This is a genomic window from Streptosporangium sp. NPDC023825, from assembly GCF_040639575.1.
Classification (GTDB): Bacteria; Actinomycetota; Actinomycetes; order Streptosporangiales; family Streptosporangiaceae; genus Streptosporangium.
The window spans coordinates 1-56,072 of sequence record NZ_JBFAAE010000057.1; the positions used below are offsets into that span (position 1 = coordinate 1).

The window sequence follows — 56,072 nt, forward strand, 5'->3', positions numbered from 1 at the left end:
CACATTCGGGGGGCTCGGGGGTCACTCCCCCGGATAAACGACGAAGGGGCCCGCGGGAAGCAGGCTATGCCTGCGAACAGCGGACCCCAGTCACCGAAGTGGAGCTATGGGGATTCGAACCCCAGACCTCCTCCATGCCATGGAGGCGCGCTACCAGCTGCGCCATAGCCCCTCGGGTGTAACCATGTCCCCGGGCCCGGCCCGGCGACCACGCCAGTGTATAGGAAATCACCCCGCACCCTGTAACCGTGGGCGCCCTCACCCCCGCCCCCGCTCACGGTCCGGTCGCCGGCGGGGACCGGCGGCACGGACCTCCCACGGGGCCGGCTCACGGGGAGCCGGCCCACCCGATCATGGTTCGCGCGTACGGGCGACGCGGGTGCGGGCGCCTACCGGAGCGACGCGGCCTTCTCGATCAGTTCGGCGAGCTCGGTCACCGCCGGGTCCTCGGTGGACGCGGCCAGGCGGTCGGCGTGGGCGGCGAGGTCGTCGGGCTCGGCTCCGGCGATCCCCTCCCCGGTGCGGAGATACTCCGCGAAGCCCGCGGCCACCACGTCGACCTGGAACCTCGGCGTGGGCCCTTCCCACGGCGAGGCCGCCAGGTCGCCCGCCTCCAGGGAACGGGCGGCTTCCGCGGGGTCGCGGGTGTCGGGATCCTGCCAGCGCACGGTGGCGGTGGCCAGCTGTCCCGACGCCCCGCCGCGCAGCCGGACCTCGTACAGTGCCGTCACCGAGTGGCCGGGGCCGATCTCGCCGCCGTCCTTGCTGTCGTCGCGGAAGTCCTCGGTCGCGATCTGCCGGTTCTCGTAGCCGATCAGGCGGTAGGACTCCACGGCCGAGGGGTTGAACACGACCTGCGCCTTGGCGTCGCGGGCGCGCAGGTCGATGTTGGTGGCGAGCTGCTCGACGAAGACCTTGCGCGCGTCGTCCACGGAGCTGACGTAGACCGCGGCGCCGTCGCCGTTGTCGGCGAGCTGCTCCATCAGCTCGTCACCGTAGTCGCGGCCGACGCCGACGCACAGCAGGGTGATCTTCTTGCCCGCGGCGTCCGCGACCCGGTCGAGGATGCCCTGCCAGGTGGTGTCGCCGGTGTTGGCCAGGCCGTCGGAGAGCAGGATGACGCGGTTGACGGCCACCGGCCTGAAGCCCGCCGAGGCCTCGGCGTAGCCGCTGGTCAGCCCCGCCTCCAGGTTCGTCGACTGCTGGATGGCGAGGCGTTCGACGGCGGCGTGGAGCTTCTCCTTCTCGGTCGCCGGGGTCATGGGGAGGACGACGTCCGCCTGGTCGCTGAAGGCCACGAGGGAGACGTGGTCGCCGGGCCCGAGCTGGTCGACGAGCTTGTGCAGAGCCTCCCTGACCAGGTCGAGCCTGCCGGGTTCGCCCATCGAGCCTGACACGTCCACCACGAAGGTGAGGTTCGCCGGGCGCCGGGCCTCCGCGCTCGTCCGGCGGGTCTGCAGGCCGACGCGGAGCAGCGCGGTGCCGTTCCCCGGCGTGCGGGCGCCGTCCATGTGCACGGTGAAGCCGTCGTCCTTGGGCTCCGCGTAGTCCTGCTTGAAGGAGTTGACGAACTCCTCCGGCCTGACCTGACCCGCCTCCGGCAGCCTGCCCTCGTCGAGGGTCCGTTTGCTGTAGCCGTACGAGGCGGTGTCCACGTCGAGGGCGAAGGTGGAGATCTGCTCGGCGGAGGTGTCGCGCCGCCGGGCGGCCTCGGCCCGCGGGTCTTCGCTCCCGGAGGTGGCCCGGGCTTCGGAGTCGGTCTCGGCGGTGTCCTCTCCGGCGCCGGGCGGACGGCCGTCCGGGGGCATGGACGGGATCCCCTTCCCGGATTCGGGCATCGGCTGGCCTGCGGATTCGACGGCGCCCGAACCGCCGCAGGCGGCGGCGAACATCAGGGCGAGCACGGCGAGGACGATGGCGAGCGGACGTGACTTCATGTCGCCTCCTAGGGATGCGTGTCATCCCGTACGACGACTCCCCCCGCCGGTCCGCCGGGAGCTTGACCCAAGCGAGCGCAAACCGTGTTCGGCGCGTGATCAGGGTTCCCAGGCCGGGTCCCGTCCGCTGAGCCCGAGCGCCCGCTCGAACGGCGAGGCGTCCTCCGCCACGGGCATCTCCTCCCCGAAGACCCCCATTCGCCGTCCCGGCGGCGGCTGCTCGCGGCGGGCCGGCGCCTCGAGCATCGCGGCCGTCCAGGCCAGATGGCCGAGCAGTTCCCGTACGCCGAAACCGTCGCGGGGGGCGGGCAGGTCCAGCTGGTCGTCGCGGACGCCGCGGGCGACGGTCGCCGCGCCGGTGACGGCGCGTGACAGCATCCCGTTCATGACGATCATGCTGTCGGGCCGGACTCACAGCTGTCTTGAAAAAACGCGGCATAAGATCCTGCACCATGCGCGTGTATCTCGGCCTCGCGGCCAAACACCCGGAGGCCGGTATACCGGAGACGATGCTGCACACCGTCAGGGGCGCCATCGACAGCGCGTTCCCCGTACCGCCCGAGGTCATCAGATCCCGGGAGTGGCACCGTCCCGGGATCGCCATGTTCGCCTGGACCAACGAGCCGGACGACTCGCGGCAGCCTCCCCTGCTGGAGACCGGGCACGACCGGGTGACCGGGGTGAACGGCTACCTGGCCGCGCCTGACGACGTGAACCGGCTGGCGGGCATGCCGACCCTGGACACCGAGGCGGTCGGCGGGTGCTTCTCGGCGTTCCGGGCGACCGAGGACGAGCTGTCGGCCGCCACCGCGATCCACCGGGTCTGCCCGGTCTACTACGCGGAGACCCCCGACGTGCACGTGATCGGCAGCCGGGCGCTGCTGGTCCACCTCGCGGCCGGCGGTGACCGGGTCGAGTGGGACGTGCTCGCGCTGCAGTCGATGATCAGGCAGGGGTACTTCCTGTCGGACGAGACGCCCTACCGCGGGGTGAGCGCACTGCCGCCGTCCTCGTCGGTGACCGTCAGGGGCGGCCGCCGTACGATCTCCACGACCCCGCTCCCCTCCGCCGTGCCCGCGCCCACGTCGCGCAGGGGGAAGAAGGAGCTGGTCGGCGAGCTGGCGAGCGCGCTGCTGGCCACGGTGGAGCCGCTGCGCGCGGTCGGGGAGCCGGTGAACCTGGCCCTCACCGGCGGCAGGGACAGCCGCCTGATCGCCGCGACACTGCACGCGGCCGGCATCCCGCTGCGCGCGACCACCAACGGCCTGGACACCCACCCCGACGTGATCATCGCTGGGCGGGTCGCCCGCGCCCTCCGCGTCGAGCACACCGTCATCCCCCCGGCCCGCGCCGAGAAGAAGGACGCGATCGTCGTCGAGCACCCTCTCGCGCGGGCCTACGAGACGCTGCGCGCCTGCGAGGGCATGACGTCGGCGTACGAGTCGATCGTCGGTTATCTCCCCTACAGCGCCAAGCCCACCATGTCCGGGCAGAGCGGGGAGATCCTGCGGGCCGGGGGACTGCTGCTGCTCCAGACCGACCTGAGCGAGAAGGCGCTGCGCCGCCGGGTGGACGTGACCTTCCTGCGGGACCCGGCGCTGTTCACCGAGGAGGCCAACGAGCACGCCCGCGAGCTGGCCGGGCCCTGGCGGGAGCGGGCTCCGCTGGAGGCGCTCGACCACATGTACATCTCCTACAAGGTCGGCCGCTGGCACGCGGGGGCGCGGGCGGGCTCGCTGCGCAGGGGCGACCAGGTATGGCCGTTCCTCGACAACCGGGTGGTCCGCGCCGCGCTGGGCCTCGACCAGACCTGGCGGCTGTCGGAGGAGGTCATCTACGAGCTGCTCGGTGTCCTGGCCCCTTCGCTCAGGGACATCCCGGTCGAGGGCAAGCCGTGGCGGTTCAGCGTCGGAAAGCGCTACTACCCCTGGCAGCGCAGGCCGCAGGTGCTGACCGCGCCGAAGACCGGTGGCGGTGGCTGGAACTGGCGGACCAGCCCCGGCGTGGAGCTGACCGGCCTGATGCGCGACCACGTTCTCGGCCGCCTGGACCTGCTGGCGCCTGTCGTCAGGCCCGACGAGGTGCGCAAGCTGTTCGCCGAGCCCGTCCTGAAGAAGCCCAACCAGGCCTGGCACCTCTACACCGTGGCCACCATGCTGGGTGGCGAGTACCCGGGCAAGGAACCCCAGGGCCTGCCGAGGGTCCACATCCCCATCCCGTCGTGACGGGGGCGCCCGCCGACGACACCCGGGGCATCCTGAACTTCGGGGCGGCCAGGTTCCGCTACGGGCGCCACGCGTGCCACCCGGCGCTGGCCCCCTTCGTCGAGCACCACTGGATCGTCCGCTGGCAGCTGGCCGAGCCGTACGAGCAGCGGATCGTGTCCCACCCGTCGGTGAACCTGGTCTTCCACGAGCACGGTTCCCGGGTGGCCGGGGTCATCACCGGCGACTACCTGGAGATCCTGACCGGCACCGGGGTCGTGGTCGGCAGCCGCTTCCGGCCGGCCGGTTTCCGTCCCTTCCTCGGCGCCCCGCTCTCCACGATCACCGACCTCTTCACGCCGGCCTCCCAGGTCTTCGGCCCGGACGCCGACACGGTGACCCCGGCCGTACTGGCCGCCTCCGACGAGGAGGCCCTGCGGGCGCTGGAGGGATTCCTGCTCGCGCGGCTCCCCGCCCGCGATCCCGTCGCCGAACGGGCGGCGGACCTCGTCGCGAGCGTGCTCGCCGACCCCGCCATCGTCCGCGTCGGCGATCTGGCCGCCCTGCACGGGCTGAGCGTCAGGCATCTGCAGCGGCTGTTCAGCGACTATGTCGGCGTCTCCCCCAAGTGGGTGATCCGCCGCTACCGCATCCACGAGGCCGCCGAACGTGCCGGGGCCGCCACCGACTGGTCGCGGCTGGCCGCCGACCTCGGCTACAGCGACCAGTCCCATTTCACCCGCGACTTCACCGCCGTGATCGGCATGTCCCCCACCGCGTACGCCCGCCGCCTGGCGGAGTGACGTCAGCAGGCGCAGGCGATGCCGGAGACCGGCGCGGTCAGGGCGTCGACGGGGCGGCGGGACACACCCGCGGCGGTCTCGACGGGGAAGCCCTCCCTGACCCAGTACTCGAAGCCGCCGAGCATCTCCTTGACCGGGTAACCGAGTCCGGCGAACTCCAGCGCGGCCCGGGTGGCGCCGTTGCACCCGGGACCCCAGCAGTAGGTCACCACGGTCACTCCCGCGGGGACGACCGAGCGGGCGCGGGCGGCGATCAGCGCGGTGGGCAGGTGAACGGCTCCCTGGATGTGGCCCTGATCCCAGCTCTCCTGGCTCCGGGAGTCGACGACGACGATGTCGCCGACCCCGGCGGCCAGGTCGGCGGCGACGTCGGACACGTCGGTCTCGAACGCCAGCCTGGCGGCGAAGTGCGCCAGCGCGTCGGCGTTCCCCGCCGCGGGTGCCGCGGTGACGGCGGAGGAGAAACGAGCGGTGACAGACATGTGTGACCTTTCGGGTAAGGGGCGAGGGCCGCGGTGGGGCGACGGCGCCGCCACGATGCCGGGCCGAGCGATGGTGCCGGTCGCGACGCCCGGCATGGGCGACAGGCCGGTCACCATGCCCGGCACGGGCAATGGTGCCGGTCGCGATGCCGGTCCCGACAGTGGCACGAATGCCGCTTACCGTTAATATTTCGCCATGTTCGTCCCGTCGCCGATGCCCCGCGCCACGCGCCGCACCGTCTCCGTGCTCGCCTTCGACGGCATGTCCCCCTTCGAGCTGGGCTGCGTGGTCGAGATCTTCGGCATCGCCCGCCCCGAGTTGGAGGTCCCCTGGTACGAGCTGTCGGTCTGCGCCGAGATTCGCACCGACCTGCGGGTCACCGGCGGGTTCACGATGCGGGCGGAGCACGGCCTCGACGTGCTGGCGGCCGCGGACACGGTGATCGTGCCCGGGGTGGCGGACGTCCGCGGCGAGGTGTCCCACGAGGTGGTCACGGCACTGCGGAGCGCTCGCGACCGGGGGTCACGGATCGTGTCCATCTGCTCGGGAGCGTTCGCGCTGGCCGCCGCGGGGCTGCTGGACGGCAGGGAGGCGACGACCCACTGGAGGTACGCCGACCTGCTCCAGCGGAGGTTCCCGCGGGTCAAAGTCGATCCGGACGTGCTCTACGTGGACGGTACGGACGTGCTGACCAGCGCGGGCAGTGCGGCGGGGCTGGACCTGCTGATCCACCTGGTACGCAAGGACTACGGGCCGGGCGTGGCCAACGAGGTCGCGCGAAGACTCGTCATCCCCCCGCACCGGGACGGAGGGCAGGCGCAGTTCGTCCAGGCCGCGGTCACCCCGGTGGAGGACGGTGTCGCCATGGCGGGCGCGATGGCCTGGGCGCTGGAACATCTCGCCGAACCCATCACGATCGCCGCCCTCGCCGAGGCCGCGCACATGTCCCGGCGTACGTTCATCAGGCACTTCAAACGGCAGACCGGAACGAGCCCGCTGCGATGGGTGATCTCCCAGCGGGTCACGGCCAGCCTGGCGATGCTGGAGTCCACCTCCGTTCCGGTGGAGGAGATCGCGTCCGCGGTGGGCTTCGACAGCGCGGCGACCTTCCGCCATCACTTCACCCGGGCGATGCGCACCTCTCCCTCCGCCTACCGGCGGGCCTTCCGTACCTCGGCGACACCGTCCGGCCAGGTGAACCCGCATGAAGCCGGGCACCGAACCCGGGCGCTGGATCCGGCCGCGGAACTTTAGCGCGAAACAATTCCTTAGCGTAATTTACCCTTTATCTCGCCGTGGTTCGCTTATCCGAATAATCAGGATAAGGGCGCCATTAATATTTTATACAGAGACCCAAATCTGCGGAACGCAAAGAAACGCGCACCCTCCATCAAGCTTCCATTCTGGATTCGAACCATACTTCTCCCGCCTATCCCCCGGACGCTCCAAGAATGGCCGCACAGCGTTTTCTCTCAATAGGAGGGGAGAGACAACGCACGTGTCTACTTTCATGAAACGGACCCTTGCGGGCGGCGCGCTCGCCGGGGCCGTCCTTCTTCTGCACTCCCCTGTCCCAGTTTCAGCCGATTCGCAACTTCAAATGTCGGCGCTGTCTCGTCACAACGGAATCCAACCCACTGGAAGCGTGCAGGGTGACCCCTGCCCCGTGATGCTCTCCAGCATTTGCACGAACTTCATCGCCCTGCCCACCGTGATCCGTAGCAGGGACGTCGTAGCCACCGGAACGATCATTCATGGCGGTCTGCAGCCGACCGCGAGCGATGCGATTTACATCCCGCTGTGCAGGTGGCTGGGTCTGCCCAGCTTCCTTTGCCGGATCCCTGACGGAATTCAGGGCCCACCTGGTCCCAGAGGCCCGGCAGGCCCCAGAGGCCCGGTGGGACCCGAAGGACCCGCAGGCGCGGACGGAGCCGACGGCGCTGACGGCGCACCCGGACCGGAGGGACCGGCAGGACCTGAGGGACCCGCAGGACCTGAGGGGCCGGCTGGACCTGAGGGACCCGCAGGCGCCGACGGCGCACCCGGACCGGAAGGACCCGCAGGACCGGCAGGCGCCGACGGCGCACCCGGACCCGAGGGACCCGCAGGACCTGAAGGACCCGCAGGCGCCGACGGCGCACCCGGACCCGAGGGACCCGCAGGACCTGAAGGACCCGCAGGCGCCGACGGCGCACCCGGACCGGAAGGACCAGCTGGACCCGCAGGCGCTGACGGCGCACCCGGACCCGAGGGACCCGCAGGACCTGAAGGACCCGCAGGCGCCGACGGCGCACCCGGACCCGAGGGACCCGCAGGACCGGCAGGCGCCGACGGCGCACCCGGACCGGAAGGACCCGCAGGACCGGCAGGCGCCGACGGCGCACCCGGACCGGAAGGACCGGCTGGACCGGCAGGCGCCGACGGCGCACCCGGACCCGAGGGACCCGCAGGACCGGCAGGCGCCGACGGCGCACCCGGACCCGAGGGACCCGCAGGACCGGCAGGCGCTGACGGCGCACCCGGACCGGAAGGACCGGCTGGACCCGCAGGCGCCGACGGCGCACCCGGACCCGAGGGACCCGCAGGACCTGAAGGACCGGAGGGACCCGAAGGACCCGCCGGGCCAGAAGGGTTGGAAGGACCTGAAGGACCCGCTGGACCCGCAGGCGCCGACGGCGCACCCGGACCCGAGGGACCCGCAGGACCTGAAGGACCCGCAGGACCCGCAGGCGCCGACGGCGCACCCGGACCCGCAGGACCCGCAGGACCCGAGGGACCGGCTGGACCGGCAGGCGCTGACGGCGCACCCGGACCGGAAGGACCGGCTGGACCGGCAGGCGCCGACGGCGCACCCGGACCCGAGGGACCCGCAGGACCTGAAGGACCCGCAGGACCCGAGGGACCGGCTGGACCGGCAGGCGCTGACGGCGCACCCGGACCGGAAGGACCCGCAGGACCGGCAGGCGCCGACGGCGCACCCGGACCCGAGGGACCCGCAGGACCCGAGGGACCGGCAGGACCTCAGGGCCCGGTCGGACCGCAGGGTCCCATCGGACCGCAAGGTCCCAGTGGAGGGACGACAACCGGTACCCAGGTTGTCGGTTACCCGGTCGTCTCCGCCCACATCGTCAGGGCTCCGATTGTCAGCGCCCCGCTCGTCTGGGCTGCTCACACGGGTCTCTGCACGCCTGTGAGGATCTGCTGAGGTTTTCCAGGGGCCTCGTGGAAACAGGTCGATTGACGTGCCCCGGCCCGGCGGTTTACTCCGAAGGTCCATAGGACCGGGAAAGTGAAACTCGGGAACGGCCGTGCGGGGCAGGTGGCCGTCAACTGAAACACGGAGAGGTGCGGGGCATTGCGCCTCGCACCTCTTCGCCTGTCCGAGGCTATCCATCCGAAATCTTTTAATGCGGATTTCACGACCACGCGGGCCGCCTCCCGCGTTCACCGGCCCGCGAAACGGTGGAACCGAGCAGCCGGACGCGCGCCTCTCCGTTCACGCCTCTGCTCCTGCCTCCGTCCACGCCGGTCACGCAACATGACCCCTGGACAACAGACAGTTTTCCTACATGATTAGTTGGGTACCGGTTCCGGCTACGAGTTCAGGAGTTCACCGTGGCGCTTATCCAGCCTGACCCCACCTTCTACCCGTCGGCCCGCGAGGCCATGGCGGCCCCGAAGGAGGAGCTCGCCTACGTCGCTTTGCTCGCCACGACCGGTGACGACCGGCCCGACGGGCTCGCCACGATCGACCTGTCGAACGGGTCGATCGCCGACGTGCACGACATGTCCGTCCCCGGCGACGAGCTCCACCACTTCGGCTGGAACGTGTGCAGCGCGGCCCTGTGCCCGTACGCGCCGCATCCGCACGTGGAGCGGCGCTACCTGGTCCTTCCCGGTCTGAGGTCCAGCAGGATCTACATTTTCGACGTCAAGGACGATCCCTGGTCCCCCAAGCTCGTCAAGACGATCGAACCAGAGACGATCTTCGAGAAGACCGGGTACAGCCGCCCGCACACCGTCCACTGCGGCACCGACGCCATCTACGTCAGCGCGCTCGGCAACGTGGACGGCGACGCGCCCGGCGGTGTGTTCACGCTCGACCACGACACCTTCGAACCCAAGGGCCGCTGGGAGGCCGACCGGGGTTCGCAGCGGCTGCACTACGACTTCTGGTGGCACCTCGGGCACGACACGATGATCACCAGCGAGTGGGGAACGCCCAACCAGATCGAACCGGGGCCCTCGCTGGAGCTTCTGGTCGGCCGGCAGTACGGCCACAAGCTGCACGTCTGGGACCTGGCCAAGCGCAGGCACCTCCAGGAGATCGACCTGGGCGACCAGCACCAGATGGCCCTGGAGCTCCGGCCCGCCCACGACCCGACCAAGACCTACGGCTTCGTCAACAGCGTGATCAACGTCGAGGACCTGTCGGCCAACATCTTCACCTGGTACCTGGAGAACGGCGTATGGAAGGCCCGCAAGACGATCACGATCCCGGCCGAGCCCGCCGACCCCGACCTGCTGCCCGAGCCGCTCAAGCAGTTCGGCGCGGTACCGCCGCTGGTCAGCGACATCTCGCTGACCCTCGACGACCGGATCCTGCTCGTCTCCGCCTGGGGCACCGGCGAGCTCAAGGCGTACGACGTCTCCGACCCTTTCGCGCCGCGCGAGACCGGCTCGGTCCGGATCGGCGGGATCGCCGGGCGCGGCGGTCACCCGGCCGCTCCGGGACGGGCGCTGAACGGGGGGCCGCAGATGGTCGAGGCCAGCAGGGACGGACGGCGGGTCTATTTCACCAACTCGCTCTACCGCTCCTGGGACGACGTCTTCTACCCCGACGGCATCTCGGGCTGGATGGCGAAGGTGGACGTCGCCGACGACGGTTCGATCGCCCTCGATCCGGGTTTCTTCGTCGACTTCGCCTCCGACGGGCGGCGCGCGCACCAGGTCCGCCTGCAGGGCGGCGACTCCTCCTCCGACTCCTACTGTTTCCCGTGACCCCGTCCGAGGGCCCACCTGCCACCTTCCCACTCTTGTCAAGGCGTGCCCGATGGATCTGACACCGTTGCTCATCCTGGCCGGGCTCGGCGCCTTCCACGGCCTGAACCCGGCCATGGGCTGGCTCTTCGCGGTCGCGCTCGGACTGCAGGAGCGCTCGCGCGACGGGGTGCTGCGCGCGCTGCCGCCCATCGTGCTCGGCCACGCGGGCTCGGTGCTGGCCACGCTCGGGCTGGTGTCGGCGGCCCGGCTGACCGCCCCGCCCAAAGCGGTCTCGTACGGCGTGGCGGCCGTGGTGTGCGGGTTCGGCCTCTGGCGGCTGCTGAGGCGGCGCCATCCCCGCTGGGTCGGCATGAAGGTGACGAAGTGGCAGCTGGCCGGATGGTCGTTCCTGATGGCCACCGCCCACGGGGCCGGGCTGATGGTGCTCCCGGTCACCCTGCACGGCGGGCACGGCGGCCCCGGCGGCCACGAAGGGCACGACGCCGCCGCGCTGGCCTCGCAGAGCCTGCTGGCGACCGGGGTGCACACGATGGCCATGCTGGTGACGACCACCGTGCTGGCCCTGGTCGTCTACGAGCGGCTGGGCGTGGCGGTGCTCCGCAAGGCGTGGTTCAACCTCGATCTCGCCTGGGCCGTCGCCCTCATCGGCGCGGGCGCCTTCGCCGCGCTCACCTGATGCCGCCCACCGGGCGAACCGAACGCCGCGCGCACCGGGTGAACCGCCCGGCGGCGGCGTACGTCTCAGGAACATGCGCCGACTGTTACCCGCCCTGCTGGCCGTCGCCGCCCTTTCGGCGTGTGCCATGACCGAGTCCAGCGCGATCACCGCGAAGGGGGTGAAACGGGAGGTCCCGAAGGACCCTCCGATCGCGGAGACCGTACGCGGTCTGACCTCCTTCGGGCACGCCCTGTTCGCCGCGACCGCGAAACCCGGGGCCAACGCCGTCCTGTCGCCTCTGAGCATCGGTTACGCCTTCGGCCTGGCGAGGGCGGGGGCCGCCGGAGACACCGCCACCGAACTCGACGCGGTCTTCGGCTTCCCCTCCGAGGGGCCGCACACCTCTCTCAACGCGCTCACCCGGCAGATCGTCACGATCGACGACCCGCCTCCCCGCACCGAGCCGGACGCGGAACGGGACGCCCAGGAGCGCGCCCCCGAGCCGCCGACCGTGGGCATCGCCAACGAGTTGTTCACCCAGGAGGGACTCAGCGTCAAGCCCGGATTCCTCCGTACGCTCGCGGCGCAGTACGGCACGGGCGTGCGCCAGGTGGACTTCGCGGGGAACGCCACCGAGGTCATCAACGCCTGGGCCGAGGAACGGACGGCCGGGCGGATCAGGAAGGTGTTCGACGACCTGCCCGCGAGGACCAAGCTGGTCATCGCCAACGCCGTCTACCTCAAGGCCGACTGGACGACGCCGTTCACCGACCCGCCGGAGGAGAGCGCCACCTTCACCCGCGCCGACGGCACGACGACACGCACGACCCTGATGCGCCGCGAAGGTTTCCTCCCCTACGCGGCGGGGTCCGGCTGGCAGGCCGTGGAGCTGCACTACGCCGGAGACGAGCTGGCCATGTGGGTCCTCGTGCCGCGAGCGGGCGGTTCTCCCGCCGGCCTGCTCTCCCCCGCCGTGATGGCGGAGGTGGCCGCCGGCCTCGGGCAGCGTCCGGTGCGGCTCGCCATGCCCCGATGGGGCTTCTCCGCGAGCCTGGACCTGGCCGAACCACTCGCGAGACTGGGGCTGCGGGGGACCGACTACTCGGGGATCACCGACGGGGCCTACCTCGACCAGGCGATCCACCGTGCCGACATCGCCGTGGACGAGTGGGGCACCGAGGCCGCCGCCGTCACCGGCCTCGCCTTCCCCGTGTCGGCCCCGGCACCGCCCGAGGCCGAGGTCCGCGCCGACCACCCGTTCGCCTTCGCGATCGTCCACCGGCCGACGCTGACCCCGCTGTTCATCGGCCAGGTCGGCGACCCGTCCGCGGGAAACTGAGCCGGCCCGCCCGGCGAGGGGCGACCGCGAAAACCCGAACCCCCGGCGAGGGATGACCGCGAAGGCCCGGTTGCCCGGCGGGGGGACGTCCGCGAAGGCCCGGCCCCGGCGGGCTCAGCCGGAGAGGGTGAGCAGGCCGTTGTCCACCACGGCCCGGCCGAAGGCGCGCGCGAGCTCGGCCAGGCGGGCCAGCTCCTCGTCGGAGAGCGCGGCGTACGCGGGCAGCGCCAGCTCGTCGGTGCGGTCCTCGATCCGCTGCCTGAGCGCCGCGCCCTCCTCGGTGAGCCCGTCACCGGCCAGCAGGCCGCGCCCGCGCAGCCTCTCCTCCGCCGCGGTCCACTCCTCCTCGGGCCAGTCGCGGCTGAACTTGAGGAACACCGTGGGGACGTGCCCGGTCGCGGCGTGCAGGACCAGCGCGTCCAGCGGGCCGACGCCCTCGGTCAGCAGGGTCGCGACGTGCCCGTCACCCCGGAACTCGCGAAGCAGCGTCTGGGCGTGCCAGAGCCGCAGGAGCGGCTCCGAGGGCCAGGGCAGCGCGGCGTGCGCGGCGAACAGCGGGCGCCCCTGGGGGTGCTCGCAGGCCCTCTCGGCGGCGCGGACGGCGAGCTCCGTCGTCTCCGCGAGAGTGTCGATCTCGTGGATCCCGGCCCGGCGCAGGGCTGCTCCGGCGGCTTCGAGACGGGCCGCGAGCACCTTCTCCGGCGTCGTGACCTGCCACGCCGCGGGAAGCGCGCGCCGTACGAGGGCGGGGTGGAAGTTGTAGAAGGTCGCGATGACCAGCTCGGCGGAGGCGGTGCCGAAGGCCGCGGCGCGGGAGGCGAAGTAGCCCGCCCGGCTGTCGAGGCCGAGCGCGGCGTAACGCTCGGTGGCCTCGGGCACGAAGTAGATCATTCCGTGGACGGGCTCCAGGCGGCGCCAGGATTGACGGGCCAGCTGGACGTCGGTCATCACGCCTCCGGGGAGTCGACGGAACGGGCCGTCCGGCCGGGGCCTCGGTCTCGCGCCGGGCGGAACCGGCGCCCCACACCCTCGAACCGACCAGTCGGTATCCGAAAACCTATTCCTACTCGCCAGTAGCCGTCAACGGCGGCGCGCCACGAAGACCCCCCAGCCGAGGTATCGCCTGCCGTACTCGACGTGCGAGCGGCGCGAGCGCTCCAGGAAGTCGCGCACTCCCCCGGCATCGGGGTCCTCGGGATTGTCGCGCAACCAGTCGCTCAGCGTCCACCACTGGCTCGCCATGTAGCGGTCCCAGCTGTCCTGGTCGGCGAGGACCATCTCCAGCACCTCGACCCCCGCCGCCTCGAACCGGTCGAACGTCCCCGCCAGCGAGGTGAAGTCGTCCGGGCCGAAGCCGAGCGACTCGTACGCCCCGACGGGCGGCTCGGAACTCCAGTACGGCTCGCCGACGAGGAGGATCCCGTCGTCCTTCAGCGCGGGGAGCATCAGCTTGACCGTTCCCTCCAGTCCGCCGCCGATCCAGGTCGCCCCGAGGCAGGACACGACGTCGAACGCCCCCGCCTGCGCCCGGTAGGCCCCGGCGTCGCCCTTCTCCAGGCGGACGCGATCGGCCACCCCGAGCTCCTCGGCCCTGGCCCGCGCCGCGTCGAGGAAGACGTCGCTGATGTCGACGCCGACCCCCTTGATCCCGTGTCCGAGCGACCACTGGCAGAGCATCTCCGCCTTGCCGCAGCACAGGTCCAGCAAGTGTGTGCCCGGCCGGAGCCTGGCGACCTCGCCGAGCAGCGCCAGCTTGTCGTGGGTGAACGGGTTGAGGATGCGATGGCCGCCCTCGGCGATCTCGTGAAAGCGCAGTGACATGGCCGCCATGTTCACCCGGCGGGGAGCCGCCGGACAACCGGTTATCGCCGCGCCCCCTGCCGGCCCACGGGAGCGCGACCGGGCGAGGACGGGGGACGCGCGCTGAGGCGACTCGACGGAGACGGGATCCGGGGGTTGCGGCTGACACGGTGTCAGCCCCTATACCTGAGAGCACCATGTTCAGTATCGGAGAGTTCTCCCAGCTCGGCCAGGTGTCGGTGCGCATGTTGCGGCACTACGACGCGATCGGCCTGCTCCGGCCCGCCCATGTCGACCCGGCCGGCGGACACCGCTTCTACCGGGCCGACCAGCTGTCGCGGCTCAACCGCGTCATCGCCCTGAAGGACCTCGGTCTCACCCTGCGCCAGATCGGCTTGATCCTGGACGAGCGGGTCGACGCCGCGGAGCTGTACGGGATGCTGCGGCTGCGCCGCGCCGAGCTGGAGGAGCGGATCGCGGCGGACACGGCCCGGCTCGTCCGGGTGGAGGTACGGCTCGCGACGATCATCAAGGAAGGTCACATGCACCCCGAAGAGGTTCTTCTCAAGCCGATCCCCTCGACGCGCGTGGCGGAGCTCACCGCCGTCGCGGCCGGCTACGACGGCGAGGACATCGGCCCCGTCATCCAGCCGCTCTTCGCCGACCTGTGCCGGCGCGTCGACGCCGCCGGCGTGAAGGTCACCGGATACGGCATCGCCCGCTACGAGGCCGAGGCCGACGGCCGGGTGACCGTGCACGCCGGGCTGGAGGTCGCCGCGGAGACGGGCGACGAGCACGACTTCGCGGTCGTGGACCTGCCGGAGATCGAGCAGGCCGCCACGATCATCCACCGCGGTTCGATGGAGCAGGTGGGGCCGACGTTCCAGACTCTGGCCCACTGGATCGACGAGCACGGCTACCGCGGTGTCGGGCTGGCCAGGGAGGTCTCCATCGACTGCCCCGCGGGCGACCACGACAACTGGGTGACCGAACTGCAGATGACGGTGACGCGGGCCTGAGGACCAGGCGGGCGGCGACGCCACGGACCGCGTCCACACGAACGCGGTCACAGCTGTGAACACGGGCAACGAACGCGGTCGCAGCTGTAACCACGGACGACGAACGCGGTCACAGCTGTGAACACGGACAACGAACCGGTCGCCGCGGTGAACACGGACGACGACCGCGAGGGGCGACCGCCACCCGCGGGCGACATCACGCGTCCGTGGTGACCAGGTCGCCGAGGCGGCGGACGTTCTGCTCGAACTTGCGCCTGAGCATGCGTTCGAGCATGGGAGCGCGCAGGCGCAGCAGGCCGGGGAGCTTGAGCCGGAACCACATGGTCACCCGGCACCGGTCGTCGTTCAGGGGCACGACCGACCTGCCGCCCTCGACGTCGATCCCCGACGTCCCCCGCCAGAGGAACTCCCTGCCGGGCACCACCGACGTCACCAGGCCGCTGATGTAGAAGCCGCGTCCGGCGAAACGCATGGTCTCGTCGGTGGTGGTGCCCGGGACGACGAGACCCGGCGGGTCGGGCGCCATCGTGGTCACGCCCGCACGCCACCGGGGATCCTGGCCGAAGTCGGCGACGATCCGCCATATCTCGGCCGCGGGACGGTCTATGTCGATCGACACGCTCAACTCGATCACAGGCCGTACACGATCCCCGTCAGCCGCTCGGACGCCGCCCGTGGGCGGGCCTGGACGGCGAGCACCTGGGCGGCCTCCGGACGGGGACCGGTGCCGGAACCGGTGACGGTCACGACCCGCCGTGACCGGCCGGGGACCTCGACCTCGGTCCAGCGGTCACCGGCCATCGACCTGCTCTTTCCCATTAAGCGAAATTAGTCGACAAACCATATCTAATCCACATTTGTCATGAATAGTAACTAAAAAGGGTTTTCGGGGTCGGCCCGGCGGTCGTGCCCGCACCCGGCGCACCGGCCGTGCGCGGTGACCCGCGATCACGGCCGATCAGAGCCGGCGCCGGGATCACGCCTGGTCGGAGTCAGTGGCGTCAGTGGCGTCGGTGGAGTCGGTGGAGTCGGGAACACGGATGGTGATGCCGCCGGGCACGACCTTGGCCTTGAGCTCGGTGACGGTGCCCTTGGCGCCGCCGTCCAGTTCGTAGGTCATGGGGGTGGCGAACGTGGCGGTCACCTTGCGTGCCCGGGACATCCGGACGAACGGCGACTCGTCGGACCGCCCCACGCTCATCCGGCCGAGCACGCGGGCCCACTGGATCGGCCCCGTCGCGGTGGTCACGCCGATCTCCAGCCATCCGTCGTCGGGACGCGCGTCGTCGAACGCCTCGATGCCGCCGGTGATGGTGCCGACGTTGCCCAGCAGCAGGCAGCTCGCCTCGCCCTCGAACCACGTCACACCGTCGATCTTGACCTCCATCTGCACGAGCTCCCCCCGGACGTGGCGCAGCCCCGTCCAGACGTACGCCACGCGCCCCAGGCGGTCCTTCAGTCCCCGGTCGGCGTCCTCGATCATCGCCGCGTCGAATCCGACCCCGGCCATGACGGCGAAGTGCTCCCCGTTGACCTTGCCGAGATCCAGCTTCCGGCTCTCGCCGTGGAAGGCGATGTGCACGGCCTTGGGCAGGTCCTCGGGAATGCCCAGGTTCTGCGCGAAGAGGTTCGCCGTTCCTGCGGGAAGGATGCCGACCGTGACGCCGGAGCCCGCGAGCGTGTCCACGCAGCGCTGCACCATGCCGTCGCCGCCCCACACCAGGACCAGGTCGGCCCCTTCCTTCAACGCCTTCTTCGCCTTCTTCGGTGCCTTCTTGCTCTTGGGCACCTCGTACCAGAGCAGCTTGCCGACCCCCTCGTCGGCGAGGAGCCTGCGCAGCTCGTCCAGCCCTCCGCCGAACGTCTTCCTCTGGTGGGCGATCACCGCGACCGTGCCGACCTTCTGCTTCCGGGGCAGCATCTGACCTCCTGTAACACCACGTCGGATACGTCGAACAGCACCGCGTCGGATACCTCGACGGCTGCCCTCACCCCGGGGCGGCAAACGTCGCCCCCTCGCTCCGGGAACGGACGCCCCCGCCGCGCGCGCCCAGCTCGCGCCCCGTTTCCTCCGTTTCCCGAGCGCTCCGCCAGTTCGGCCAATCGGTGAGGAACGGATCCCGGGAGTCACTATCGTCACACCTATGGAGCAACTGGCGTTCGCCTCGACCACCCTGGTCAACTTCAAGGACGGGACCTACCGCTGGGTGGATGTGAAGCACTTCCGCCTCGCCACCCCGCAGGACGACGAACCGCTGCTCACCGCGCTGCTCTCCCACCAGCTGTACCGGGACGACTACCTGGGCTCCGACTCCTGGAAGGACGGCGGACCGGTGCACGGCCCCTACCGCCTCGACGCGCTCTCCGCCGCCTCGTTCGAGAAGGTCGGCCAGGAGGCCGCCTGCGCCACGATCCGCACCTGGGCCGGCAGGTACGCCGACCTCCCCGAGACGATCGCCCACGATCTGGAGGCCGAGGTCTACCCGCTGATCCGCGCGGCCACCTCCCGCTACCGCCTCCGCGACCTCGACGAGGCGGCCCGCGACGACGACCTGGGATGGATTCTCGGCGAGTTCCACGAACTCGTCCTGATCGACCGGAACGAGGACTCCCTGACCGTCGTCGTCGCCTCCGACGACTGATCCGGCCCCTGGGTCGTGGTTCCTGTTCGTCGCCCTGCCCGGCCCGCTCCAGCCGTCAGGAGCGCCGGTCAGCGGTTCTCTCGTCCGCCCGACGCGAAAACGATCCCGGTGGGCTTGGACGCGAGCCTCAGACCCGCGGATTCCGAAACCGCCCAGCCCACCGAGACAGCCCCTGAGCGAAGCGAAGCGGGGGGCGTGGGGGCGAAGCCCCCACCCCGGGGGGCTCGGGGGGTCGCCCCCCCGGCAGAGACGACGAAGGGGCCCGCGGGAAGCAGGCTATGCCTGCGAACAGCGGACCCCAGTCACCGAAGTGGAGCTATGGGGATTCGAACCCCAGACCTCCTCCATGCCATGGAGGCGCGCTACCAGCTGCGCCATAGCCCCTTGCGATGCAGATGAAATCCTAACCGACTCGGGACAGTCCTCGCGCCTTCATTCCGGTCACGAGCGCGACGACGGCGGAGCCCACCGCGCTCGCGGTGATGATGCCGAAGGAGATCACGTACGCGTCGCGGGAGGGGACGGAGGTCCCGGCGATGGTGACGGAGGTGAGGAGGGCCGAGGTCGCGGCCCCGGAGACGCTGCCGCCGATGGAGCGGACCAGGGAGTTGATGCCGCTGGCGATGCCGCTCTGGTCCATGGGCACGTGCTGCACGGCCAGCGCCCCCAGCGCGGCGTAGCCGATGCCGAATCCCAGCCCCTGCACGGCGTTGGAGCCGATCAGATGGAGCACCGAGTCGTTGAAGAAGGTGAACCAGCCGAATCCGGCCGCGCACAGGCCGGCGCCGAGGGCGAGGGAGTAGGCGGGGCCGAGCCGGGTGGAGAGGCGGCCCGCCATGAAGGAGGCGAGGAGCATGGTCACGGTGCTGGGCAGGGCGTAGACGCCGACGTCGAGGACCGACCCGCCGAAGCCGTAACCGGCGGACGGGGGCGTCTGGATGAAGCTGGAGATCAGGGTGAAGGAGCCGAACATGGCGAAGCCCAGGAGCATCGAGGCCAGGTTGGCCGGCAGGGACCGGCGGCCGACGAGCAGGTGCAACCGGATCATCGGCGCCCGGAGCCGCATCTGGCTGAAGACCCAGACGGCGCAGAACAGGACCGCGCCCGCGAACAGCCCGACGACGGTTCCCGAGCCCCATCCCCAGTCGTTGCCCTTGGAGATCGCCAGCAGCAGGCAGACGAGCCAGACCGACAGCAGCGCCGCGCCGACGAGGTCGGGGCGGCCGCCGGCGCCGGCCCCGCCGTCGTGGGCGCTGAGCGCGATGAGGACGATCGCGGCCGCCGCGAGTCCCGCGGTGATCCAGAAGACCGGGTGGTGGCTGGGGGTGCGGTCGGCGATCAGGCCGGTGACGATCATGCCGAGGCTGCCGCCGACGCCCATGGTGGCGCTGACCACCCCGATGGCCGTCATCACCCTGGCGGGCGGGAAACCGTCCTTGATCATGCCGATGGCCAGCGGGATCAGCGCGGCCGACGCCCCCTGCAGGGCCCGCCCGGCGATCAGCACGGGGAGGGTTTCGGACAGCGCGCAGACCACCGAGCCCAGGACGAGCAGGCCGACGGTGAACAGGATCATCCGCTTCTTGCCGTACATGTCGCCGAGGCGCGACAGCAGTGGCGTGGCCACCGCGGCGGCGAGCAGCGAGGCGGTGAAGACCCAGGTGACCTCGGCCACCGACGCGCCGAAGGTGACCATCAGCCGGGGCAGCAGCGGGATGACCACGGTCTGCTGGACGGAGACGACCATCCCGGCCATGGAGAGCGCCACCAGGGTCAGCCAGAGATGCCCGCCCTGCCGCGTGGCGCCCGGTTCGGCAAGGGTCGTTCCCGTCACTGCCCGCTCCTCCGCTGTCGACTTCCGCCCTCGCATGGTAGAGGGTCGCTGTAAACAACCGTTTACCGGGTCGTGTCACACCGGGGCGCCGTGATACGTCTGTCTCCCTATGGCCGTTGAGCGTTTCGAAGAGCACCGCGACCTGCTCACCGGGGTCGCCTACCGGATCCTGGGCAGCGTGACCGACGCCGAGGACGTCGTCCAGGAGGCGTGGCTGCGCTGGTCGGGAGTGGACGTCTCCCGGGTGGAGGACGACCGGGCCTACCTGGTCAGGGTCGTGACGCGGCTCTCCATCGACCGGCTGCGGCGGGTGAGGGCCCGGCGTGAGGCCTACGTCGGGTCGTGGCTGCCGGAGCTGATCGTCACCCCGGACGTGGCCGAGCACGCCGAGCTGGCCGGCTCGGTGGAGCTCGCGCTGCTCGTGGTGCTGGAGACCCTGTCCCCGCTGGAGCGCGCGGTGTTCGTGCTGCGGGAGGCGTTCGGCATGCCGTACGCGGAGATCGGCGAGGTGATCGAGCGCAGCGAGGCGGCGACCCGGCAGCTCGCCCGGCGCGGCAGGGAGCACGTCCAGGAGGGCAGACCGAGGTTCGAGGTGGACCGGGGGCTGCGGCGCAGGCTCACCGAGCGGTTCGCCGAGGCGGCCGTGGGCGGTGACCTGGGGGCGCTGACCGCGATGCTCGCCGAGGACGCGTCGCTGGTCAGCGACGGCGGAGGCAAGGCTAAGGCCCCGCTGCGGACCATCACCGGCGCGGGCAGGGTGGCGCGTTTCCTGTCCTCGATCACGTCCGGGGACCGCCCTCGGGCCTTCATGGAGAGCATCGGCGCCGGACCGGTCTCCGGCTTCGGCGTGGAGATCGCGGAGGTGAACGGCGGACCGGCCGTGGTGGTGACCGCGGACGGCCGGCCGGTCACGGTGTTCTCCCTGGTGGTCGAGGACGGTCTGATCAGGACCGTCTTCCTGGTGACGAACCCGGAGAAGCTCTCCCGTCTGTGACCTCCCCCGGAGAAGACCGGGCGGGGATGTCACGAACGGCGTCCTTCGATCCGTCGTACGGGCATGACACGAGAGACGCGACAGATCAGCATCGTCGGCGGCGGGCTCGCCGGCCTCACCGCGGCCATCGCGTGCGCCGAGGGCGGCGCACGGGTCACCCTCCACGAGGCGCACCGGGAGCTGGGCGGCCGGGCCCGCAGCACCGCCGCGCCGTACGTCGCCAATCAGGGCACCCACGTCTTCTACTCCGACGGCGAGCCGTGGCGCTGGCTGGCGGCCAGGGGGCTGGTCCGGCCGTACACCAGGCTCGCGCCGGGCATGCTCGCCAGGAGCAGGTTCCGCCACGGCGGCCGGCTGTCGGGCCTGCCGCCCTGGTCTCTGCTGAAGGCGCTCGCCGGGCGGCGGCTGCGGGCACCGGTGGACGAGGACTTCGGGACCTGGGCCACCCGTCGTTTCGGCGAGGAGGGCATGCGGGCCGTCGCCGGGCTGGTCGGCGTGATCACCTATGACGCGGACCCCGGGCGGCTGTCGGCGGCGTTCGTCTGGGAGCGGGCGCTGCGGGCGACCGCGCCGAGGTATCCGGCACCGCGCTACGTCACCGGCGGCTGGGGACGGGTGATCGACCGGATGGCCGTCCACGCGCGCGGCCTGGGCGTGCGGATCGAGACCGGCTCGCGGGTGGACCGCCTGCCCGAGGGTGCCCCCGTGATCGTGGCGACCTCGCTGGACGCCGCCAGGACGCTGCTCGGCGACGAGTCGCTGCGCTGGGAGAGCGGCAGGGCCGTCCTGCTCGACCTCGGCGTCCGCGCGAGCGCCGGCGACCTCTTCCTCGTCTCCGACCTGGACGAGGGAGGTTTCATGGAGCGGTACAGCCTGCCGGACCCCTCGCTCGCCCCGGACGGGCACAGCCTCTGCCAGCTGCAGATGCCGGTCAGGCCGGGCGAGACGAAGGCGGAGGCGATCTCCAGGGCGGAGCGGGTGGCCGATCTCGGGCTTCCCGGCTGGCGGGAGCGGACGACCTGGCGGCAGGAGGCCGCGTGCAACGGCCGCACCGGTGCCCTGGACCTGCCGGGAGCCACCTGGCGGGATCGGCCCGCGATCGGCCGGGGGGACGGCGTCTGGCTGATCGGTGACGCGGTGGCGGCTCCCGGCCTGCTCAGCGAGGTCTCCTCGCACAGCGCCCTGATCGCGGCGAAGGCCGCCCTGCGAGCCGTCTCCGGGGCGGGCGCCGCTCGAAGCCGCGCCTGACGGCGTGGCCGCGTCACCGCGTCACCGCGTCACCGCGTCACCACGTGACCGGGCAGTCGTTCACCGGGAGCGGTGGGAGCGGCCGCCCGACGCCCCGCGTCCTACGAACCGCCGGCGTACGGACCGGTGGTGGTGCGCATGGTCAGCTCGGAGCCGTCGGCGGACAGGTCCAGGGTCACGGAGATCGTGCCGAGCTCGGCGGTGCTCGACAGGTGCGTCCCCCCGCACGGGATGGAGACCTCGGCCTCGGGCAGGGCGCAGTGCCAGGTGCGCCGGGCGGTCAGCTCCGGGCCAGGGACGTCGATCCTGACGGCGGCGCCGGCCGCGATCCACGCCGTGAGCCGGTCGCCGGCCAGGCGGGCGATCTCCGGGAGTTCCTCGGCCAGTCCTTCGGTGACGAACCCCTTGCGGCGCAACGACTTGCCCAGCCGGTAGACGTCGTGGCTGCCGCCGGGCAGGATCCGCGAGGAGGCGATGGCGGTCTGGTCGAAGTCGGGATGGCCCAGCCCGTCGGCCGGCACCTCCTTGCGCCACCGTCCGGCCAGCGCCGCGTTGAGCGCGAGCGCGGCGAGGTGGCAGGCGGTGTGTCCCGCCGAGAGCGCGCGGCGGCCCGCGGCGTCGACCACCAGCTCGACCTCGCCGCCGGGCCCGGCGGCGGTGAGGCCGTCGCCGGCGAGCCCGCCGTCCGCGACGGGTTCGGCGGTGACGTGGACGACCAGCCAGTGCCAGCCGGGGGTACCCCGGCGCACCGGGATGTCCGCGCCCAGATGGACGGTCTCCTCGCCCTCGGCCACGGCTCCGGTCACGCAGTCGGTCACCGCGAGCCCGCCGATGGTCCCCGCGTCGGCCGGCTGGTCGGGCCAGGTGTGGTCCAGCGGGTGGAAAGGGGTCTCGGCCACGATGGTCCCGTACCCGTCCCCGACCGGCACGGTGGCGACGACGGCCGAACTCCCCCTGACCTCCCCGCCCGGGTAGGTGACCCGTGTCGAGTCCGTGATGGGCATCGACCCATTATGCCGGTACGGCTTGCGCCGCCCCCGCAGGGGCGCAAGCCGTACCGGTTCAGGGTGGATCAGCGCGCGAGGGCCCGCTCGTCCTCCAGGTAGCCCGGACGGCCCGCGTACCAGCCGGCCACGAGCTGGGCGGCGACCACCGCGAACAGCAGCAGGAACGGCAGCGTCCAGCCGCCGCTCGACTCGTGCATGACGCCGACGACCAGGGGCCCGGCACCCGCGATGAGGTATCCGGTGCTCTGCCCGAAGGCCGACAGCGCGGCCGTCGCCTCGGGGGTGCGGGTGCGCATGGCGAGCATGGTCAGCGCGAGCGGGAACGACCCCATGCCGATGCCGACCAGGCTGGCGAAGGCCCAGGCCAGGGCGGAGGGCCCGAGCCAGAGGCCGAGGAAACCGGCGGTGTAGAAGAGGACGAAGGCGACCACCACGGGCCTCTGGTCGGAGAACCTCGACGCGATCGAGGGCACGACGAGCGAGACCGGGATGCCGATCGCGGTGAAGACGCCCAGCACCAGACCCGCCTGCGAGGTGGTGTAACCGCCGTCGGTGAGCATCTTCGGCAGGAAGCCGAACATGATGTAGGCGACCATGCTCTGGGTGCCGAAGTAGGCGGCGACCGCCCAGGCCAGCCTGCTGCGGAGCAGGGCGCGGGCACCCGTTCCCCCGCTCGCTCCGTGCCGCTCCGGCTCACTGCGCGAGAGCGCAAGCCACGGAATGGCGGCGACGGCGGCGAACGCCCCCCACACCCCGAGGGCAACGTGCCAGTTGCCGTCGGTGGCCCGCTGGATGGGCACGGTCGCGGCGGCCGCGAGCATCGTGCCCACCGCGAGGGCGGTGGTGTAGACGGTGGTCATGGTCCCGGCCCGGCCGGGGAAGTGGCGCTTGATCAGGCTGGGGATGAGCACGTTGCCCACCGCACCGCCCGACAGCGCCAGGGCGCTGCTGTAGAGGAAGACCTCGGCCGAGCCCACCATCGATCGGATGAGCAGGCCCGCGCCGAGGACGATCAGGGCGAAGAGCAGCAGGCGGTGCTCTCCGACCTTCCTGGCCAGCGCGGGGGTGACCGCGCCGACCGAGGCGAAGATGAGCACGGGGAGCGTTGTGAGCAACCCGGCTCCGACGGCGGTCATGCCGAGACCAGAGGTGATCTGGTCGAGAACCGGCCCGACGCTCGTGACGGCGGTGCGCAGGTTCAGCGCCGCGAGAACGATTCCCAGCACGAGCAACCAGGCGAGGGAGCCTGTCGTTCCACCGGTGCGGCCCCTGGTCTGATGGGTGAGCACGCTCATGCTGGTTCCAGTCCTCCTCAGTGATTTCATCCAATCGTAGGATGATTGGCTGACCCCGACTGTAACAGGAGCGAAACCTTGATTTGTTCCTGACCGCATGCGCCGGATCGCAACCGGCGCGAATCGCTGACAACGTGAAAGCCGGGCCACGTCCCTGTTTACAGAACGTGACCCGGCTCTCTTACGCACCGGTGCGGCTCCCCGGCCTCCGGACGCCCGGAATCCCGGACGGTTCGGGCACCGGACGCCGGGGCGGCGACACCGGGCGCGCCTGCGCCGGGCGCGCGGTCCGGGGCCGGCCGGCGCCGGGGCGCGCGTCGCGAACGAGGATCACCGCCCGGTCAGGGCGGCGGGGCTTCGGGCGGGCGGCCCCGGCGGGCGGGCGTCAGATGCGCGGCCCCGGGGAGGGCGGCGGCTCCTCGCCGAGCCCGCGACCGGCCGGGGGCAGCGGCGTGCCACCGGGCGGGGGCAGCCCCGGGTCCGACGGGTAGGACTGGCCCACCGTGCGCGGGGGCGGTGAGGGCACGGCGTCGTCGAGGCCGTAGCCGCCTCCCGTCCCGGTACGGGGCTCATCCAGGTCCCGGTCGCCCAGCCTCCCGTCACCGGCGTCGCCGCGCTCGTGCGGGGCGGGCACGTCGCCGCGCCACGCGCCGGTCTCGCCGCCGCGCGACTCGATGAAGGTCTTGAAACGCTCCATGTCGCCGCGGACGCGCAGGCGGACGATCTGCAGCCAGTCACCCACGGTCTCGACGAACCCCTCGGGGTCGTACTCCATCTGCAACGTGACCCGGGTGGTCTCGGGGCCGAGGTGGTGGAAGGTCACCACGCCCGCCTGGTGCGGCCGCTCGACCGACTTCCAGGCAACCCGCTCGTCCGGGTGCTGCTCGGTGATCTCCGCCTCGAACTCCCGGTGGACCCCCGCGATCTCGACGACCCAGGCCGTACGCGTGTCGCTCAACTGCTTGACCGACTCGACGCCTTCCATGAACTCGGGAAAGCTCTCGAACTGGGTCCACTGGTTGTACGCGGTCCGGATCGGGACGTTGACGTCGACGGACTGTTCAATCGAGCTCATGACCGTGCCTCCCTTGTGGTTCGGTTCGGGAGGCACACATGCCCGATGGGATGCGGGCCTAACTAGCGGCGCCGCAAAAGCCAGTAAAGCCCCAGGACAGGAAGAACAAGTGGGATAAATAGGTATCCACTTCCATAACCCGACCAAACCGTGGCACGAGGGAAGGCCTCGGGGTCGGCCATGCTGAGCGTGCCCACGACGAGCACCCCGGCCAGCTCGACACCGCAGGCGACCAGTGCCAGGGTCCTGTTCCCCCTGGCCAGCGCCACGGTGAGCACGACGTAGACGGCGGCGGCGAACGCCGACAGCGAGTAGGCCAGCGGGGCCTCATGGAACCGGGTGGCGATCTGCACGGCGGCGCGGGCTCCCGCGGCGAGGGCGAACACCCCGTAGAGCGCCACCAGCGCGCGTCCGGGCCCGGTGCCGATCGCCGGCTCGCTCACGGCAGTCCCTGCCAGACCTGGAGCATCCGCCCGACCATGCCGGGAATCGCGAAGCCCGCCACCGCGATCACCGCCGGACCCCAGCGCGAGCGCTCGCCGACCCCCCAGAACGCCGCCGCCGGCGGGATCACCAGGCTGCCCACCAGGTAGCCGACGAGCGTGGCCGTCTCCGCGGGCCCCTCGCCCCTCACCAGCGCGGCGATCACGAACCCGGCCTGGACGAGCAGGCCGAGTTCCAACACCCCGAGCGCGACGAGGAGCGTTCTCCCCATCGCCCGGTTCCTCGCCGTGCTGACGAGGCCGAAGATCCCGACCAGCAGCGACAGCAGGATCAGTCCGGTCGCGAGCGGGCCGATCATCGCGACCTCAGGACATCGAGAAGCATGGGCAGAAGGGTACTGCCCGGCCCCCTCGCCCCCCGCGCCGCGCCACGTACTCTGGGGCCGTGGAGAGGATCCTGGTCAGTGCCTGCCTGATGGGGCGGAGGGTCCGTTACGACGGGGCCGCCAAGACGAGCGGCGACGCGCTGCTGGCCGCGTGGCGGCGGGAGGGGCGGCTCGTCCCGTTCTGCCCCGAGGTCGAGGGCGGCCTGCCCGTCCCGCGCCCGGCCGCGGAGATCGAGGGCGGAGCCGGGGGCGAGGCGGTGCTGGCCGGGACGGCCCGGGTGCTGACCGCCGGGGGCGCCGACGTCACGGAGGCCTTCCTGGCCGGCGCGCGGGCGGCGCTCGCCGCCGCGCGGGCCCACGGTGCGAGGGTGGCGATCCTGAAGGAGGGCAGCCCCTCCTGCGGCAGCCTGACCGTTTACGACGGCGCCTTCGGCGGCAGGCGGGTGCCCGGCCACGGGGTCACCACCGCCCTGCTGGAACGGCACGGCGTCGCGGTCTTCGGCGAGGACCGCGTCGCCGAGGCCGCCGCGCGCCTGCGCGAACTCGGCGACCGGACCCCGGACCCGCGCGAGGAACGCCCCCGCGATCCCGGCGACCGGCACCCCGGCCCCTCCGAGGAGCACCCCCGCGATCCCGGCGCTCCCGCGGACCGGTTCTAGTACTCCCACAGGTCGGTGCGGTTCTCCCCTCCGATGCAGAAGACCGCCGAGCCGTGCTGTCCCTGGACGAGGTCGACCCGGATCCAGCCGGTGGCCGAGGCGACCTTGGCCTCGTAGCCCGCGTTGGGAGCGGCGGCGATCAGGCGGCACACGCCGTCCTCGATGGCGAACGAGACCGAACCGCCCTTGACGTTCACCACGCGCAGGTTCTCGGTGGAGATCGACTGCGTCCTGGTGGCCGTCGCCTTGGGCGCGGCGGACGACGAGGGGGCGGGGGCGGCCTGGGTCGCGGCGGGCCTGGACGGTGACCGGGACGGGGACGCCGACGGCCCGGGACGGGAGAGCCCGCTCTCCCGCGCGCGTACCGGCGTCGCGGCGGTCCTCGACGGGGAGCGGTCCGGCCGGGGCCCGGCGGCGTCCCGCGCGGACGAGGTGGGACGGGGCGCCGAGGTCCGGCCGGGCGCGGCGGAGGAGGCGATCGGCGTGCCGACGGCCTGCGGCCCCGTGGGCGCTCCCGGCGGGAGCGTCGAGTCTCCCGTACGGCCGATGGCGGCGTTCAGCGGTTCGATGCTCGCGTCGTCGAAGACCTCGCTGCGGAGCACGTCGCGGACGCCGAACCAGGCGACCGAGATCGCCAGGACGGTGGCCCCGCACCACACCGCTATGAATCCCAGCGTCTGACGCATGTCGTGAATTATTACGCCATATGTCTCACTGTTCACTACCGTTACGTGGCATGGCGACGGTTCTAGTGGTCGAAGACGACGAGTACGTACGATCCGCGATCATCCAGGAACTCAGCAGGCGCCAGCACGCCGTGCGCAGCGCGGGGCGTGCCCTCGACGCGCTGAGGGAGATCACCCAGAACCCCCCGGACGCGGTGGTCCTCGACCTCGGCCTGCCCGACCTGGACGGGGCGGAGGCGCTCAAGATGGTCCGCAGCGTCTCCAGCGTGCCGGTCATCGTGGCCACGGCCAGGGACAACGAGGCGGAGATCGTCCGCCTGCTCCAGGCGGGAGCCGACGACTACCTGGTCAAGCCGTTTTCCGGCGACCATCTGAACGCCCGTCTGGACGCCGTGCTGCGCCGGGCGCGGAGTGCGACCCCGCCCTCGGTACTGTGCGTCGGCGCGCTGTCGGTGGACCTCAACCGGCGCGAGGCCGGGCTGGACGGCGCCCCGCTCACCCTCACCAGGCGCGAGTTCGACCTTCTCGCCTACCTCGCCGCCCGCGCCGACCGGGTGGTCTCCCGCAAGGAACTGCTCACCGAGGTGTGGCAGCAGTCCTACGGGGACGACCAGACGATCGACGTCCACCTGTCCTGGCTGCGGCGCAAGCTCGGCGAGAGCGCCTCCTCCCCCCGCTACCTGCACACCGTGCGCGGCGTGGGGGTCATGCTGATCACACCGCCGTGAGGCGGACCCTGGCCCTGCTCACCGTCGCGGGAACCTCGATGGTCGCCCTGGCCTTCCTGATACCGCTCGGGCTCATCGTCAGGGAGATCGCTCACGGCCGGGCCATGGCCGAGGCGGAGCGGCAGGCGTCGGCGCTGGTCCCGGTGCTGGCCATCACCGTCGATCCGGACCGGCTGACCCACGCGCTGCTCAGCACCGGCGCGCGGGACCGGATCGCGGTCCACCTGCCCGGCGGCGGCTCGGCCGGCACCGTCAGGGCCCCCGCCGAGACCGTGGCCGCGGCCTCCCGGCTCACCCGGGCCATCACCGCGGAGATGGACACCGGCTACCTCCTGCTGCGCCCCGTCGCCCTGGACGGAGGCAGGACCGTGGTCATCGAGATCTTCATCCCGTCGGCGGACCTCACCCGGGGCGTCGCCTCGTCGTGGGCGGTGCTGAGCGGGGTGGCGGCGGTGCTCGTCGCCGGGTCGCTGCTGGTCGGCGACCGGCTGGGGGTACGCGTGGTGCGCTCGGCCCGGCGGCTGGGCCGGGCGGCGAGCGCCCTGGGCGCCGGGGACCTCAGTGTCCGCATCGAGCCCGAGGGCCCGCCCGAGCTGGTCGCGGCCGGCGAGGCGTTCAACAGCATGGCCGACCGCGTGACCCAGCTGCTGGCCGCCGAACGGGAGATGGCCGCCGACCTGTCGCACCGCCTGCGCACCCCCCTCACCGCGCTCCGGCTCAGCCTGGACCACCTGGGACCCGAGGCCGAGCAGAGCAGGAGCGCGCTGGGCCGCCTGGAGGTCGAGGTGGACCAGATCATCGCGGCGGCCAGGCAGCCCTCCCGCGCACCGGAACTCGTGCACTGCGACGCCGCCGAGGTGCTGCGCGAACGGCTGACCTTCTGGTCCGCGCTCGCCGAGGACCAGCGGCGCCCGTGGGAGCTGATCGGCGCCTCGGCCCCCGCGCGCGTCCCGGTCGCGGCCGCCGAGCTCAGCGCCGTGCTGGACGCCCTGCTCGGCAACGTCTTCCGGCACACCCCCGAGGGCACGGCGTTCACGGTGACCCTGCACCAGGGCGCGGGCACCGTCGGCATGCTGATCGCCGACGCCGGTCCCGGCATCCCCGATCCCGAGGCGGCGCTGCGGCGCGGGGCCAGCGGGGCGGGATCCACCGGGCTCGGCCTGGACATCGCCCGCAGGCTCGCGGAGTCCTCGGGCGGCACGCTGCGGATCGACGCCTCCTCCCTCGGCGGCGCCAGGGTCCAGCTCTGGTTCCGCACCGACCGGCACGACAGGCCCCCGCGTACCGCCCGGCGCCTGGTCGGCGGCCGCTGGCCGCGCAGGAACGCGGCGCGCTGAGAGACCCGTTCCGGGCCGCCGGGCCGAGGAGCACGCCGTACGCCGGTACGGGGCCCGGGGGACTGGGGGAAGGGCCACCCGGGCGTTGGTTAGGTCATCCGTAAACCCACCTTAAGTAAGGCTAAAACGAGCTGTTTCCCTCCTCCGACTGATCGATCATGGAGAGGAGCGCGGACGTCACCCGCGTCCATGGTTCCCGGCTCGCCCTACCGTGCCGGCCTCGCATCCAGACGGAGGAGGCGCGGCCGGCGCGGCAAGGGCGAGCCGGGAATCCATTTCCACACCCTCGCCGGATAATTTGTGACATGCGCGCGAGCCGTCTCATCTCCCTGCTGATGCTCCTGCAGACCCGCGGCAGGATGACCGCCCGGGAACTCGCGGCCGAACTCGAGGTCTCGGTCCGGACCGTCTACCGCGACGTGGACTCGCTCCACTCCGCCGGCGTGCCGCTGTACGGCGACGCGGGCCCCTCCGGCGGTTACCGGCTGCTCGACGGTTACCGTACCCGCCTCACCGGGCTGACCGCGGGCGAGGCGGAGTCGCTGTTCCTGGCGGGGATGCCGGGTCCCGCCGCGGAGCTCGGCCTGGGCCCGGTGGTGACGGCCGCGGGGCTCAAGCTGATGGCGGCGCTCCCGGCCGAGCTCAGGGACAGGGCCGGGCGGATCCGCGAGCGCTTCCACCTCGACGCCCCCGGCTGGTACCACGGCGCCGACGAGACCCCGCACCTGGCGGCGGTGGCCGACGCCGTCTGGAACGAGCGCCGCCTGGAGATCCGCTACCACCGCTGGAGGGCCCCCCAGGACGTGGTCCGCACGCTGGAGCCGTACGGGCTGGTCCTCAAGGCGGGCCGCTGGTATCTCGTCGCGCGCGGCGGCGAGCACGTGCGCTCCTACCGGGTCTCGCAGATCCTGGAACCGCCCGCGCTCCGGGAGTCGTTCGAGCGGCCCGCCGGTTTCGATCTCGCCGCCCACTGGAACGGCGCCCTGGAGGAGTTCGAGGCACGGCTCCTGCGGGACGAGGCCGTCATCCGGCTCTCGCCGTTCGGCATGGAGCGGCTGGCGGACATGGTCCGCCCGGCCGTCCTGCGCGCCGCCGAGGCCACCGCGGAAGCCCCGGACCACGAGGGCTGGACGCGGCTCACGGTCCCGGTCGAGTCCCCGCAGCACGCGCTGGCGGAGTTCCTGCGCTTCGGCGCGGATCTGGAGGTCGTCGCCCCGGCGGAGCTGCGCGACCTCGTCGCGGAGACCGCGCGGGCGGTGGCCGGGATCTACGACCGGCCCGGAACCGGGTGACCACGGCCGTTCCCGGGCCCCGGAGGACGACCGCCGCCGTTGCCACGGCCGGGAGAACGACCGCCGCCGTTCCCGGGCCGGGAAAACGACCGCCGCCGTTGCCATGGCCGGAAACGCCGACATCCCGCCCGATCGAGGTGATCGGACGGGATCTCGGCGACGTCCTTCGGGCCCGTCCGGAGAACGGCCCGACGTGGAGCTATGGGGATTCGAACCCCAGACCTCCTCCATGCCATGGAGGCGCGCTACCAGCTGCGCCATAGCCCCTGGTCACCGCTTCGAGTGCTCTCGTCGCGGCGCTCGGGAAGCATATAAGGACACCCGCGAGTTCACCTAATCGACGGCCACACGGCCCGCGCCCGCCACCGGGGCGCAAGCCGCGCCGCTCGAAGGTCAATCCTGGGTGACCTCGGGGTTGTCGTCGCTGCTGACCGGCTCGGGCAGGGTCCCGGCGTTGTGCTCCAGCAGGCGCCAGCCCTTGCGCGCCTCCTCCAGCACCGACCACGAGCAGTTTCCGAGACCGCCCAGGGCGGGCCAGAGCTCCTGCGGCAGGTTCATGAGCTTGGCGATGCCGAGCCGGATCGCCGCCCCGTGCGAGGCGACGACCAGCAGGCCGTCGGAGTCGATCTCCGCCGCCCAGCGGCGCACGGCCGAGGAGACCCGGTCGGCGACGTCGCCGACCGCCTCACCGCCCGGCGCCTCCCAGTTGGTGAACTCCCGGGGCCACCTCTCGGAGATCTCCTCCCGGGTGAGCCCCTCCCACTGGCCTCCGCCCCGCTCGCGCAGGTCCTTGTCGACGGTGACGTCCAGGCCCGTGACGCGGCCCAGCGCCGAGGCGGTGTCGAAGGCCCGCTGGAGATCGGAAGAGACGATCATCGTGGGGCGGAGCGCGGCGAGCAGCGAGGCCGCGCGGGCGGCCTGCGCGACCCCGGTCTCGTCAAGGGGGATGTCGCTGTGACCCTGGAAGCGGTGCTCGACGTTCCACAGCGTCTGGCCATGCCTGAGGCAGACGACGCGACGACTCACTCAGCTACCGCCCCGCGGGCGCGCTGGGCGGCGACCTGGGTCACGCTGTCCGGCAGCGCGATGGAGGGGCAGTCCTTCCACAGGCGCTCCAGCGCGTAGAAGGTGCGGTCCTCCTCGTGCTGGACGTGCACGACGATGTCGATGTAGTCCAGCAGGACCCAGCGGCCCTCGCGCTCGCCCTCGCGGCGGACGGGCTTGGCGTCGGCCTCGATCCGCAGCCGGTCCTCGATCTCGTCGACGATGGCGCGGACCTGACGGTCGTTGGTGGCGGAGCAGAGCACGAACGCGTCAGTGATGACGAGCTGGTCGCTCACGTCGTAGGCAAGGATGTCATCGGCCAGTTTGTCGGCCGCCGCCTCGGCGGCGAGCCTGACGAGCTGGACGGATCTGTCGGTTGCTGTCACGGTGTGGGTCAGTCCTCCTGCTAGTCGGCGCTGTCACCTATCAGGGTGCCCGATTCGGTGCTCGTTGAAGAGCCACCTTTTTGAACAACGCCTATCGTGTGCCACCCGATTCCGCGCCGCAAACGAATTGGCGGCCTGATCAGGGGCGTCCTCCGCGGTCGGGACCGCGCTTGTCGATCTCGGGTGGGACGGGCACCGGCCGGGCCGTTCGACGATCATGCCGGGTGAGCTGCGGATACTCGCCCCACGCAAACTTCCCGAATCATAGCGAATTTCATCGGAACACGTTCTCACCTGCGGCATTTCACCAGATCACCGTGGTTCACATGATTTTTCACCATCCGTCGCTCCGGCCACTCTCCGCGCTGGCCCTCGGCTCCCGCCCTGCCCTGCCCTGCCGTCCCGCTCTGACCGTCCCCGGCTCGAAGGGGATGAGTGCGTCATCTGCGCCGTGCCCGGCACCCCCGCCGTCTTCGTCGGGATCATCGGTGGCCGCGAGGCCTACGCCTGGCAACGCCTGCGCCGGCAACACCCCGCCGGCTGTCCGGCGGGCCCTTCGTCCGAGCCACATGCTCACTTGCTGAGCCGCTTTCGGGCCCTGGTGGACGCTCGAAGGCCCGAGGCCCATGAGGGATGGGACACGGAGCGCACGTCCCCGCGCCCTCCCGATCTTCCGTCCCGGCGCGAACATCCTTGGACGTCATCCCAGGAGGCAGGGACGGAACAGCGGTGGCCCCCGGCTTCCCGGAGGGAAAGCCGGGGGCCACCGGCATCAAAGAAAAGGGTGCGGGTGAAGCCGCACCCTTCCCTTGAGCTCCTGGGACCTACTTTTCATCAGCAGAATCTAGAACGGGCACGATCGAACCCCATGTCGAATCCGCGCTGGAACATCCCAAAACCGCGGCTACCCTGCCATGAGCGGGATCTCCGGTCAGATCTGCAGGAGGCCCTCCCTGCGCTGTATCCGGCGCTGTACCCCTGTTTGCAGTTTCTGTCTTTGTGGCAGGGCTTGGCGTGAAGCTGGATTGTCGTCGCCGCGCGGTGCGAGGCATCGGCTACCGCCGTTTTTGTGGACGCCGTGCCGGCCGAGGCCGTGTTCATCGTGCCGCTGCCGATCATCGCGACACCGGCGACGGCGACGACGATCGCCTGACGAATTCTCGTGGACATGGCAGTCATCTCCTTTGCTGGTCGTGCGGTCCGTCGCATCGGCAGGAGTCGAAGCAGCGAGGCCGCCGTTGTCTCAGCGGAGAAGAAATACCCGACATTAGACATCAAAAGCACTCGTAATTGGTCAATTGTCGCAAATCGACCTAGCATGGACGGCCTCGTACCACTGCGCGCGGGGAAAGCTGCGGCCGGAGCGACGTCTCAGGGACAGGACGTCCGCTGAGCAGCCGGCCGCGGAGAAGGTGGGGCTCCCGCCGCGGACCGGTCTGCACATCAGCCGGCACACCTACGCCTCGGCGCCGATCCGGTTCGGCGAGAGCGTGGAGACGGTCCAGACGCTGCCGGGCCGCGAAAGCCCGACGATCACCCTGTCGACGTACGCCCGTCTGTGGCCGGATCCCGATGATCGGGCGCGTCTCACGGCGGACGGTCCTTTTCGCCGGCGTGCCCTCCCTGCGGTGAAGGAGGCGTAGCGTTTGACCTGCTCAGGGCCGCGCGTGACCGTACAGTCCACGCTTGTTGATGTACTGGACGATGCCGTCGGGGACGAGATACCAGATGGGCTCCCCCGAGGCCACCCGCTGGCGGCACTCCGACGACGAGATGGCCAGCGCCGGGATCTCCACCAGGCTGACCTTGCCCTCCGGCAGGCCGGGGTCGTGCAGGACGTGGCCGGGCCTGGTGGCCCCCACGAAATGCGCGATGGTGAACAGCTCGTCGACGTCGCGCCAGCTCAGGATCTGGGCGAGGGCGTCGGCGCCGGTGATGAAGTAGAGATCCACGTCGGGCCCCCAGGCGGCGGAGACCTCCCGGAGCGTGTCGATGGTGAAGGTGGGCCCCGGGCGGTCGATGTCGACGCGGCTGACCGAGAACCGGGGGTTGGAGGCGGTCGCGATGACCGTCATGAGATAGCGGTCCTCGGCGGCTGAGACGACCTTGTCCGCCTTCTGCCACGGCTGTCCCGTCGGCACGAAGACCACCTCGTCGAGATCGAAGTGGTGGGCGACCTCGCTGGCCGCGACCAGGTGACCGTGGTGGATCGGGTCGAAGGTCCCGCCCATGACGCCCAGACGTCGCTTCCCCTTGCCGGTAGGCGCGTTCATCATGAAACGGACCATACGTGCAAGCCGTACACAGCTTTTAACCACCCCCCGCGCGTGGCAGGCGGACCCGACGTAGCATGCCGGACATGACCACCACCCCGGATCGCCACCGCGTGCAGCTTCCCGGCATCAGCTCGCGCGCCTACGAACATCCTGCCGATCGGTCCGCGCTGGTCGCCCTCCGGTCGCTCAGCGGGTTCGACACGGTGCTCAAGCAGATGTCCGGCCTGGTCAGCGAGCGCCGCCTGCGCCTGATCTACCTCGCCTCGGCCGTGCGGACCAGCGACACCCAGTTCCGAGCCCTGCACGACATGGGCCGCGACGCGGCCTACACGCTCGACCTCCATCGCATTCCCGAGGTCTACGTGCAGCAGAGCCCGCTGGTGCAGGCGAAGGCGATCGGCTTCGACGACCCGTTCATCGTCGTCACGACCGGCCTCCTCGACCTGATGGACGAGGAGGAGCAGCGTTTCGTCATCGGCCACGAGACCGCCCACATCCTGTCGGGCCACGCGGTCTACCGCACCATGCTCGACATCCTGACCCGGCTGGCCACCCGCGTGGCCTGGATTCCCCTCGGCTACATCGGCCTGCGCGCGATCGTGGCCGGCCTGGAGGAGTGGCACCGCAAGTCCGAGCTGTCCGCCGACCGCGGCGGCCTGCTCTGCGGCCAGGACTCCGACGCGGCGCTGCGCGCCCTGATGAAGCTCGCCGGCGGCTCGCGCCTGCACGAGATGAACATCGAGGCCTTCCTCGACCAGGCGCGGGAGTACGACACGGCGGGCGACGTCCGTGACGGCCTGCTCAAGGTCCTCAACCTGCTGGGCACCACCCATCCGTTCGCCGTCTCCCGCGTCGCCGAGCTCGACAAGTGGCGCCGCGGCGGCGAGTACGACAGGATCATCGCCGGGGAGTACCCCCGACGCGCCGACGACGCCAACGCGAAGATCTCCGAGGAGATCAGGGCCGCCGCCCGCTCCTACCGCGACTCCTGGTCGCAGTCCCAGGACCCGTTCATCGGCGTCCTGCGCGACGTGGCCGAAGGCGCCGTCAACGCCGGAGAGCGCATCTTCAATCGCTTCTCCCGCCGCGATGGAAATTAACGAAAAGTTCCACCGAAAGGGTCCGGGCAGCTGTTCCCGGGCCCTTTTTCATGCAGGTCATCCATAAGCAGGAATTGTCCTATTATCCTGCCTTATGAGAATTCGAATGATCACTGCTATGGCCGGTGCGGCCGGGCTGTTCCTCACGGGTACGGCGAACGCCTACCCGATCAAGGATCCGGCTCTGACGGAGAACGCCCTCTACAGCTCCGGCAAGCTCGCCACGAGCAGGTGCGCCGAACCACCGATCAGGAACAACGACCGGGCGCTGGCCAAACGGTACGTCGCGGCCGTCACCGACTGCCTGAACGCATCGTGGGGAACGCACTTCAAGGCCGCGGGGCTGCGGTTCGGCAAGCCCAGGCTCCGGCTCGTCGACAAGCTGCCCGCGCGTTACTGCGGGATCGACGTGGATCTCAAGCTGAAATCACAGCTTTACTACTGCGGCCGGTCGCAGACGATGACGATACAGATCGGCCAGGACTGGCTCACCAACGCCGACGACCTCTGGCTGCTCCACGCGACGAGCACCCTGTACGGCAGGCATCTGGCGGCCCTCACCGGTGTCGAGAAGGCCTTCCAGGACGTTCCGTACGCGAACAGGAACGAGATGAACGAACAGATCCGCCGCGCCACACTGCAGGACGACTGTCTGGCCGGTGTGTTCATCCGGAGAGTCTGGTCCTCCTTCGGCCGGGGGACCAAGGACTGGAACGAACTGCTGCGCATTCTGAAGGCCAGCGGTGACGCCAAGGGCGAGCCCCGGATCTCCGGAAAGGGCAGCAGCCGCGCCGCCTGGACGAAGCTCGGTCACACCACCGGCGACACGGCCTCCTGCAACACCTGGATCGCCGCACCGTCCAGGGTCGCCTGACCTCCGCCGCTCCCGCCGTGGGGAGGCCCTTCCCCGCGGCGCCCCGGACCTGATCCCCTACACGAGGAGGGCGATCGCGCGTACGGCCGCGGAGCACAGGGCGACGAACCCGCCCAGCACGGCCAGCGCGCGCAGCCCCTCCTTGCGGAGCTCGACGAGCTCGGCGCCGATCCGCTCGATCTCCCTGCCGAGGATGCCTCCGCAGACGACGCCGAACACGACACCGGCGACGGCGACCGGGGCGGGATGCGCCCACCAGTCGGGCGGCAGAGAGCCGCCGAGGGTCAGCCAGAGCGCGCACCCGGCCAGGGTCGCGGCCGGCAGCCCCGGCCACACGAGGGCGGCCAGCAGCGAGGCGGCGAAGGTCAGCGGGAACCCCAGCACCCGCAGGATCGCCCGGGTCCTGACCGACTTGCGCTTCCTGACCAGCCAGTGGCCGACCCACAGCGTACGGGCCAGCGTGGCGAACAACCCGGTGACGGCGAAGGTGGCCGGCGGCCAGATGGCCGTGGCCACGACGCACGGGACGGCCAGGACGGCCAGCAGGAGCAGCGCCGCGTTACCCGCCGGCAACGGCCCCGCCCTGCCCTCGCCCCGGAGCTCCCCGGCCGCGCCGCCCCTCCCCCTGCCCGCCTGGCGCCGGACGGTCCTGGCCGCGGCGGCCGGCCGCCCGCCGCGCGACGTCTCTGCGGCCGCGGGAACCCGGCCTGCCCAGGACGCCTCACCGACCGCGGCCGGACGCCCGCCGCGGGACGCCTCACCGACCGCGGCGGACGTCCGGCCGCCGCGGGACGTCTCACCCGCCACCGGGAGCGCCCGCGCCGCACGGGCCGCCTCACCGGCGGGCACCGCCCGCCCGCCGCGGGGCGTGCTCTCCGCACCGGCCGGGAGCCGGGGCGCCCGCACCGCGCCGTCCGCCGGGGCGGACGGCCGTCCCCGGCCGGTCTCCACCCTGGCGGCCCTGCCGCCCCTGGCGGGATCCTCACCCTTGGCGGCGGACGTGGAGCGGCTCTCCCGCTTCCTGGCCGGGCCGGTTTTCTCCCCCGCCGAAGCCGGCGACTTCCGGGCCGCGCCCGCCTCGGACGGGATCACGCGAGCCAGGCGGCCCAGGCGGCCGGTGAGGAGCGCCGCTGTGGGGCGCTTGGCCGGCTCGCGGTGGAGGGCGGCGCGGACCAGCGGCAGCAGTGCGGCCGGGACGCCCTCGAGGTCGGCCTGGCCGTTGAGGATCGCGTACATCTGCGCCTCGACGGTGCCCCCGCCGAAGGTGGGGCGGCCGGTCGCGGCGAAGGCCACCGTGGCCGCCCAGGCGTGCACGTCGGCGGGCTCGCCCACGTGCTCGTCGGCGAACAGTTCGGGGGCGGCGTAGCCGGGGGTGCCCAGGAAGGTGCCGGTCAGGGTGAGCCGGGTGGCGTCCAGGACGTGGGCGATGCCGAAGTCGATGAGGACGGGCTCGTCGTCCCCGTCGACCACCACGTTGGCCGGTTTGAGGTCGCGGTGCACGACCCCGGCCGCGTGGATGATCGACAGGGCGACGGCCAGCCCCTGCGCGACGCTGAGCAGGGCACCGTCCCGCAGGGGGCCGTCGCGGCGCACCCGCTCCAGGAGGGTGTCTCCCTCGATGTGCTCCATGACCAGGTAGGGCCGGTCACCGTCGAGGTCGGCGTCGACGACGCGGGCGACATAGGGGCTCTCCACCCTGCGAAGGGCGCGGACCTCTCGCTCCAGGCGCACCCGGGCCTCGGAGCCGGCGTCGTGGACGTCGTGGAGCACCTTGAGCGCGACGTTGTCACCCCGGCGGCTGGAGGCGAGGTAGACCTCGCCCATTCCCCCACGGCCGAGACGCTCCAGCAACGTGTAGGGACCGACCCGCCCGAGACGACCCACGTGACCTCCTGCGTCGGCCACATGGGTCAGGGACCGCTGCGCCTATCGGGTCGCTCACTCCCGCTCGCTTCCCTGCTCTCCAGCCATAGGAGACCACACCATAGCGGGCGAGTGTGACGTTTTCCCGATGGCACGCCGGACTCCCGGAAAGATCCGGGAAAGCGGGACGTACCGCGGCCACGGGACCGGCCGGGCTCGGGCCACGCCACGGGCGGGGCGTCTCAGGGCCGGCGCACCGGCCCGCGGTCCGGGTCTTCCAGCAGGCCGTCGAGGTTCGTGGTGGGTTCCGCCGACAGGTCCCGGCGTCCGGTACGGCGCCAGTTGACGTGCCCGCGGCTCTCCAGCAGCAACAGCAACCGGTCAGCACCGAAGAGGACGATAGCTATGAAAAGGAACACAACGACGATTTCCATGGAATCCAGTCAAACCACCGGCTACCGCGATTACACGGAGCGACACGCCGTAACGCTCGGCAACCGGAAACGGGCGTCGAACGAGACCCCGGCGAACCGTTGGAGTGCCGGCTACACCATAGGGCTCGGACGGGACCCCCGTATGCCGAACCGAGGACATCGGCGGCCCGCGTCACCCCGGACTCCGGCGGAACCGGCACCCGGGCACCCGCGACCCGGGGCACCCCGGGTGTCGCATGTGCCGCCGGACCGCGGCACATGCGACACCCGGGAGGCCTCCACCGCGAGGGACTACCGGGAGGCGGCCTCCGACGAGGCGAGGACCGTACCCTCGGCCGTGCGCAGGTGGCCCTCGCCGGTGTAGACCCACTTGGTCGAGGTCAGCTCCGGCAGGCCCATGGGACCGCGCGCGTGCAGCTTCTGGGTGGAGATGCCGATCTCCGCGCCGAAGCCGAACTCCCCGCCGTCGGTGAACCGGGTCGAGGCGTTGACCGCCACGGCCGCGGAGTCGACCAGCGCGACGAACCTGCGGGAGGCGCTGACCGAGCGCGTGACGATCGCGTCGGTGTGGGCCGAGCCGTACTTCCTGATGTGCGCCACCGCGTCCTCCAGCGAGTCGACCACGGCGGCGGCGATGTCCAGCGAGAGGTACTCCATCCGGAAGTCCTCCTCCTCGGCGGGCACCACGTCGCCGTACGCCGCGACGCGCGCGTCACCGTGCACCGTGACGCCCTCCGCCGCCAGCGCCGCCAGCGCGCGCGGCACGAAGGCGTCGGCCACGGCCGCGTGCACCAGGAGCGTCTCGGCGGAGTTGCACACCGAGGGCCGCTGGACCTTGGAGTTGAGCAGGATCTGGATCGCGAGGTCGGCGTCGGCGTCGGCGTCGACGTAGACGTGGCAGTTGCCCACGCCGGTCTCGATCACCGGGACGGTGGACTCCTCCACCACCGAGTTGATCAGCGAGGCGCCGCCGCGCGGGATCAGCACGTCGACCAGGCCGCGGGCCCGCATGAGCTCCTTGACCGAGTCGCGGCTCTGCCCGGGGACCAGCTGGACGGCCCCGGCGGGCACCTGGGTGCCCGCCAGCGCCTCCTGCATGATCCTGACGAGGACCGTGTTGGACTCGTACGCGCTGGACGAGCCGCGCAGCAGGGTGGCGTTGCCGCTCTTGAGGCAGAGCGCCGCGGCGTCCACGGTCACGTTGGGGCGGCCCTCGTAGATGATGCCGATCACGCCGAGCGGGACCCGCAGCTGGCGCAGCTCCAGGCCGTTGGGCAGCGTGTTGCCCCGGATCACCTCGCCGACGGGGTCGGGAAGGTCGGCGACCTCGCGGACCGCCTCGGCGATCGCCTCGATCCTGGCCTCGTTCAGGCTGAGGCGGTCGATCATGTATTCGGAGATCCCGCTCTCCCTGGCCCGCGCCACGTCGAGCGCGTTGGCCGCGACGATCTCGGCGGACGCGGCCACGAGCGCGTCGGCCATCGCCCGGAGCGCGGCGTCCTTCGGCGCCCTCGGCAGCGGGGCCAGCTCGGCGGCGGCCTCTTTCGCCGCCAGGGCAACCTTCAGGAAGTCCTCGGACATCTCGCGCTCCAAAAGAACTAGTTGTGGGATTCCAGTATGACGATGTCGTCGCGGTGGATCAGCTCTCGCTCGTACTCGGGCCCCAGGCTGGCCGCCAGCTCCCGGGTGGAGCGGCCGAGCAGCTCGGGAATCTCCCCCGCGTCGAAGTTGACCAGGCCGCGCGCGACCACCCGGCCGAGCGGCCCGCACAGGTCCACCGGATCGCCCGCCGCGAACTCGCCCTCGACGGAGGTGACCCCGGCCGGCAGCAGCGACTTGCGGCGGCTCACCACCGCCTCGACGGCGCCGGAGTCCAGGTGGAGACGGCCGCGCCCGGTGGTGGCGTGGGCCAGCCAGAGCAGGCGGGTGCCCGGGTGACGCCCGCCGGGGTGGAAGTAGGTGCCGACGTCGGTCCCCGTGAGGGCCTGGGCGGCGTGCGCGGCGGCGGTCAGCACCACGGGCACCCCCGCCCCTGTGGCGATCTTGGCGGCCTGGACCTTGGTGATCATGCCTCCGGTGCCGACCGCGCCGCCCTTGCCCAGCTCGACCCCGACGAGGTCCTCGGGCCCGCGCACCTCGGCGAGCCTGCGGGCACCGGGCCGGCGGGGATCGCCGTCGTAGAGGGCGTCCACGTCCGACAGCAGCACCAGCGCGTCGGCCCGGGTCAGGTGGGCGACCAGCGCGGCGAGCCGGTCGTTGTCGCCGAAGCGGATCTCGTCGGTGGCCACGGTGTCGTTCTCGTTGACCACCGGGACGATGCCCAGCTCCAGCAGCCGGGCCAGCGTGCGCTCGGCGTTGACGTGGTGCGAGCGGCGCATCATGTCGTCGGCGGTGAGCAGCACCTGGCCGACCCGCAGGCCGTACCGGGCGAAGGAGGAGGTGTAGCGGGCCACCAGCACGCCCTGGCCGACCGAGGCGGCGGCCTGCTGGGTGGCGAGGTCGCGCGGCCTGGCGGGCAGGCCCAGCGGGCCGAGACCCGCCGCGATCGCGCCGGAGGAGACCAGCACGATCTGGGTGCCCGCCTTGCGCCGGGCGCCGAGCACGTCGACCAGGGCGTCCACCCGGTCGACGTCGATCATTCCCTGCGGGGTGGTGAGCGAGGACGAACCCACCTTCACGACGAGGCGTGAAGCCGTACGGATCCGTTCGCGCGCAGAGTCCACGACACGCACCTCTCAAAGATGATCACTTGGAAGGTCAGGCTATCCGAACCGCCCGGACGGGCGGGGCCGGGAGCGGCACCGCCGGGACGATCCCGCTAACCGAGCCGGTTGTCGGAGCCGCGCGGCCCCTGGCGCACGGCCTCCGCGTTGAGCGTCGGCTGCCAGTCGAAGATGTAGCCGCTCTCCATGGAACCGATGATCACCTCGGCCCCGGCCTTCGCCCCGGCCTTGGTGAGCTCCTCCTCGACGCCGAGCCGCTCCAGCCGGTCCGCCAGGTAGCCCACGGCCTCGTCGTTGGTGAAGTCGGTCTGGCGGATCCACCGCTCCGGCTTGACGCCGGTGACCTGGAAGGTGCGCTCGTCGACCCTGCGGACGGCGAATCCCGCGTCGCCGTGCTGCTTGGGCCTGATGACCAGGCGGGTCGGCTCCAGGACGGGAGCGGCGGCCCTGGCGGCGGCGACCATCTCGCCCATGGCGTAGGTCAGCTCCTTGAGCCCGTCGTGGGTGGCCGCGGAGATCGTGAAGACCCGCAGGCCCCGCTCCTCGAGCATCGGCCGCACGATGTCGGACAGCTCGCGGGCGTCGGGCACGTCGGACTTGTTGAGCACCGCCAGGCGCGGCCGGTCCTCCAGCTTGCCGTACGCCGCCAGCTCGGCCTCGATGGCCTCGTAGTCGCTGATCGGGTCGCGGCCCGGCTCCATCGTGGCGCAGTCGATCACGTGCACGAGCGTGTTGCAGCGCTCGACGTGACGCAGGAACTCGTGCCCCAGGCCCTTGCCCTGCGAGGCGCCGGGGATCAGGCCGGGCACGTCGGCGACGGTGAAGATCGTCTCGCCCGCGGTGACCACCCCGAGGTTGGGGACCAGGGTGGTGAACGGGTAGTCGGCGATCTTCGGGCGGGCGGCGGAGAGCGCGGCGATCAGGGAGGACTTGCCCGCGCTGGGGAAGCCGACGAGCGCCACGTCGGCGACGCTCTTCATCTCCAGCATGACGTCGACCTCGTCACCGGGCTCGCCGAGCAGCGCGAAACCGGGGGCCTTGCGCTTGGCGGAGGCCAGGGCGGCGTTGCCGAGCCCGCCGTGCCCGCCCTCGGCGATCACGTAGCGGGTGCCCGCGCCGATCAGGTCGATCAGGACCTCGCCGGTGTCGGCGTTCTTGACCACGGTGCCGTCGGGCACCGGGATGATGATGTCGGCGCCGTTGGCGCCGTCGCGGTTGGCGCCCTGCCCCTGCTTGCCGTTGTCGGCCTTGCGGTGCGGGCGGCGGTGATACTCCAGGAGGGTCGCCGTGTTGGCGTCGACCTCCAGGATCACGTCACCGCCCCGGCCGCCGTTGCCCCCGTCCGGGCCCCCCAGCGGCTTGAACTTCTCCCGATGGACAGAGGCGCAGCCGTTTCCCCCGTCACCGGCCTTGATGTGCAGGACCACCTGGTCCACAAAGTCCGGCATGTCTACTTTCCTACCTCTATCTACGGGAACTTCTGCTGAAAACACGAACAGGGGTGGACCGCATGAATGCGATCCACCCCTGCCGTAACGTCTGTCGGCGCGAATCTACTCCGCGACCGGGACGATGCTCACCGCGCGGCGCCCGCGCTTGACACCGAACAGAACGTGGCCCGCGGCCAGCGCGAACAACGTGTCGTCACTTCCACGGCCGACGTTGTCGCCGGGGTGGAAGTGGGTGCCGCGCTGACGAACGATGATCTCGCCGGCGTTGACCAGCTGACCGCCGAAGCGCTTCACACCGAGCCGCTGGGCGTTGGAGTCGCGGCCGTTCCGAGTGGACGACGCGCCCTTCTTGTGTGCCATCTCGCAAAACTCCCGAAACTCAGGCCTGGTCGATGCCGGTGATCTTCACCTGGGTGTACCGCTGGCGGTGACCCTGGCGCTTCTTGTACCCCGACTTGTTCTTGTACTTCAGAATCCGGATCTTCGGACCCTTGGTCTCACCGAGAATCTCGGCGGCAACCGTGAACTTGCCCGCCTCGGTGGTCACGTCGCCGTCGTTGACGACGAGGACCGTCGGCAGCGAAACCGTGGAACCGACCTCGCCGGCGACCTTGTCCACTTCAAGGACGTCACCGACGGAGACCTTCTGCTGCCTGCCGCCGCAACGAACGATCGCGTACACCGCGGAACCCTTCTTCTGACTGCTTGCTCGCTGGATGCTGCGCCCCGCATCCGGCTGTGGTCATTGATGACGTACCGGGTAGGCGCGCGAACAGGGCGCGCCATGAGCGCACCGGTTCACCAGGGTACCGGATTGACGGTGTCCTGGTCGAACCGGGCGGAACGTCGGGGGTGCCGACCTTCGGCCCCGTCCCTGTGCGGGACGGGGTCTAATCGGCCGGCCTGGCCTTGCGGGAGCGTCTCCGCCCCCGGCCAGAAGCCTGTGCTGCCTGACCGTCCTCGTGCTGGACTCCGTCAAGCGCATCGGTCACCGTATCACGGCCAGAGGGGTCACCGGCCGCCACCGCGTGGTTACCGTCCTTGCCGAGCTTCTCCGCGACGGCCTTTTCCACGGCCATCTTGCCCTGGGTGCCGCGCGGCTCGGGCTTGCCCTCGACCGGTTCGGACGAGACGTGCAGGCCACGGCCGTTGCAGCACTCACAGACGGTGGAGAAGGCCTCCAGGAGGCCCTGGCCGACCCGCTTGCGCGTCATCTGGACCAGGCCCAGGGAGGTCACCTCGGCCACCTGGTGCTTGGTGCGGTCGCGGGCCAGGCACTCCAGCAGCCGCCGCAGCACCAGGTCCCGGTTGTTCTCCAGCACCATGTCGATGAAGTCGATGACGATGATGCCGCCGATGTCGCGCAACCTGAGCTGGCGGACGATCTCCTCGGCCGCCTCCAGGTTGTTGCGGGTGACGGTCTCCTCGAGGTTGCCGCCCTGGCCGGTGAACTTGCCGGTGTTGACGTCGACCACGGTCATGGCCTCGGTCCTGTCGATCACCAGCGAGCCGCCGCTGGGCAGCCAGACCTTGCGCTCCATCGCCTTGGCGATCTGCTCGTCGATCCGGTACGCGGCGAAGACGTCACCGCCCTCCTCCCACTTGCTGAGGCGGTCGGCCAGGTGCGGGGCGACGTAGCGGACGTACTCGTCGACGGTCTCCCACACGTCGCCCGCGACGACGAGCGAGGCGAAGTCCTCGTTGAAGACGTCGCGGACCACCCGGACGGTCAGGTCGGGCTCGGAGGAGAGCAGCTCGGGCGCGCTGGCCGACTTGGCCTTGCGCTGGATGTTCTCCCACTGCGCCGACAACCGGGCCACGTCGCGGGCCAGCTCGTCCTCCGACGCGCCCTCGGCGGCCGTACGGACGATGACCCCCGCGTTCTCCGGCATGACCTTCTTCAGGATGCTCTTGAGGCGGGTCCGCTCCTTGTCGGGGAGCTTGCGGCTGATGCCGGTCATCGAGCCGTCGGGCACGTAGACCAGGTAACGTCCCGGCAGGCTGATCTGGCTCGTCAGGCGGGCGCCCTTGTGGCCCATCGGGTCCTTGGTGACCTGCACCAGCACCGACTGGCCCGACTTCAGCGCCACCTCGATCCGCTTGGGCTGTCCCTCCAGCCCGGCGGTGTCGAAGTTCACCTCACCGGCGTACAGGACCGCGTTGCGGCCCTTGCCGATGTCGACGAACGCCGCCTCCATGCTCGGCAGGACGTTCTGCACCTTGCCGAGGTAGACGTTGCCCACGTACGACTGGCTCGCCTCGCGGTTGACGTAGTGCTCGACGAGGACGCCGTCCTCCAGCACCGCGATCTGGGTGCGCCCGCCGGTGCGGCGGACCACCATCATGCGCTCGACGGACTCCCTGCGGGCCAGGAACTCCGACTCGGTGATGATCGGCGGACGCCTGCGGCCGAGCTCGCGGCCCTCGCGGCGGCGCTGCTTCTTGGCCTCCAGGCGGGTCGAGCCGCGCACGCTCTGCACCTCGTCCACCGAGGTGCTGCGCCCGGCGCGGGGCGCGCGGATGCGCACCACCGTGTTCGGCGGGTCGTCCGGGACGTCGCCGGGCTCGTCGGTGCCCCTGCGCCGCCTGCGGCGACGCCGGCGCGAGCTGCCGCTCTCGGAGTCGTCGTCCTGCTCGGCCTCGGGCCGCTCCTCGTCGTCCTGCTCGGCCTCGGTCTCCTCGGACTCGTCGAGGTCGCGCGCCTTGCCGCGGCCCCGGCCGCCCCTGCGGCGCCGGCGCCGGCGGCCGCTGGCGTCGTCGTCGCCGTCGCCGTCGGAGTCGTCGTCCTCGATCTCCTCGGCGAGCTCGGCCCTGTCGACCTTCTCGGCCTTCGTCTCGGCGGGCTCGGGCTCCGGCGCGGCGGGCTGGACCGGCGCGGGACGCGTGGCGGGCTGAGCGGCCCGCTGCGGGTCGGGGGCCTGGAACAGCGGCTGGAACACCGCGGCGGGCGCCTGGAAGGTCACCGAGGGCACCTCGGAACGTTCCTGGCCGGCCAGCCCGAAGGGGTCGGCGAACAGGACGGACCGCTCCTCGACGATGTCCTCGCCCGCGGGCTCGTCGTCGAGCGGCTCGTCGGCGGGCAGGTCGAGCAGCAGCTCCGCCTCGATCTCCTCCGCGTCGGCCGGGGACACGTCGGGGACGCTCCGCTCGGCCTGCGGCGTCTCGCGCGGGGCGGCCTTCTTGCGCGTACGGGTGCGCTTGGCGGGAGCGGCGGGCGCCTCCTGGGGCGCGGGCTCGGCTCCGGTCTCGGTCTCGGCCTCGGCGAAAGGCTGGGGAATGGCGAAGGGGTCCGGCACGGCGGCGGGCGGCGCCACCGCGGGTGCCGCGGGCGCCGCCGTCTCCGCGACCGGAGCGGGCCCCGTCCCGGCGGGCTCCGCGGCCTCGACGGCCTCGACGGCCGGCTCGGCCGGCGGCTTCTTCGCACGGCTACGCCGCGTGGTGGTGGTCGTACCGTCCGCCGCGGCCGTCTTGCGCCTGCCGGCGCGCTTGGGGGCCGCCACCGCGGGCTCCGGCGCCTCGGCCGACGGCTCCGCCTCGGGCGCGTCGGAGGCCGTAGGCGGCGCGGAAGGCACGGTCTCCGCGACCGGCGCGGGTGGGGCCGTCACCACGGGGGCCGGCTCCGGTTCCTCCGGCGGAGGTCCGGCGGGCCGGCTCGCGGCCCTGCGGCGGGTCGCCGGTGGCCGGGTGTCTTCTGTTGTCGTATCCCCGCCAGGGGTGTTCACCCCGGCGATGGGCTCGTTGTCGAGCATGCGGGCGCTCTCCCGTTCAGCTCCCGGGCGCGTCTCCGCGCCGCGCGGGAGCTCTCGTCTCTCACTGTCCGCCAGGCCTGGGGCCCGGCGCCAAGTCCTATATGTCGCCGCCGACGTGCCTGCCCACCGGTTCCGCTTCGCCGCCGCGCGTGATGTCGCGGTCAAGGCCGAACGGATCGGCGGGCTCACCGGTGTGAACGTCCAGCGGGCCCTGCGCCAGCCTGGTCACCTCGGGGGGCACCGGCGGCGCGAAGTCAGCCACAAGACGCAGTCCAGTGAGAACGTCGTCGGGTCGAACGGCAGGAGTTTCGTGCCGTACAACCATGCGAAGTATGACACATGGCTGACTGGACGCCTGACCTGCTGTTGTCTCAGTTCTCTCAAATACCCCGAGGCTCAGCACCGCTTCACGTGCGTCGAAGCGTCGCATCCCCTTCTTCGTAAGGCGTTCGACCTCGATGTGGTCCGTGGCGACGAATTTCTCGGCCGCGGCCCCGGCGAGGGCGAGATCGGCTCCTGGCAGCCGCAACTCCCACGCCGAGCACTCCATCTGGTCGGCCAGGCTCGCGGAGCCCGCCTCGACGACGTCGAGCACGTCGAGACCGGGCGGCAGCGAGGCGTCCAGGGCGGCTCGCAGCCGCTCGGGGTCACACTCGCGCGTCACGCTGATCTCGAAGTACTCGGCCTCGCTGGCGACCCCGGTGGGGGCGGCCGCTCCCACGTAGGAGATCTTCGGGTGGGGCGAGAAGCCCGCGCTGAACGCCACCGGGACGTCGGCTCTCCGGACCGCCCGTTCGAGGGCCCGGGTGATGTCGCGGTGACTGGTGAAGCGCAGGCGGCCGCGCTTGGCGTAGCGCACGCGCAGGCGCTGCACCACGGGCGCGGGCGGCGGCCCGTCGGGAGCGGGTTTCAGGGTGGTGTCGTCCTTCCCAAGTCGTGGTCGTCGTTTCGAAGGGAGCGGTGCTCACGCACCGCCCACCTCAGACAACCGTCAGTGGCAGCAGCTTCTTCCCGGTGGGCCCGATCTGGATCTCGGTCCCCATCGTGGGGCAGACGCCGCAGTCGTAACACGGGGTCCAGCGGCAGTCCTCGACCTCGACGTCGTTGACCGCGTCCTGCCAGTCCTGCCAGAGCCACTCGCGGTCGAGACCGGCGTCGAGGTGGTCCCAGGGCAGGACCTCGTTCTCCTCGCGCTCGCGCGTGGTGTACCAGTCGACGTCGACGCCGACCTCGGCGGCGGCGTCCATCCAGCGCTGGTAGGAGAAGTGCTCGCTCCAGCCGTCGAACCGGCCGCCCCCCGCCCACACAGCGCGGATGACCTTCCCGACCCGGCGGTCCCCCCGGGAGAGCAGGCCCTCCACGATCGAGGGCTTGCCGTCGTGGTAGCGAAGGCCGATGGCACGGCCGTAGTCCCGGTCTCCGCGCAGGGCCTCCTTCAAGGCCTTGAGCCTGCGGTCGACCGTCTCGTGGTCGGCCTGGCCGGCCCACTGGAACGGGGTGTGCGGCTTGGGGACGAAACCGCCGATGGAGACCGTGCAGCGGACGTCGCGCGACCCGGTGGCCTCGCGGCCCGCCTTGATGACCTTCTTGGCCAGGTCGGCGATGCCCTGGACGTCGGCGTCCTCCTCGGTGGGCAGGCCGCACATGAAGTAGAGCTTCACCTGCCGCCAGCCCTGGGTGTACGCGGTGGTGACCGTCCTGATCAGGTCTTCCTCGGTGACCATCTTGTTGATCACCTTGCGCATCCGCTCGGAACCGCCCTCGGGAGCGAACGTCAGGCCCGAGCGGCGGCCGTTGCGGGAGAACTCGTTGGCCAGGTCGATGTTGAAGGCGTCGACCCGGGTCGAGGGCAGCGACAGGGAGGTGTTGGTGCCCTCGTAGCGGTCGGCCAGCCCCTTGGCGACCTCGCCGATCTCGGAGTGGTCGGCCGAGGAGAGCGACAGCAGGCCGACCTCGTTGAAGCCGGACGCCTTGACGCCCGCCTCGACCATGTCGCCGATCGTGGTGATCGAGCGCTCGCGCACCGGACGGGTGATCATGCCGGCCTGGCAGAACCGGCACCCCCGGGTGCACCCGCGGAAGATCTCCACGCTGAACCGCTCGTGCACGGTCTCGGCCAGCGGGACCAGCGGCTTCTTGGGGTAGGGCCACTCGTCCAGGTCCATCACGGTGTGCTTGTGGATCCGCCACGGCACGCCCGACCTGTTGGGCGCGACGCGCTGGATCCGGCCGTCGGCGTGGTAGTCGACGTCGTAGAACTTCGGCACGTAGACCCCGCCGGACTCGGCCAGCCGCATCAGCAGCCCGTCGCGCCCGCCGGGCCTGCCCTCGGCCTTCCACTCGCGGATGACCTCGGTGATCGCGATGGCGATCTGCTCCCCGTCGCCCAGCACGGCGGCGTCGAGGAAGTCGGCGATCGGCTCGGGGTTGAACGCCGCGTGACCGCCGGCCAGCACGATCGGGTCGTCCTCGCCCCGGTCGGCCGCCTCCAGCGGGATGCCCGCCAGATCCAGCGCGGTCAGCATGTTGGTGTAGCCGAGCTCGGTCGAGAAGGAGAGCCCGAGCACGTCGAACGCCCGTACGGGCCGGTGCGCGTCGACCGTGAACTGGGGCACGCCCTCGGATCGCATGAGCGCCTCGAGGTCGGGCCAGACCGCGTAGGTCCGCTCGGCCAGCGTCTCCGGCAGCTCGTTGAGGATCTCGTAGAGAATCTGGACGCCCTGGTTGGGCAGCCCGACCTCGTAGGCGTCCGGATACATCAGCGCCCAGCGGACCGTGGCCTCGTCCCAGTCCTTGACGGTCGAGTTGAGCTCACCTCCGACATACTGGATCGGCTTCTGCACCCTGGGCAGGAGCGCTTCCAGGCGGGGAAACAGCGACTCGACAGACATGCCACCAAGAATATCCGCCTGGAGAGGGTGCCACAGGCGGTCGTCGCCCGCTCACGGCGAGCCGGGCCGGTGACGCGGCTCCTCACGGGCGGTGCGAACGCGCAACAGGCGCGGAAACAGTCACCGCAGCGGCTGCCTGCGCATGTGGATCGCCTGGAGCAGGCCGAAGGCGATCATGTTGGCGAAGGTGGCTGTGCCGCCGTAGGAGACGAACGGCAGGGGAAGGCCGGTGATCGGCATGATCCCGATGGTCATCCCGATGTTGACGAACGACTGGAAGGCCAGCCAGCACACGATCGAACCGGCCATCAGCGCGCCGAACCGGTCGTCACACTCGCGCGCGATCCGCGCCCCGCGCACCAGGATCACCCCGAGCAGCGCCACCACGGTGACCGAGCCGAGGAAACCGAACTCCTCCCCCGCCACCGTGAAGATGAAGTCGGTGTGCTGCTCGGGCACGAAACGGCCGGTGGTCTGGCCACCCCCGAAGAGCCCCTTGCCGAACACCTCCCCCGACCCGATCGCGATCAGCGACTGGGTGCTGTTGTAGCCGACGCCGCGCGGATCGCTGGCCGGGTTGAGGAACGCGGTGAACCTGGCGATCTGGTACGGCTCCAGGACGTCGAGGAACCAAACGGCCACCCCCGCGCCGATCACGCTGAGGGTGAGCCCGGCGATCCAGCGCTTGCGGACCCCCGCCACGACGATCGTGCCGGCGGTGATCACCCCGATGACCATCGTGGTGCCCAGGTCGGGCTGGAGCATCACCAGGCCCATGGTGAACATGGACACCACCAGCGCGATCACGACGTCGAAGCCGCGCGGCCGGTCGGTGCCCCTGACGGGCTGGGCCAGCAGCATGGCGAGCATCAGCACCAGGCCGAGCTTGGCGAACTCCGACGGCTGGAACGCGAAACCGCCGCCCAGCATGATCCACGAGTGGGCGCCGTTCACGGTGCTGCCGAGCGGCGTGATCACCAGGATCAGCCCGACCAGCGTCGCGCCGTAGATCAGCGGCGCGAAGACCCGCAGCGCACGGTGGTCCACCATCGCGGCCGTACCGGCCAGCACCGCACCGATGACGAGGTTGAGGATGTGCTTCTTGACCAGTCCCGTGGAGCCGGCCGCCCACGTCCTGGTCGACGACCAGACCAGCATCGTGCCGATCACCGCCAGCGCGGCGACGGCGACCAGCATCAGCCCGTCCATCCGGCCCACCGTGGAGGCGGCCGCCACCGTCCGGCCGGCCAGGGACGCCCTCGGTGGCGCGGCCGCCCGGTTCACGCCGCCTCCCCGGCGGACGTCACCGCCGACGCCGTCGCGACGGTCACCACCGGCACCCTCGCCGGCCCCGCCGCGGCGGACACCGCGACGGGCACACCCGCGGACACCCGCGCGAACGTGCCCTCCGGCACGGTCACCGTCATCACCGCCACCGGCGTCGTCGAGGTCGTCATCGCGACACCGTCCCGTCCTTGGCGATCACCGGGAGCGCCCTCGCCGGGCGCCCGCCCGGCAGCGCCGAGGAGGACGGCTTCCCGTCGGGCTTGAAGCCGTAGATGCCCTCGTAGATCTTCCGTACCGCCGGAGCCGCGGTCTGACCGCCCATCCCGCCCTGGGACACCATGGCGACGATCACGAACCTCGGCTTGTCCGCCGGGGCGAACGAGGCGAACCAGGACGTGTCGGCCTTGCCGTAGACCTCGGCGGTGCCGGTCTTCCCACCGATCTTGACCTTGTCCATGGGAAACCCCGCGAAGGCCCCGGCCGCGGTGCCGTCGGAGGCGACCTCGCTCAGCGCGCCCTTGATGTAGGCCCGCTCCTCCCGCGTGATCGGCAGCCTGCCCACCACCGGCACCTTGATCTCCTTGACCTTGGTGCCGTCGGGACGCACCAGCGCCCAGCCCACCCGGGGGCTGCGCAGCTTGCCGTCCCCGACCAGCGCCGCGTAGGCCGCCGCCAGCTGCAGCGGCGTCACCAGCACGTCGCCCTGCCCGATGGAGAAGTTGGCGGCGTCACCCGGCCGCCACTGGAATCCCTCCAGGCAGTTCTCGTACGCCAGCCGCTTGAGGAACGCGGCCCTGCTGGGACTGCTCTTGGCCACCTCCGGATAGCCGGTCTTGGACCGTTTGCAGTTGTCCTCCTTGGTCACCGCCCAGAGCGCCTTCTTCCACGCCCGGTCGGGGATCCTGCCCGGTGACTCGCCCGGCAGGTCGATGCCCGTGGGACGGCCGAACCCGTAGGCGCGCGCCATGTTCGCCATCGGCTCCTTGGGCCTCCCCTTGGGGTTGAGCCCGCCGTCACGCAGCCACTGCTCGTACGCCGCCCGGTAGAAGATCGTGTCGCACGACTTCACCAGCGCCATGTGCAGGTTGAGGACGCCCAGCCCGATGCCGCGGAAGTTGTTGAACGGCCGGTCGCCCACCATGAAGGACCCCGGGCAGTCGTACTTGCCGTGCAGCGGGTAGCCGTCCTTGAGCATCGCCGACACCGACGACACCTTAAACGTCGAACCGGGCGCGAACTCGCCCTTGATCGCCCTCGACACCAGCGGCTTGCCGGTCTTGCCGGACAGCAGGCGCTGGTACTCCGTCTCGGAGATGCCCCCGCTCCAGACCGCCGGATCGTACGTCGGCGCGCTGGCCAGCGCGATCACCCGGCTGGTCCTCGCGTCCAGCACCACCGCCGCCGCCCCGTCGGCCTTGGGCGCGCCCTTCATCGCCTCGGCCAGGGCCTTCTCCGCCAAGGTCTGCACCCTGGCGTCGATGCTGGTGATGAGCGTGTCACCCGGGATCGGCGGCACGTGCCGCTCCACCCCGATGACCTTGCCGAGCCGGTCGACCTGCACCCGCCGCATCCCCGGCGTCCCCCGCAGCGGCACGTCGTAGACCGACTCCAGGCCGTCCCTGCCCACCAGGTCGACGCCGGAGAACGCCGCCCTGAGCCCGTCGCGCCTGTCCAGCTCCTCCTGCGTGATCGGCTGCAGGTAGCCGAGCGCCTGCGCGCCCGCGCCCTTGCGCGGATACTCCCGCACCGCCTGCACCTCGGCCGTGACCCCGGGGAACTCCTCCTGCCGCTCCAGGATCTGCAGGGCCTCGCGCGTGGTGACGTCGACGTCGATGGGGATCGGCTGGTACGGGGACCCCGGCCAGCAGGGGCGGGCGATCCCGGGGCCGCACGCCCTGATCCGCTCCCGCAACTCGGTGGGACGGCGGCCGAGCACGCCGGCCAGCCTCTGGAGCACCTCCTCGCCGTTGCCCGCCATCCGGTTCAAGCGCGTACGGTCGACCGAGACCACCAGCGTGGTCCGGTTGCGCACCAGCGGACGGCCCGTCGCATCGAGGATCTGCCCGCGCACCGCGGGAACGACGACGTCACGCGTGCGCGTCTCGGTCGCGGCCTTCACGTACTCCGTACCGCGCACCACCTGCACCTGCCAGAGCCGTACGGCGAGCAGCGCCAGCATCGACACCACCAGCACCTGCACCACGACCAGCCGCCCCCGCATCAGGCCCATGCCCCATCCTCCCCGCGCACCCGGCCGGAACCCCCGACCCACGAACCGCCCGGCCCCCCGCTCCCCTCGCGGCGAGACCCGCCGCGACCCCACGGCGTACGAGGCCGCGTACGTGGCCTCATAGGCGACTCCGCATGACGTGCCGGGGCACCCGGACAGGGCGCGACTCCGGCCCTCGGACGAGCCTTCGCGCCATCCACACCACGGGGGGCGCGGCGAGCAGGTTGTAGGCCATCGCCTGCGGCAGCACCGTCGTCAGCATGGAGACCCCGGCCCGCGGATCCCCCACCAGGGCCCCGGTCACCAGGGCGACCACGGGACCGGCGACCGCGCAGGTCATCGCCGTGAGCGGCTCCGCGCCCGGCCGGCTCTCCACCGCGCGTCCCGCCATGAAACCCATGAGGCAGAGCACGAGCGCGTTGTGCCCGAGCAGGTGCGCCGCCGGCGGCAGCAGGTCGCTGACAAGCCCGGCGGCGAAGCCCGTGACCGCCCCCGCGGCTGCCCCGCGCGCCAGCGCGTACCCCACCACGGCGAGCAGCACCAGATCCGGCGCGGCATGCCCGGGCAGCGGCAGCCTGTTGACGACGGTCACCTGAACGATCATGATCCCCAGGAGCAGCAGCCCGAAGGCCGCGTTGCGGCCCATCCCGTCAGGCCCCCTCTCGCCGGCCGCGAGGAGCCTCCGCCTCACGCGGGCCGGAGTCGGGCGGACGTGGCGTGGACCGCTCCGGCGTCGAAGCCTTCTTCTCGCGCGGACCGGGCGGGAGCACCGTGTCACGCGGGTCGCGGTGCGGCGCCCGTACCACCACGCCGACCACGTCCAGCGCGGTGAGATCGGCGGACGGCCGCGCGTACGCGATGCGGGTCAGCTCACCCGGCGTGGCCTCCACCCGCTCCACCACCCCGATCGGCACCCCCGCCACGTACGGCGCGCCACGCTGGGAGCCGAAACTCACGATGCGGTGGCCCGGGGTGATCGGCGCGGTCGAGTCGAGCAACCGGAACCGGACGAGGCGGCCGTGCTCCCCCACGCCGTGCACCACCCCGATCTCGTTGCTGCCCTCCAGCCGGGCCCCGGCCGCCGAGGCGGGGTCGCTGAGCAGGACCACCGTCGAGGTGGACGGGCCCACCTGGACCACCCTGCCGACCAGGCCGTCGGCGTTCAGCACGGTCATCTCCGGACGCACCCCGTCGGCGCGTCCCACGTCGAGTTCGACGGCGTCCTCGAAACCGGGGGCGCCGCGCCGGGCGATCACCTGGGTGGGCAGGATCCGGTATCCGCCGGTCCCCGCGACACCGAGCAGCCTGCGAAGCTCCCGGGATCGCCCCCGATCGAGGCTCTGCGCCGCCAGGTCGTGCCTGAGCCGCTGGTTCTCCGCACGCAGCCGCTCGATGCGGGCGCGCGCCGAGGGAGCCCCGGCCATCGTCTCGAAGAACTCGCCGACCGGTCGCACCAGCCCCGCCCCCGCGCTCTCCGCGGCGCCGAACAGCGTCGTGCCGGCCGTCCTGAGCGGGCCGAACGGTGACTCCGTGACCGAACGGTGGTCGATGGTCACGAGCACGAGCGCGGCGGCCAGCAGCAGCCCCAGGTTGACCCGTGCCCGTCGGGTGTCCTTCATCAGTGCCGCGGCTCGGGAACCAGGACCTGCTGCAAGGCGTCGAAGTCCTCGACGCACTTGCCCGAGCCGAGCGCGACGGAGTCGAGGGCGTTGTCGACGAGGTGGATCGGCATGCCGGTCTCGGCCTTCAGCCGCTCGTCCATGCCCTTGAGGAGCGCCCCGCCCCCGGTGAGGGCGATCCCGCGGTCCATCAGGTCTCCGGAAAGCTCCGGCGGGCACTTGTCGAGGGTGGTCTTGACCGCGTCGACGATCACGTTCAACGGCTCCTCGATGGCCTTGCGGATCCCCGCGGCCGACACCACGATCGTCTTGGGCAGGCCGCTGACCAGGTCACGGCCCCGGATCTCGGCATGGCTCTCCTCGGGGAGCATGCACGCGGAGCCGATGGCCATCTTGATCTCCTCGGCGGTGCGCTCGCCGAGCATGAGCGAGTGTTCCTTCTTGGCGAAGGCGATGATCGCCTGGTCCATCTCGTCGCCGCCCACCCTGATCGACTGGCTGGTGACCACGCCGCCCATCGAGATGATCGCCACCTCGGTGGTGCCACCGCCTATGTCGATCACCATGTTGCCGGTGGGCTCGTGCACCGGAAGCCCGGCGCCGATCGCGGCGGCCATGGGCTCCTCGACGATGTAGACCCTGCGCGCGCCCGCCTGGTAACCGGCCTCCTTGACCGCCCGCTGCTCGACCCCGGTGATCCCGCTCGGCACGGCGATGATGATGCGCGGCTTGGCGAAGTGGCGGCGCTTGTGCACCCGCTGGATGAAATAGCGCAGCATGCGCTCGGTGACGTCGAAGTCGGCGATGACGCCGTCCTTGAGCGGGCGGATGGCCACGATGTTGCCGGGAGTACGGCCTATCATCCGCTTGGCCTCGATACCAACAGCCACGATCTTCCCCGTCGCGGTGTTGATCGCTACGACGGACGGCTCGTTGAGCACGATCCCGCGACCCCGTACGTACACGAGAGTGTTCGCGGTGCCGAGGTCGACCGCCATGTCGCGGCCCAGAAAAGCAAGATTGCTGCCCATGAGGAAGGCCGGCCTCCTTCCGTCAGGTCGTCGGCGAAAACTACGGAACGCACTCGAATCGTAACGTGACGTACCCACCATTGAGCGCAATGAGGCGGCCTGCCGCAGCAAAATCTTGGGTTGGCCGAATACACCGGGCCCCGCCGTCCACAAGGACGGCGGGGCCCGGCAAACGCGGCGAAAGCGTGCGTTTAGAAGCGGTCCGGGAAGAAGATCTTGATCTCCCTTGCGGCGGACTCGG

Annotated in this window: 51 protein-coding genes, 3 tRNA genes, 1 pseudogene and 1 CRISPR repeat array (1 of these 56 running past the window's edge); of the genes and pseudogenes, 16 read left to right on the forward strand and 39 right to left on the reverse strand. The window is 71.5% G+C overall.

What is annotated here, in order from left to right; genetic code table 11:
* Positions 1 to 99 precede the first annotated feature (99 nt).
* The 3 genes from AB0G15_RS34020 to AB0G15_RS34030 all read right to left on the reverse strand — a co-directional run bounded on the left by AB0G15_RS34020 (position 100) and on the right by AB0G15_RS34030 (position 2,324).
* Positions 100 to 172 (reverse strand) — tRNA-Ala (locus tag AB0G15_RS34020).
* A gap of 217 nt (positions 173 to 389) precedes the next feature.
* Positions 390 to 1,937, reverse strand: a complete 1,548-nt coding sequence (locus tag AB0G15_RS34025) for a von Willebrand factor type A domain-containing protein (RefSeq protein WP_362847867.1) — start codon at positions 1,935 to 1,937, stop codon at positions 390 to 392.
* Between the two features lie 99 nt (positions 1,938 to 2,036).
* Positions 2,037 to 2,324 (reverse strand): maleylpyruvate isomerase N-terminal domain-containing protein, encoded by a 288-nt coding sequence (locus tag AB0G15_RS34030; protein WP_362847869.1) that lies wholly within the window; start codon positions 2,322 to 2,324, stop codon positions 2,037 to 2,039.
* A 65-nt stretch (positions 2,325 to 2,389) separates the two neighbouring features.
* Between AB0G15_RS34030 and AB0G15_RS34035 the strand changes: the two genes are divergently transcribed.
* A complete protein-coding gene (locus AB0G15_RS34035) occupies positions 2,390 to 4,162 on the forward strand; it encodes an asparagine synthase-related protein (RefSeq protein ID WP_362847872.1) in 1,773 nt (590 codons plus the stop codon).
* Positions 4,159 to 4,944, forward strand: coding sequence for an AraC family transcriptional regulator (locus AB0G15_RS34040; protein WP_362847875.1), 786 nt, complete (start codon positions 4,159 to 4,161; stop codon positions 4,942 to 4,944). Before AB0G15_RS34035 ends, AB0G15_RS34040 begins: the two co-directional genes overlap by 4 nt.
* A 2-nt stretch (positions 4,945 to 4,946) precedes the next feature.
* On the opposite strand, the gene AB0G15_RS34045 is transcribed toward AB0G15_RS34040, so the two are convergent.
* On the reverse strand, positions 4,947 to 5,426 hold the full coding sequence (locus AB0G15_RS34045) for a rhodanese-like domain-containing protein (RefSeq protein ID WP_362847878.1): 480 nt from the start codon (positions 5,424 to 5,426) through the stop codon (positions 4,947 to 4,949).
* Between the two features lie 196 nt (positions 5,427 to 5,622).
* Between AB0G15_RS34045 and AB0G15_RS34050 the strand changes: the two genes are divergently transcribed.
* From AB0G15_RS34050 to AB0G15_RS34065, 4 genes are all read left to right on the forward strand, one after another.
* Complete coding sequence (locus AB0G15_RS34050) at positions 5,623 to 6,681, forward strand: helix-turn-helix domain-containing protein (RefSeq protein WP_362847881.1); 1,059 nt, start codon at positions 5,623 to 5,625, stop codon at positions 6,679 to 6,681.
* 769 nt (positions 6,682 to 7,450) lie between these two features.
* Positions 7,451 to 7,997: direct repeats of the CRISPR family, unit length 25 nt; unit sequence GCAGGCGCCGACGGCGCACCCGGAC.
* A gap of 1,045 nt (positions 7,998 to 9,042) precedes the next feature.
* Entirely contained in the window at positions 9,043 to 10,428 is a 1,386-nt protein-coding gene (locus AB0G15_RS34055) for a selenium-binding protein SBP56-related protein (protein ID WP_362847884.1), read from the forward strand.
* A 52-nt stretch (positions 10,429 to 10,480) separates the two neighbouring features.
* Complete coding sequence (locus tag AB0G15_RS34060; RefSeq protein WP_362847887.1) at positions 10,481 to 11,107, forward strand: hypothetical protein; 627 nt, start codon at positions 10,481 to 10,483, stop codon at positions 11,105 to 11,107.
* A gap of 73 nt (positions 11,108 to 11,180) precedes the next feature.
* Complete coding sequence (locus tag AB0G15_RS34065) at positions 11,181 to 12,428, forward strand: serpin family protein (RefSeq protein ID WP_362847890.1); 1,248 nt, start codon at positions 11,181 to 11,183, stop codon at positions 12,426 to 12,428.
* 114 nt (positions 12,429 to 12,542) lie between these two features.
* On the opposite strand, the gene AB0G15_RS34070 is transcribed toward AB0G15_RS34065, so the two are convergent.
* Together AB0G15_RS34070 and AB0G15_RS34075 are read right to left on the reverse strand one after the other, a co-directional pair.
* A complete protein-coding gene (locus tag AB0G15_RS34070; protein WP_362847893.1) occupies positions 12,543 to 13,376 on the reverse strand; it encodes a hypothetical protein in 834 nt (277 codons plus the stop codon).
* Between the two features lie 132 nt (positions 13,377 to 13,508).
* Complete coding sequence (locus AB0G15_RS34075; RefSeq protein WP_362847896.1) at positions 13,509 to 14,249, reverse strand: methyltransferase domain-containing protein; 741 nt, start codon at positions 14,247 to 14,249, stop codon at positions 13,509 to 13,511.
* 176 nt (positions 14,250 to 14,425) lie between these two features.
* On the opposite strand from AB0G15_RS34075, the gene AB0G15_RS34080 reads away from it, so the two are divergent.
* Positions 14,426 to 15,247, forward strand: a complete 822-nt coding sequence (locus tag AB0G15_RS34080; RefSeq protein WP_362847899.1) for a MerR family transcriptional regulator — start codon at positions 14,426 to 14,428, stop codon at positions 15,245 to 15,247.
* Between the two features lie 196 nt (positions 15,248 to 15,443).
* On the opposite strand, the gene AB0G15_RS34085 is transcribed toward AB0G15_RS34080, so the two are convergent.
* The 3 genes from AB0G15_RS34085 to AB0G15_RS34095 form a co-directional block, all read right to left on the reverse strand.
* Positions 15,444 to 15,866, reverse strand: coding sequence for an SRPBCC family protein (locus AB0G15_RS34085; protein WP_362847902.1), 423 nt, complete (start codon positions 15,864 to 15,866; stop codon positions 15,444 to 15,446).
* Positions 15,867 to 15,877: 11 nt separating this feature from the next.
* Positions 15,878 to 16,066, reverse strand: coding sequence for a hypothetical protein (locus AB0G15_RS34090; RefSeq protein ID WP_362847905.1), 189 nt, complete (start codon positions 16,064 to 16,066; stop codon positions 15,878 to 15,880).
* A gap of 157 nt (positions 16,067 to 16,223) precedes the next feature.
* Positions 16,224 to 17,168, reverse strand: a complete 945-nt coding sequence (locus tag AB0G15_RS34095; RefSeq protein WP_362847907.1) for a YegS/Rv2252/BmrU family lipid kinase — start codon at positions 17,166 to 17,168, stop codon at positions 16,224 to 16,226.
* Positions 17,169 to 17,391: 223 nt separating this feature from the next.
* Here AB0G15_RS34095 and AB0G15_RS34100 point away from each other — a divergent pair, with 223 nt between their 5' ends.
* Positions 17,392 to 17,889 (forward strand): hypothetical protein, encoded by a 498-nt coding sequence (locus AB0G15_RS34100; protein ID WP_362847910.1) that lies wholly within the window; start codon positions 17,392 to 17,394, stop codon positions 17,887 to 17,889.
* A gap of 311 nt (positions 17,890 to 18,200) precedes the next feature.
* Here AB0G15_RS34100 and AB0G15_RS34105 read toward each other — a convergent pair.
* Positions 18,201 to 18,273 (reverse strand) — tRNA-Ala (locus AB0G15_RS34105).
* Between the two features lie 19 nt (positions 18,274 to 18,292).
* Positions 18,293 to 19,723 (reverse strand): MFS transporter, encoded by a 1,431-nt coding sequence (locus AB0G15_RS34110; protein WP_362847913.1) that lies wholly within the window; start codon positions 19,721 to 19,723, stop codon positions 18,293 to 18,295.
* 109 nt (positions 19,724 to 19,832) lie between these two features.
* On the opposite strand from AB0G15_RS34110, the gene sigJ reads away from it, so the two are divergent.
* Positions 19,833 to 20,717, forward strand: a complete 885-nt coding sequence (sigJ, locus tag AB0G15_RS34115) for an RNA polymerase sigma factor SigJ (RefSeq protein ID WP_362847915.1) — start codon at positions 19,833 to 19,835, stop codon at positions 20,715 to 20,717.
* A gap of 63 nt (positions 20,718 to 20,780) precedes the next feature.
* Entirely contained in the window at positions 20,781 to 21,965 is a 1,185-nt protein-coding gene (locus AB0G15_RS34120) for an NAD(P)-binding protein (RefSeq protein WP_362847917.1), read from the forward strand.
* A gap of 101 nt (positions 21,966 to 22,066) precedes the next feature.
* On the opposite strand, the gene AB0G15_RS34125 is transcribed toward AB0G15_RS34120, so the two are convergent.
* The 5 genes from AB0G15_RS34125 to AB0G15_RS34145 all read right to left on the reverse strand — a co-directional run bounded on the left by AB0G15_RS34125 (position 22,067) and on the right by AB0G15_RS34145 (position 26,144).
* Positions 22,067 to 22,969, reverse strand: coding sequence for a metal-dependent hydrolase (locus AB0G15_RS34125; protein ID WP_362847921.1), 903 nt, complete (start codon positions 22,967 to 22,969; stop codon positions 22,067 to 22,069).
* Positions 22,970 to 23,037: 68 nt separating this feature from the next.
* A complete protein-coding gene (locus tag AB0G15_RS34130) occupies positions 23,038 to 24,267 on the reverse strand; it encodes an MFS transporter (protein WP_362847924.1) in 1,230 nt (409 codons plus the stop codon).
* Positions 24,268 to 24,652: 385 nt separating this feature from the next.
* Positions 24,653 to 25,342: an SRPBCC family protein gene (locus AB0G15_RS34135; protein ID WP_362847927.1), complete on the reverse strand. Its 690-nt coding sequence runs from the start codon at positions 25,340 to 25,342 to the stop codon at positions 24,653 to 24,655.
* 62 nt (positions 25,343 to 25,404) lie between these two features.
* Positions 25,405 to 25,785 (reverse strand): hypothetical protein, encoded by a 381-nt coding sequence (locus tag AB0G15_RS34140; protein WP_362847930.1) that lies wholly within the window; start codon positions 25,783 to 25,785, stop codon positions 25,405 to 25,407.
* Positions 25,782 to 26,144, reverse strand: coding sequence for a hypothetical protein (locus tag AB0G15_RS34145; protein ID WP_362847933.1), 363 nt, complete (start codon positions 26,142 to 26,144; stop codon positions 25,782 to 25,784). The genes AB0G15_RS34140 and AB0G15_RS34145 overlap by 4 nt, the downstream gene beginning before the upstream one ends.
* 86 nt (positions 26,145 to 26,230) lie before the next feature.
* On the opposite strand from AB0G15_RS34145, the pseudogene AB0G15_RS34150 reads away from it, so the two are divergent.
* Positions 26,231 to 26,716: pseudogene (locus AB0G15_RS34150) on the forward strand (DUF523 domain-containing protein); the annotation flags it as partial.
* Positions 26,717 to 26,826: 110 nt separating this feature from the next.
* Here the strand turns inward: AB0G15_RS34150 and AB0G15_RS34155 are convergent.
* Complete coding sequence (locus AB0G15_RS34155; RefSeq protein ID WP_362847936.1) at positions 26,827 to 27,516, reverse strand: hypothetical protein; 690 nt, start codon at positions 27,514 to 27,516, stop codon at positions 26,827 to 26,829.
* Positions 27,517 to 27,566: 50 nt separating this feature from the next.
* Between AB0G15_RS34155 and AB0G15_RS34160 the strand changes: the two genes are divergently transcribed.
* The 3 genes from AB0G15_RS34160 to AB0G15_RS34170 all read left to right on the forward strand — a co-directional run bounded on the left by AB0G15_RS34160 (position 27,567) and on the right by AB0G15_RS34170 (position 30,873).
* Positions 27,567 to 28,244, forward strand: coding sequence for a response regulator transcription factor (locus AB0G15_RS34160; RefSeq protein WP_362847939.1), 678 nt, complete (start codon positions 27,567 to 27,569; stop codon positions 28,242 to 28,244).
* The gene (locus AB0G15_RS34165) at positions 28,241 to 29,581 is read left to right on the forward strand and encodes an ATP-binding protein (RefSeq protein WP_362847942.1); all 1,341 of its coding nucleotides are present in this window, start codon (positions 28,241 to 28,243) and stop codon (positions 29,579 to 29,581) included. The genes AB0G15_RS34160 and AB0G15_RS34165 overlap by 4 nt, the downstream gene beginning before the upstream one ends.
* 305 nt (positions 29,582 to 29,886) lie before the next feature.
* Positions 29,887 to 30,873, forward strand: a complete 987-nt coding sequence (locus AB0G15_RS34170) for a YafY family protein (protein ID WP_362847945.1) — start codon at positions 29,887 to 29,889, stop codon at positions 30,871 to 30,873.
* Positions 30,874 to 31,067: 194 nt separating this feature from the next.
* On the opposite strand, the gene AB0G15_RS34175 is transcribed toward AB0G15_RS34170, so the two are convergent.
* The 5 genes from AB0G15_RS34175 to nadD form a co-directional block, all read right to left on the reverse strand.
* Positions 31,068 to 31,140: transfer RNA gene (locus tag AB0G15_RS34175), tRNA-Ala, on the reverse strand.
* Positions 31,141 to 31,266: 126 nt separating this feature from the next.
* Positions 31,267 to 31,899 carry a histidine phosphatase family protein gene (locus AB0G15_RS34180; protein WP_362682391.1) on the reverse strand — a complete coding sequence of 211 codons (633 nt, stop codon included), beginning with the start codon at positions 31,897 to 31,899 and terminating at the stop codon, positions 31,267 to 31,269.
* Entirely contained in the window at positions 31,896 to 32,303 is a 408-nt protein-coding gene (gene rsfS, locus AB0G15_RS34185) for a ribosome silencing factor (RefSeq protein WP_350973855.1), read from the reverse strand. Before rsfS ends, AB0G15_RS34180 begins: the two co-directional genes overlap by 4 nt.
* Positions 32,304 to 33,137: 834 nt before the next feature.
* The gene (locus tag AB0G15_RS34190; protein ID WP_362847947.1) at positions 33,138 to 33,473 is read right to left on the reverse strand and encodes a hypothetical protein; all 336 of its coding nucleotides are present in this window, start codon (positions 33,471 to 33,473) and stop codon (positions 33,138 to 33,140) included.
* Between the two features lie 485 nt (positions 33,474 to 33,958).
* Positions 33,959 to 34,579 carry a nicotinate-nucleotide adenylyltransferase gene (gene nadD / locus AB0G15_RS34195; RefSeq protein ID WP_362847950.1) on the reverse strand — a complete coding sequence of 207 codons (621 nt, stop codon included), beginning with the start codon at positions 34,577 to 34,579 and terminating at the stop codon, positions 33,959 to 33,961.
* Positions 34,580 to 34,653: 74 nt separating this feature from the next.
* On the opposite strand from nadD, the gene AB0G15_RS34200 reads away from it, so the two are divergent.
* Positions 34,654 to 35,679, forward strand: a complete 1,026-nt coding sequence (locus AB0G15_RS34200) for a M48 family metallopeptidase (protein ID WP_362847953.1) — start codon at positions 34,654 to 34,656, stop codon at positions 35,677 to 35,679.
* A 106-nt stretch (positions 35,680 to 35,785) separates the two neighbouring features.
* Complete coding sequence (locus AB0G15_RS34205) at positions 35,786 to 36,553, forward strand: neutral zinc metallopeptidase (RefSeq protein WP_362847956.1); 768 nt, start codon at positions 35,786 to 35,788, stop codon at positions 36,551 to 36,553.
* A 57-nt stretch (positions 36,554 to 36,610) separates the two neighbouring features.
* Here AB0G15_RS34205 and AB0G15_RS34210 read toward each other — a convergent pair whose 3' ends face one another.
* From AB0G15_RS34210 to ndk, 17 genes are all read right to left on the reverse strand, one after another.
* Entirely contained in the window at positions 36,611 to 38,437 is a 1,827-nt protein-coding gene (locus tag AB0G15_RS34210; RefSeq protein ID WP_362847959.1) for a protein kinase, read from the reverse strand.
* 221 nt (positions 38,438 to 38,658) lie between these two features.
* Entirely contained in the window at positions 38,659 to 38,850 is a 192-nt protein-coding gene (locus tag AB0G15_RS34215) for a hypothetical protein (RefSeq protein ID WP_362847961.1), read from the reverse strand.
* Between the two features lie 291 nt (positions 38,851 to 39,141).
* Entirely contained in the window at positions 39,142 to 40,431 is a 1,290-nt protein-coding gene (locus AB0G15_RS34220) for a glutamate-5-semialdehyde dehydrogenase (RefSeq protein ID WP_362847963.1), read from the reverse strand.
* A 17-nt stretch (positions 40,432 to 40,448) separates the two neighbouring features.
* Entirely contained in the window at positions 40,449 to 41,573 is a 1,125-nt protein-coding gene (gene proB, locus AB0G15_RS34225; RefSeq protein WP_362847965.1) for a glutamate 5-kinase, read from the reverse strand.
* Between the two features lie 95 nt (positions 41,574 to 41,668).
* Positions 41,669 to 43,021: a GTPase ObgE gene (obgE, locus tag AB0G15_RS34230; RefSeq protein ID WP_362847968.1), complete on the reverse strand. Its 1,353-nt coding sequence runs from the start codon at positions 43,019 to 43,021 to the stop codon at positions 41,669 to 41,671.
* A 105-nt stretch (positions 43,022 to 43,126) separates the two neighbouring features.
* The gene (gene rpmA / locus AB0G15_RS34235; protein WP_030924780.1) at positions 43,127 to 43,384 is read right to left on the reverse strand and encodes a 50S ribosomal protein L27; all 258 of its coding nucleotides are present in this window, start codon (positions 43,382 to 43,384) and stop codon (positions 43,127 to 43,129) included.
* Between the two features lie 19 nt (positions 43,385 to 43,403).
* On the reverse strand, positions 43,404 to 43,706 hold the full coding sequence (gene rplU, locus AB0G15_RS34240; RefSeq protein ID WP_030924785.1) for a 50S ribosomal protein L21: 303 nt from the start codon (positions 43,704 to 43,706) through the stop codon (positions 43,404 to 43,406).
* A 208-nt stretch (positions 43,707 to 43,914) separates the two neighbouring features.
* Positions 43,915 to 46,773: an Rne/Rng family ribonuclease gene (locus tag AB0G15_RS34245; protein ID WP_362847970.1), complete on the reverse strand. Its 2,859-nt coding sequence runs from the start codon at positions 46,771 to 46,773 to the stop codon at positions 43,915 to 43,917.
* A gap of 97 nt (positions 46,774 to 46,870) precedes the next feature.
* Positions 46,871 to 47,650, reverse strand: a complete 780-nt coding sequence (locus AB0G15_RS34250; protein WP_362847973.1) for a TIGR03936 family radical SAM-associated protein — start codon at positions 47,648 to 47,650, stop codon at positions 46,871 to 46,873.
* 103 nt (positions 47,651 to 47,753) lie between these two features.
* Positions 47,754 to 49,664, reverse strand: coding sequence for a TIGR03960 family B12-binding radical SAM protein (locus AB0G15_RS34255; RefSeq protein WP_362847976.1), 1,911 nt, complete (start codon positions 49,662 to 49,664; stop codon positions 47,754 to 47,756).
* Between the two features lie 120 nt (positions 49,665 to 49,784).
* On the reverse strand, positions 49,785 to 50,948 hold the full coding sequence (rodA, locus tag AB0G15_RS34260; protein WP_362847979.1) for a rod shape-determining protein RodA: 1,164 nt from the start codon (positions 50,946 to 50,948) through the stop codon (positions 49,785 to 49,787).
* Positions 50,945 to 51,121: a hypothetical protein gene (locus AB0G15_RS34265; RefSeq protein ID WP_362847981.1), complete on the reverse strand. Its 177-nt coding sequence runs from the start codon at positions 51,119 to 51,121 to the stop codon at positions 50,945 to 50,947. Before AB0G15_RS34265 ends, rodA begins: the two co-directional genes overlap by 4 nt.
* Complete coding sequence (mrdA, locus tag AB0G15_RS34270) at positions 51,118 to 53,181, reverse strand: penicillin-binding protein 2 (protein WP_362847983.1); 2,064 nt, start codon at positions 53,179 to 53,181, stop codon at positions 51,118 to 51,120. The genes AB0G15_RS34265 and mrdA overlap by 4 nt, the downstream gene beginning before the upstream one ends.
* Before the next feature lie 118 nt (positions 53,182 to 53,299).
* Complete coding sequence (gene mreD, locus AB0G15_RS34275; protein WP_362847986.1) at positions 53,300 to 53,827, reverse strand: rod shape-determining protein MreD; 528 nt, start codon at positions 53,825 to 53,827, stop codon at positions 53,300 to 53,302.
* 4 nt (positions 53,828 to 53,831) lie between these two features.
* Entirely contained in the window at positions 53,832 to 54,800 is a 969-nt protein-coding gene (gene mreC, locus AB0G15_RS34280; protein WP_362847989.1) for a rod shape-determining protein MreC, read from the reverse strand.
* Positions 54,800 to 55,831, reverse strand: a complete 1,032-nt coding sequence (locus AB0G15_RS34285) for a rod shape-determining protein (RefSeq protein ID WP_362682449.1) — start codon at positions 55,829 to 55,831, stop codon at positions 54,800 to 54,802. Before AB0G15_RS34285 ends, mreC begins: the two co-directional genes overlap by 1 nt.
* Before the next feature lie 191 nt (positions 55,832 to 56,022).
* Positions 56,023 to 56,072, reverse strand: partial view of a nucleoside-diphosphate kinase gene (gene ndk, locus AB0G15_RS34290; protein ID WP_329084418.1) — the 3' end only. It continues 361 nt past the right edge of the window; the window shows 50 of its 411 coding nt (coding positions 362-411); its start codon lies off the right edge, out of view; its stop codon occupies positions 56,023 to 56,025.

Excerpts from the sequence above, each read along its gene's own strand:
- AB0G15_RS34025 (WP_362847867.1), bottom strand. The coding sequence starts at position 1,937 with ATGAAGTCACGTCCGCTCGCCATCGTCCTCGCCGTGCTCGCCCTGATG.
- AB0G15_RS34030 (WP_362847869.1), bottom strand. The coding sequence starts at position 2,324 with ATGAACGGGATGCTGTCACGCGCCGTCACCGGCGCGGCGACCGTCGCC.
- AB0G15_RS34035 (WP_362847872.1), top strand. The coding sequence starts at position 2,390 with ATGCGCGTGTATCTCGGCCTCGCGGCCAAACACCCGGAGGCCGGTATA.
- AB0G15_RS34045 (WP_362847878.1), bottom strand. The coding sequence starts at position 5,426 with ATGTCTGTCACCGCTCGTTTCTCCTCCGCCGTCACCGCGGCACCCGCG.
- AB0G15_RS34050 (WP_362847881.1), top strand. The coding sequence starts at position 5,623 with ATGTTCGTCCCGTCGCCGATGCCCCGCGCCACGCGCCGCACCGTCTCC.
- AB0G15_RS34060 (WP_362847887.1), top strand. The coding sequence starts at position 10,481 with ATGGATCTGACACCGTTGCTCATCCTGGCCGGGCTCGGCGCCTTCCAC.
- AB0G15_RS34065 (WP_362847890.1), top strand. The coding sequence starts at position 11,181 with ATGCGCCGACTGTTACCCGCCCTGCTGGCCGTCGCCGCCCTTTCGGCG.
- AB0G15_RS34070 (WP_362847893.1), bottom strand. The coding sequence starts at position 13,376 with ATGACCGACGTCCAGCTGGCCCGTCAATCCTGGCGCCGCCTGGAGCCC.
- AB0G15_RS34075 (WP_362847896.1), bottom strand. The coding sequence starts at position 14,249 with ATGTCACTGCGCTTTCACGAGATCGCCGAGGGCGGCCATCGCATCCTC.
- AB0G15_RS34080 (WP_362847899.1), top strand. The coding sequence starts at position 14,426 with ATGTTCAGTATCGGAGAGTTCTCCCAGCTCGGCCAGGTGTCGGTGCGC.
- AB0G15_RS34090 (WP_362847905.1), bottom strand. The coding sequence starts at position 16,066 with ATGGGAAAGAGCAGGTCGATGGCCGGTGACCGCTGGACCGAGGTCGAG.
- AB0G15_RS34095 (WP_362847907.1), bottom strand. The coding sequence starts at position 17,168 with ATGCTGCCCCGGAAGCAGAAGGTCGGCACGGTCGCGGTGATCGCCCAC.
- AB0G15_RS34100 (WP_362847910.1), top strand. The coding sequence starts at position 17,392 with ATGGAGCAACTGGCGTTCGCCTCGACCACCCTGGTCAACTTCAAGGAC.
- sigJ (WP_362847915.1), top strand. The coding sequence starts at position 19,833 with ATGGCCGTTGAGCGTTTCGAAGAGCACCGCGACCTGCTCACCGGGGTC.
- AB0G15_RS34120 (WP_362847917.1), top strand. The coding sequence starts at position 20,781 with ATGACACGAGAGACGCGACAGATCAGCATCGTCGGCGGCGGGCTCGCC.
- AB0G15_RS34125 (WP_362847921.1), bottom strand. The coding sequence starts at position 22,969 with ATGCCCATCACGGACTCGACACGGGTCACCTACCCGGGCGGGGAGGTC.
- AB0G15_RS34130 (WP_362847924.1), bottom strand. The coding sequence starts at position 24,267 with ATGAGCGTGCTCACCCATCAGACCAGGGGCCGCACCGGTGGAACGACA.
- AB0G15_RS34135 (WP_362847927.1), bottom strand. The coding sequence starts at position 25,342 with ATGAGCTCGATTGAACAGTCCGTCGACGTCAACGTCCCGATCCGGACC.
- AB0G15_RS34145 (WP_362847933.1), bottom strand. The coding sequence starts at position 26,144 with ATGATCGGCCCGCTCGCGACCGGACTGATCCTGCTGTCGCTGCTGGTC.
- AB0G15_RS34155 (WP_362847936.1), bottom strand. The coding sequence starts at position 27,516 with ATGCGTCAGACGCTGGGATTCATAGCGGTGTGGTGCGGGGCCACCGTC.
- AB0G15_RS34160 (WP_362847939.1), top strand. The coding sequence starts at position 27,567 with ATGGCGACGGTTCTAGTGGTCGAAGACGACGAGTACGTACGATCCGCG.
- AB0G15_RS34170 (WP_362847945.1), top strand. The coding sequence starts at position 29,887 with ATGCGCGCGAGCCGTCTCATCTCCCTGCTGATGCTCCTGCAGACCCGC.
- AB0G15_RS34190 (WP_362847947.1), bottom strand. The coding sequence starts at position 33,473 with ATGTCCACGAGAATTCGTCAGGCGATCGTCGTCGCCGTCGCCGGTGTC.
- nadD (WP_362847950.1), bottom strand. The coding sequence starts at position 34,579 with ATGATGAACGCGCCTACCGGCAAGGGGAAGCGACGTCTGGGCGTCATG.
- AB0G15_RS34200 (WP_362847953.1), top strand. The coding sequence starts at position 34,654 with ATGCCGGACATGACCACCACCCCGGATCGCCACCGCGTGCAGCTTCCC.
- AB0G15_RS34205 (WP_362847956.1), top strand. The coding sequence starts at position 35,786 with ATGATCACTGCTATGGCCGGTGCGGCCGGGCTGTTCCTCACGGGTACG.
- AB0G15_RS34215 (WP_362847961.1), bottom strand. The coding sequence starts at position 38,850 with ATGGAAATCGTCGTTGTGTTCCTTTTCATAGCTATCGTCCTCTTCGGT.
- AB0G15_RS34220 (WP_362847963.1), bottom strand. The coding sequence starts at position 40,431 with ATGTCCGAGGACTTCCTGAAGGTTGCCCTGGCGGCGAAAGAGGCCGCC.
- obgE (WP_362847968.1), bottom strand. The coding sequence starts at position 43,021 with ATGCCGGACTTTGTGGACCAGGTGGTCCTGCACATCAAGGCCGGTGAC.
- rpmA (WP_030924780.1), bottom strand. The coding sequence starts at position 43,384 with ATGGCACACAAGAAGGGCGCGTCGTCCACTCGGAACGGCCGCGACTCC.
- AB0G15_RS34245 (WP_362847970.1), bottom strand. The coding sequence starts at position 46,773 with ATGCTCGACAACGAGCCCATCGCCGGGGTGAACACCCCTGGCGGGGAT.
- AB0G15_RS34255 (WP_362847976.1), bottom strand. The coding sequence starts at position 49,664 with ATGTCTGTCGAGTCGCTGTTTCCCCGCCTGGAAGCGCTCCTGCCCAGG.
- AB0G15_RS34265 (WP_362847981.1), bottom strand. The coding sequence starts at position 51,121 with ATGACGACCTCGACGACGCCGGTGGCGGTGATGACGGTGACCGTGCCG.
- mrdA (WP_362847983.1), bottom strand. The coding sequence starts at position 53,181 with ATGGGCCTGATGCGGGGGCGGCTGGTCGTGGTGCAGGTGCTGGTGGTG.
- mreD (WP_362847986.1), bottom strand. The coding sequence starts at position 53,827 with ATGGGCCGCAACGCGGCCTTCGGGCTGCTGCTCCTGGGGATCATGATC.
- mreC (WP_362847989.1), bottom strand. The coding sequence starts at position 54,800 with ATGAAGGACACCCGACGGGCACGGGTCAACCTGGGGCTGCTGCTGGCC.
- AB0G15_RS34285 (WP_362682449.1), bottom strand. The coding sequence starts at position 55,831 with ATGGGCAGCAATCTTGCTTTTCTGGGCCGCGACATGGCGGTCGACCTC.